General features: G+C 57.6%; 53 protein-coding genes. 41 read left to right on the plus strand and 12 right to left on the minus strand.

The features are described 5' to 3' along the window. Positions 1 to 92 precede the first annotated feature (92 nt). Genes I6E42_RS03875 through I6E42_RS03885 form a run of 3 tightly spaced genes read right to left on the minus strand, consistent with a single transcriptional unit; the run spans position 93 to position 2269 of the window. Positions 93 to 650, minus strand: coding sequence for a hypothetical protein (locus I6E42_RS03875; RefSeq protein ID WP_235370613.1), 558 nt, complete (start codon positions 648 to 650; stop codon positions 93 to 95). 21 nt (positions 651 to 671) lie between these two features. Then, positions 672 to 1010 carry a LexA family transcriptional regulator gene (locus tag I6E42_RS03880; RefSeq protein ID WP_235370614.1) on the minus strand — a complete coding sequence of 113 codons (339 nt, stop codon included), beginning with the start codon at positions 1008 to 1010 and terminating at the stop codon, positions 672 to 674. Positions 1011 to 1024: 14 nt separating this feature from the next. Further along, positions 1025 to 2269, minus strand: coding sequence for a DNA polymerase Y family protein (locus I6E42_RS03885; RefSeq protein ID WP_235370615.1), 1245 nt, complete (start codon positions 2267 to 2269; stop codon positions 1025 to 1027). 226 nt (positions 2270 to 2495) lie between these two features. Here I6E42_RS03885 and I6E42_RS03890 point away from each other — a divergent pair, with 226 nt between their 5' ends. From I6E42_RS03890 to I6E42_RS03995, 22 genes are all read left to right on the plus strand, one after another. Continuing rightward, on the plus strand, positions 2496 to 2936 hold the full coding sequence (locus I6E42_RS03890; protein WP_235370616.1) for a helix-turn-helix domain-containing protein: 441 nt from the start codon (positions 2496 to 2498) through the stop codon (positions 2934 to 2936). A gap of 95 nt (positions 2937 to 3031) precedes the next feature. Continuing rightward, positions 3032 to 3580, plus strand: a complete 549-nt coding sequence (locus I6E42_RS03895) for an ImmA/IrrE family metallo-endopeptidase (protein WP_235370665.1) — start codon at positions 3032 to 3034, stop codon at positions 3578 to 3580. Further along, positions 3580 to 3876 carry a hypothetical protein gene (locus I6E42_RS03900; RefSeq protein WP_235370666.1) on the plus strand — a complete coding sequence of 99 codons (297 nt, stop codon included), beginning with the start codon at positions 3580 to 3582 and terminating at the stop codon, positions 3874 to 3876. The genes I6E42_RS03895 and I6E42_RS03900 overlap by 1 nt, the downstream gene beginning before the upstream one ends. A 508-nt stretch (positions 3877 to 4384) precedes the next feature. Next, positions 4385 to 5536: a transposase gene (locus tag I6E42_RS03905; protein WP_235370617.1), complete on the plus strand. Its 1152-nt coding sequence runs from the start codon at positions 4385 to 4387 to the stop codon at positions 5534 to 5536. 191 nt (positions 5537 to 5727) lie between these two features. Beyond that, complete coding sequence (locus tag I6E42_RS03910; protein ID WP_235370618.1) at positions 5728 to 6762, plus strand: YqaJ viral recombinase family nuclease; 1035 nt, start codon at positions 5728 to 5730, stop codon at positions 6760 to 6762. Positions 6763 to 6774: 12 nt separating this feature from the next. Next, the gene (locus I6E42_RS03915; RefSeq protein ID WP_235370619.1) at positions 6775 to 7140 is read left to right on the plus strand and encodes a DUF7768 domain-containing protein; all 366 of its coding nucleotides are present in this window, start codon (positions 6775 to 6777) and stop codon (positions 7138 to 7140) included. Beyond that, complete coding sequence (gene recD2, locus I6E42_RS03920; protein ID WP_235370620.1) at positions 7130 to 9343, plus strand: SF1B family DNA helicase RecD2; 2214 nt, start codon at positions 7130 to 7132, stop codon at positions 9341 to 9343. Before I6E42_RS03915 ends, recD2 begins: the two co-directional genes overlap by 11 nt. A gap of 57 nt (positions 9344 to 9400) precedes the next feature. Next, entirely contained in the window at positions 9401 to 10168 is a 768-nt protein-coding gene (locus tag I6E42_RS03925; protein ID WP_235370621.1) for a hypothetical protein, read from the plus strand. 31 nt (positions 10169 to 10199) lie between these two features. Then, entirely contained in the window at positions 10200 to 11303 is a 1104-nt protein-coding gene (locus tag I6E42_RS03930; protein ID WP_235370622.1) for a CHC2 zinc finger domain-containing protein, read from the plus strand. Position 11304: 1 nt separating this feature from the next. Further along, positions 11305 to 11457, plus strand: coding sequence for a hypothetical protein (locus I6E42_RS03935; protein ID WP_235370623.1), 153 nt, complete (start codon positions 11305 to 11307; stop codon positions 11455 to 11457). Then, positions 11458 to 11676: a hypothetical protein gene (locus tag I6E42_RS03940; RefSeq protein WP_235370624.1), complete on the plus strand. Its 219-nt coding sequence runs from the start codon at positions 11458 to 11460 to the stop codon at positions 11674 to 11676. It begins immediately after the preceding gene. Positions 11677 to 11696: 20 nt separating this feature from the next. Then, positions 11697 to 11945: a hypothetical protein gene (locus I6E42_RS03945; protein ID WP_235370625.1), complete on the plus strand. Its 249-nt coding sequence runs from the start codon at positions 11697 to 11699 to the stop codon at positions 11943 to 11945. A 342-nt stretch (positions 11946 to 12287) separates the two neighbouring features. Next, on the plus strand, positions 12288 to 12572 hold the full coding sequence (locus I6E42_RS03950) for a hypothetical protein (RefSeq protein ID WP_235370626.1): 285 nt from the start codon (positions 12288 to 12290) through the stop codon (positions 12570 to 12572). Between the two features lie 587 nt (positions 12573 to 13159). After that, positions 13160 to 15013 (plus strand): recombinase family protein, encoded by a 1854-nt coding sequence (locus tag I6E42_RS03955; protein ID WP_235370627.1) that lies wholly within the window; start codon positions 13160 to 13162, stop codon positions 15011 to 15013. Between the two features lie 70 nt (positions 15014 to 15083). Further along, positions 15084 to 15464, plus strand: a complete 381-nt coding sequence (locus I6E42_RS03960; RefSeq protein ID WP_235370628.1) for a SpoIIIAC/SpoIIIAD family protein — start codon at positions 15084 to 15086, stop codon at positions 15462 to 15464. Further along, positions 15461 to 16528: a stage III sporulation protein AE gene (locus tag I6E42_RS03965; RefSeq protein WP_235370629.1), complete on the plus strand. Its 1068-nt coding sequence runs from the start codon at positions 15461 to 15463 to the stop codon at positions 16526 to 16528. The genes I6E42_RS03960 and I6E42_RS03965 overlap by 4 nt, the downstream gene beginning before the upstream one ends. Beyond that, positions 16525 to 17022 (plus strand): hypothetical protein, encoded by a 498-nt coding sequence (locus tag I6E42_RS03970; protein ID WP_235370630.1) that lies wholly within the window; start codon positions 16525 to 16527, stop codon positions 17020 to 17022. Before I6E42_RS03965 ends, I6E42_RS03970 begins: the two co-directional genes overlap by 4 nt. Continuing rightward, positions 17019 to 17534, plus strand: coding sequence for a stage III sporulation protein AG (locus tag I6E42_RS03975; protein ID WP_235370631.1), 516 nt, complete (start codon positions 17019 to 17021; stop codon positions 17532 to 17534). The genes I6E42_RS03970 and I6E42_RS03975 overlap by 4 nt, the downstream gene beginning before the upstream one ends. Positions 17535 to 17560: 26 nt before the next feature. Then, on the plus strand, positions 17561 to 18169 hold the full coding sequence (locus I6E42_RS03980; protein ID WP_235370632.1) for a SpoIIIAH-like family protein: 609 nt from the start codon (positions 17561 to 17563) through the stop codon (positions 18167 to 18169). A gap of 309 nt (positions 18170 to 18478) precedes the next feature. Next, positions 18479 to 18853, plus strand: a complete 375-nt coding sequence (locus I6E42_RS03985) for an Asp23/Gls24 family envelope stress response protein (protein WP_235370633.1) — start codon at positions 18479 to 18481, stop codon at positions 18851 to 18853. Between the two features lie 173 nt (positions 18854 to 19026). Beyond that, on the plus strand, positions 19027 to 19500 hold the full coding sequence (locus tag I6E42_RS03990) for a DUF6323 family protein (protein ID WP_235370634.1): 474 nt from the start codon (positions 19027 to 19029) through the stop codon (positions 19498 to 19500). Continuing rightward, positions 19487 to 20365, plus strand: a complete 879-nt coding sequence (locus I6E42_RS03995; protein ID WP_235370635.1) for a DUF6179 domain-containing protein — start codon at positions 19487 to 19489, stop codon at positions 20363 to 20365. The genes I6E42_RS03990 and I6E42_RS03995 overlap by 14 nt, the downstream gene beginning before the upstream one ends. Here I6E42_RS03995 and I6E42_RS04000 read toward each other — a convergent pair. The 6 genes from I6E42_RS04000 to rpsB all read right to left on the minus strand — a co-directional run bounded on the left by I6E42_RS04000 (position 20354) and on the right by rpsB (position 27074). Further along, entirely contained in the window at positions 20354 to 21307 is a 954-nt protein-coding gene (locus I6E42_RS04000) for a TAXI family TRAP transporter solute-binding subunit (RefSeq protein WP_235370636.1), read from the minus strand. The genes I6E42_RS03995 and I6E42_RS04000 overlap by 12 nt on opposite strands. 134 nt (positions 21308 to 21441) lie before the next feature. Further along, positions 21442 to 22695, minus strand: coding sequence for a sodium/glutamate symporter (locus tag I6E42_RS04005; protein ID WP_235370667.1), 1254 nt, complete (start codon positions 22693 to 22695; stop codon positions 21442 to 21444). A gap of 156 nt (positions 22696 to 22851) precedes the next feature. Further along, positions 22852 to 23547: a response regulator gene (locus I6E42_RS04010; RefSeq protein ID WP_235370637.1), complete on the minus strand. Its 696-nt coding sequence runs from the start codon at positions 23545 to 23547 to the stop codon at positions 22852 to 22854. Positions 23548 to 23550: 3 nt separating this feature from the next. Next, a complete protein-coding gene (locus tag I6E42_RS04015) occupies positions 23551 to 25152 on the minus strand; it encodes a sensor histidine kinase (RefSeq protein ID WP_235370638.1) in 1602 nt (533 codons plus the stop codon). Positions 25153 to 25325: 173 nt separating this feature from the next. Beyond that, a complete protein-coding gene (gene tsf, locus I6E42_RS04020) occupies positions 25326 to 26246 on the minus strand; it encodes a translation elongation factor Ts (RefSeq protein ID WP_235370639.1) in 921 nt (306 codons plus the stop codon). 99 nt (positions 26247 to 26345) lie between these two features. Further along, complete coding sequence (gene rpsB, locus I6E42_RS04025; RefSeq protein WP_235370640.1) at positions 26346 to 27074, minus strand: 30S ribosomal protein S2; 729 nt, start codon at positions 27072 to 27074, stop codon at positions 26346 to 26348. A gap of 357 nt (positions 27075 to 27431) precedes the next feature. On the opposite strand from rpsB, the gene rpmE reads away from it, so the two are divergent. From rpmE to I6E42_RS04050, 5 genes are all read left to right on the plus strand, one after another. Further along, positions 27432 to 27635: a 50S ribosomal protein L31 gene (gene rpmE / locus I6E42_RS04030; RefSeq protein WP_160666733.1), complete on the plus strand. Its 204-nt coding sequence runs from the start codon at positions 27432 to 27434 to the stop codon at positions 27633 to 27635. A 116-nt stretch (positions 27636 to 27751) separates the two neighbouring features. Then, on the plus strand, positions 27752 to 28252 hold the full coding sequence (locus I6E42_RS04035) for a flavin reductase family protein (protein WP_235370641.1): 501 nt from the start codon (positions 27752 to 27754) through the stop codon (positions 28250 to 28252). A gap of 608 nt (positions 28253 to 28860) precedes the next feature. Beyond that, positions 28861 to 30150, plus strand: coding sequence for a GTPase HflX (gene hflX / locus I6E42_RS04040; protein ID WP_235370642.1), 1290 nt, complete (start codon positions 28861 to 28863; stop codon positions 30148 to 30150). Between the two features lie 50 nt (positions 30151 to 30200). Beyond that, positions 30201 to 30731, plus strand: a complete 531-nt coding sequence (locus I6E42_RS04045; RefSeq protein WP_235370643.1) for a GNAT family N-acetyltransferase — start codon at positions 30201 to 30203, stop codon at positions 30729 to 30731. Beyond that, complete coding sequence (locus tag I6E42_RS04050) at positions 30728 to 31369, plus strand: YigZ family protein (protein WP_235370644.1); 642 nt, start codon at positions 30728 to 30730, stop codon at positions 31367 to 31369. The genes I6E42_RS04045 and I6E42_RS04050 overlap by 4 nt, the downstream gene beginning before the upstream one ends. Before the next feature lie 90 nt (positions 31370 to 31459). Here I6E42_RS04050 and rpmB read toward each other — a convergent pair whose 3' ends face one another. Further along, positions 31460 to 31648: a 50S ribosomal protein L28 gene (gene rpmB / locus I6E42_RS04055; protein WP_087288054.1), complete on the minus strand. Its 189-nt coding sequence runs from the start codon at positions 31646 to 31648 to the stop codon at positions 31460 to 31462. A gap of 222 nt (positions 31649 to 31870) precedes the next feature. Here rpmB and hprK point away from each other — a divergent pair, with 222 nt between their 5' ends. From hprK to I6E42_RS04090, 7 genes are all read left to right on the plus strand, one after another. Beyond that, the gene (gene hprK, locus I6E42_RS04060) at positions 31871 to 32827 is read left to right on the plus strand and encodes an HPr(Ser) kinase/phosphatase (RefSeq protein ID WP_235370645.1); all 957 of its coding nucleotides are present in this window, start codon (positions 31871 to 31873) and stop codon (positions 32825 to 32827) included. A gap of 2 nt (positions 32828 to 32829) precedes the next feature. After that, the gene (locus tag I6E42_RS04065) at positions 32830 to 33780 is read left to right on the plus strand and encodes an ROK family protein (RefSeq protein ID WP_235370646.1); all 951 of its coding nucleotides are present in this window, start codon (positions 32830 to 32832) and stop codon (positions 33778 to 33780) included. Positions 33781 to 34430: 650 nt separating this feature from the next. Then, positions 34431 to 35336 (plus strand): UDP-N-acetylmuramate dehydrogenase, encoded by a 906-nt coding sequence (gene murB, locus I6E42_RS04070; RefSeq protein WP_235370647.1) that lies wholly within the window; start codon positions 34431 to 34433, stop codon positions 35334 to 35336. A 25-nt stretch (positions 35337 to 35361) separates the two neighbouring features. Next, positions 35362 to 36225 (plus strand): RNase adapter RapZ, encoded by an 864-nt coding sequence (rapZ, locus tag I6E42_RS04075; RefSeq protein ID WP_235370648.1) that lies wholly within the window; start codon positions 35362 to 35364, stop codon positions 36223 to 36225. Between the two features lie 22 nt (positions 36226 to 36247). After that, positions 36248 to 37288 (plus strand): gluconeogenesis factor YvcK family protein, encoded by a 1041-nt coding sequence (locus tag I6E42_RS04080; RefSeq protein ID WP_235370649.1) that lies wholly within the window; start codon positions 36248 to 36250, stop codon positions 37286 to 37288. Positions 37289 to 37290: 2 nt separating this feature from the next. Then, positions 37291 to 38181 (plus strand): DNA-binding protein WhiA, encoded by an 891-nt coding sequence (whiA, locus tag I6E42_RS04085; protein WP_235370650.1) that lies wholly within the window; start codon positions 37291 to 37293, stop codon positions 38179 to 38181. 813 nt (positions 38182 to 38994) lie between these two features. Further along, positions 38995 to 42480, plus strand: coding sequence for a DNA polymerase III subunit alpha (locus I6E42_RS04090; protein WP_235370651.1), 3486 nt, complete (start codon positions 38995 to 38997; stop codon positions 42478 to 42480). 104 nt (positions 42481 to 42584) lie between these two features. On the opposite strand, the gene I6E42_RS04095 is transcribed toward I6E42_RS04090, so the two are convergent. Beyond that, positions 42585 to 43115, minus strand: a complete 531-nt coding sequence (locus I6E42_RS04095) for an ECF transporter S component (protein WP_235370652.1) — start codon at positions 43113 to 43115, stop codon at positions 42585 to 42587. A gap of 143 nt (positions 43116 to 43258) precedes the next feature. Here I6E42_RS04095 and pdxR point away from each other — a divergent pair, with 143 nt between their 5' ends. Continuing rightward, a complete protein-coding gene (gene pdxR, locus I6E42_RS04100; RefSeq protein WP_235370653.1) occupies positions 43259 to 44650 on the plus strand; it encodes a MocR-like pyridoxine biosynthesis transcription factor PdxR in 1392 nt (463 codons plus the stop codon). A 178-nt stretch (positions 44651 to 44828) separates the two neighbouring features. On the opposite strand, the gene I6E42_RS04105 is transcribed toward pdxR, so the two are convergent. Next, positions 44829 to 45671 (minus strand): helix-turn-helix transcriptional regulator, encoded by an 843-nt coding sequence (locus I6E42_RS04105; protein WP_235370654.1) that lies wholly within the window; start codon positions 45669 to 45671, stop codon positions 44829 to 44831. A 246-nt stretch (positions 45672 to 45917) separates the two neighbouring features. Between I6E42_RS04105 and I6E42_RS04110 the strand changes: the two genes are divergently transcribed. From I6E42_RS04110 to hgdB, 6 genes are all read left to right on the plus strand, one after another. Continuing rightward, the gene (locus tag I6E42_RS04110; protein WP_235370655.1) at positions 45918 to 47015 is read left to right on the plus strand and encodes a CoA transferase subunit A; all 1098 of its coding nucleotides are present in this window, start codon (positions 45918 to 45920) and stop codon (positions 47013 to 47015) included. A gap of 20 nt (positions 47016 to 47035) precedes the next feature. Beyond that, positions 47036 to 47839 (plus strand): glutaconate CoA-transferase subunit B, encoded by an 804-nt coding sequence (gene gctB, locus I6E42_RS04115; RefSeq protein ID WP_235370656.1) that lies wholly within the window; start codon positions 47036 to 47038, stop codon positions 47837 to 47839. Positions 47840 to 47899: 60 nt separating this feature from the next. Next, on the plus strand, positions 47900 to 49648 hold the full coding sequence (locus tag I6E42_RS04120) for an acyl-CoA carboxylase subunit beta (protein ID WP_412761282.1): 1749 nt from the start codon (positions 47900 to 47902) through the stop codon (positions 49646 to 49648). 74 nt (positions 49649 to 49722) lie between these two features. Further along, on the plus strand, positions 49723 to 50517 hold the full coding sequence (gene hgdC / locus I6E42_RS04125) for a (R)-2-hydroxyglutaryl-CoA dehydratase activase HgdC (RefSeq protein WP_235370658.1): 795 nt from the start codon (positions 49723 to 49725) through the stop codon (positions 50515 to 50517). 48 nt (positions 50518 to 50565) lie between these two features. After that, a complete protein-coding gene (gene hgdA / locus I6E42_RS04130) occupies positions 50566 to 52014 on the plus strand; it encodes a (R)-2-hydroxyglutaryl-CoA dehydratase subunit alpha (RefSeq protein WP_235370659.1) in 1449 nt (482 codons plus the stop codon). Then, complete coding sequence (gene hgdB / locus I6E42_RS04135) at positions 52011 to 53147, plus strand: (R)-2-hydroxyglutaryl-CoA dehydratase subunit beta (protein WP_235370660.1); 1137 nt, start codon at positions 52011 to 52013, stop codon at positions 53145 to 53147. The genes hgdA and hgdB overlap by 4 nt, the downstream gene beginning before the upstream one ends. Positions 53148 to 53486 lie beyond the last annotated feature (339 nt).

Below are 53486 nucleotides of genomic sequence, written 5' to 3' on the forward strand. Positions count from 1 at the left end.
GGGGCTGGCCTGTTCGTTACAATTTCGTATGACTCCTATCTATCCATCAATTCTCTATCGTTTTCCATCTCATCAGGCTATCATTTTGCCTCTCAAGAGACTCTCATCGGACTCTCATCAAGACTGTCAGCAGTATCCCAATTATGTTCCGCAATGATGAGATCAGGGATCACTACGCACCACAGGTTAGCAGCATAAGTGCGGATGGCAGCCTTGATATGGCGGTAATAGGTAGAAGAGGAAATGCCAAGAGAGAGGAAGGCATCTTCATTCGTTTTACAATAGGCATCGAAATACCGGGCTCGGAGGATGTTGAAATACATCGCACCATGGGTGGGAGTTGCTTTTACGAGAAGGAGAGCTTCTTCCATCACTTCAAGCAGCTGCATGGAGTGCCCCATGCCAGCCAACCTGTCTGCAATGCGTTTGCGATCTGCGTCGCGATCGAAGTCAATGGCGAGGTTAATGAAATCCGAAACAGACTGCCTGCGACGCTCAAAGCATTCGTCTTCCAGCTCTGCGATGCTGCGGCCAGCACGCTGCAGTGTGGGCCCGTAAAGGTTCAAGAGAGTAACAGTCTTTTCAATGTCCTCGTCGGTAATGGTGCTGGTAATATCGAACTGAGAGATCAGGTTCTGGAATTTAGTCATCTTTGGTCCTTTCTGCCTGAGTTAGTGATAGAAGTTAAAGGAACCCAGGACTTTGGCGTGGATTTGTTTACGGTCGTGGAGAATACGTTCTTCGTCTTCAGCTGCGATCTCGCTATCTTCACGGTAGAGATAGATTGTCGGCACATCGCCATCAAAAGCGACAACGAGATCTCCATCGCCAACTTCGGCATTTTTACAACAGTAAAGCAGGCTATCGTCTGCGATACCGTACTTGTGATAGCGGTGGCCCTTGGCTACGATACAAAAGCACTCGTCAGAGGAAATGTCGTTGTAGCCCTCAATCATCAGCGTACCTTTGTGATTCACAAAAACGGTGTGGTGACGGTAATCAACATTCATCTTAAACCTCCTCCTTAATGGTACATAACGGATGGCATCTTATACTCCACCTCTTTGTGTGCGGGCATTTTCAGCCCAGAAGTCAGAGCGGCAAAATTAATAGCATTCAGACCAAAACGGCGTCTGATATCGTCTACAGTCTTTTCAAGTGTAAGTCTGCGTGTGTGCTTACTGTAATCAGACCACAGATCCAGCTGCACGGGTGTATCACTAGGGACCAAATCGATGGCGCTGATGGTCAAAGACCGGATATCGTTGTTCCAGGAATGGCGGCGTTGGAACAGATCGAAGCCTGCTTTTGCAATCGTGGTGTAACTCTGCGTTGGATAGTCTAATTTACATTGATATCCATGATGTGACAAGGAATTATCCCTTACATAAATTCGAACACCAGATGCGGCAAGATTCTGCTTTCGCAGCTTATATCCAACCTCCTGAGCCAGTTCCATGAGCACGTGATTTACCTCTTCCTGACTCAAAAGATCGGACGTACAGGTAATTCCGTGACCAATGCTTTTGATTGGTGGCTCATACTCACATGGCATGACTCGTGAGGTATCCAAGCCATTCGCGTACACCCATAACTTTTCGCCGTTGATTCCAAGAAGCCGCTTCAGGAACTCAGGATCAGACCGAGCAAGGTCCCCAATTGTATGAATTCCGTAGCGACGCAATTTCTCTGTCGTAGCTCGACCGACATACAATAGCTCAGAGGCGGGGAGAGGCCAGATCTGGGTGCGGAACGATTCTTCCGTGATCTCAGTAACGGCATCAGGCTTTTTCATATCAGAGCCAAGCTTGGCGAAGATCTTATTGAAACTGACGCCGATAGATACCGTGAGCCCTGTTTCTGACTTTACGGTCTCCCGGATTTCATTGGCGATTTCTGCCGGACGCATACGGCTCAGAAGAGGGGAGCCGGTCAATTCGATCCAGGATTCATCGATACCAAATGCCTCTACCTCAGGTGAGTACCGCAAATAAATTGATCTCACCAGCTTTGAGAACTTGAGGTACTGATCCATGTGTGGCTCAACAATTGTAAGCTGCGGACACTTCTGCTTTGCTTCCCAAATTACATCACCAGTTTTCACACCACATTTCTTAGCCAGTTGGTTCTTTGCTAAAACGATTCCATGCCGATCCTCTGTACTGCCACAGACAGCGATGTACTTACCCTGCAGTTCCGGATGCAGCATGGTTTCGATGCTGGCATAGCAATTGTTGAGGTCGCTATGCAGCACAATTCTTCCTCCCATGGTTTCTCTCCTCCTGTCATAGAATATCTTTCGAAAACTTCCTCTAACTTCCACTAACTTCCTATTGACAACGAGGTTTCTTCCGCTTATACTGGGATTAAACTTCCTTTAACTTCTTTTAGCTTCTACAAACTTCCTGTTGATGAAACAATAGCAGGTACTAGACTGGTTTGTCAATAGAAGTTTTTCGAGGACAGTCCAAATCAGTAGAAAGAGGAAATGTATTATGAAAACAACAGGTGAAAAGATCAAAGAACGCCGCATTACCCTGAATATGACGCAGAAAGATTTGGCTGATCAGGTAGGGACCACGGTTCGGACGATCAGCAGTTATGAAGCTGCTGGCTCTAAGCCTCGCGGTCTCAATCTGCGTAAGCTCTGCTCTGTGCTGAATGTGTCTGAGGCATACTTGCTCAAGGATGAGATTGAAGATGAGACCTACGGCCTTGATGAGGCACCGTACATTGAAAATGCTCGTGCAACCTATGGTAAGAAGGGTGCCGATGATATCAGCCGGTTACTGCTCGAGACTCAGGCTATGTTTGCCGGTGGTGAAATCCCTGAAGAGGACAAGGATTTGTTTTTCCAGGCAATTACTGAGGCGTATTTTGCCAATAAAAACAAGGCCAGCGAACGATTCACTCGCAAGGACTACAAGAAGGATTAGTACATTTTTCAAAAGCATGCCCTGTTGTACGTTTTTTGGGACAGCTTCTATGCTACCCTTAGACTGTACGATAGGATTATCCTGTCTTGAAAGAGGTGAGTGATTTGCTGGCGACTGCGATTAAACAGGAAGCGAATCGTTTGAAAATTAAATACCAGACCGACGATCCGTATGAGATCTGTGATTCAATGAAGATTCAGGTTATGAAGCGTCCAATGGGCACAAACCCACGATCTTGCAAAGGTTTCTTCATGGTGAGTTCTCGATGCAAGGCCATTGTGGTCAATAGCGATTTGTCTGAGAGCATTCAGCGAATCATTCTTGTGCATGAATTGGGCCATGCTGCCCTGCATGAAAGTTCCGCTTTAAGCGCATTCCATGAGTTTGCACTCTTTGATAACACGGATCGAATGGAATACGAGGCTAATATCTTTGCTGCCGAGTTTCTGTTGGAGGATACTGATGTTATGAATGCGCTCGAAGAGGGTGACGACTTTTTCCGGATTGCCAATTGTTTGTGTGTGCCTCCGGAACTTCTGGATTTTAAGCTCCGTATCCTGCAGCGTCAGGGCATAGAAATCAATGCTCCATACATTGCACATGGAGACTTCCTGAAGCGCAATTTGGAGCAACCTTTAGGTTGATGCCCATGGTGTCAGGAGCTGCTTATAAGGCCTATGTTCCCGTTGATGTGAGCTTCACAGAGGAAGGTCAGATGCTTCCGCGAGCTGTTGTATGGGAAGATGGGCAGCGTTATGAAATCGACCGCGTGAAAGATATACGCCCCAGCTACGCGGCAAAAGCCGGTGGCCAGGGCGATCGGTATACCATTCTTGTGAAAGGTCAAGTAACCTATTTATATTTTGAAAGAACGACCAATCTCTCTGGTAATATCATTGGTCGTTGGTTTGTGGAGAGAAAGGTACCTATTGAGGTATGAAAAACGGCAGTTGAAAAGAGAGAACATGAATGCTGGATCAGTGAGCAGGAGCGAATCGCCTCATTTCATGAAATGAGCGGTTATAAACGACACGATTACATCAATCACAGTTATTTCATTGCATTTCTACATTCGCTGCAGGAGCGAGGCTACAGATTTCAGTAATGGCATATTACCCCTCTGGGACATCTCCAGAGGGGTAATTCTATTTATGAGTAAGGATTATGTTTTCTAAACCCATAAATCATCTACAAAAAATGATGTAGGTTTCGGTATCATGGAAACACCTCTCCAAGAATGATAAGCTAACCATGTATTTATTAGAATGATTCTCCCGATGGGAACTTGGTAAGCAGTGACGCCGATGGCCGGAAGGCTTCGGACAATCATGGGCATAGCCCACCAGAATGCACTTTGATTTGTTATGTACAAGTCGAAGTGCTCTTTTTTTGTTCAAATTCCGGTGACGGATTTGAAAATACATTTTTGGAAAGGTGGTTAACCACAAATGACGGAAAGCAAGATTTATGCGGACAACTACAGCTGCACTTTTAAGGAGCCTGGAGAGTTTTTGGACTTTCTCAGGGACCGTAAGGAGCATAGTCAATGGCTGACAGCTCCTTCGAAAAGTTTGCAGTTGCAGTCCATCGAAAAGGACAGCGCTTTTGGTAACCTGTATATGCAGTTATATCAGCATAACGGGCGTGCCGAGATCTTGGCTGATACGATGGAGAACACAAGCATCATGCTCAGTGTGCATGGGCAGGAGTATCCCGTGCGATCCTGTGCCCTGAAGACCATTCTGGAACGAGCCAGAATCTCTGGACATGCATTGAACAAGGTATCTAAAGAAGTGTTTACGCAGATTCTGAACTACTGCCTGGGTGTGGCCTCTGGCGACAGCCTCATTAAGGTGGCAGATGAGAAGGTGTCTGCAGTACATGGCGGAGATCCCGATGACTATGCCGTGCTGGAAATGCTGCCGCTGTTCGAGAAAGTTCAGGACTATCTGGAGAGCGAGTTTCCTGGTTGTCATTTCATGACCGGAAGCTTCGACCACACACTGGCAATGGCAATTTGGAGCCTAGATGGGCAGTCTGACGAGCTGTTGGATACCTATCGTCGTGAACTGCTGGCAAAAGGCCTTGGAAACAAAGTGATTCGGCCTGGTCTGCGGTTTATGACTTCTGATGTGGGTGTCAGTGGCGCAAACCTGTATCCAATCCTGTTGGTTGGCAGCGCAAACAAGATTGTGCCCCTGGGATATCCCATCAAGACAGAACATAGCAACAGAGCCAATATGGATTACTTCGATGAGCAGCTTAGACTGCTCTATGCCCGCTTTGAGGATGCGATTGAGAAACAGACGAAGCTGATGCACATCGATATCCAGTATCCCTATACTGCAATGCTGGGTGCCCTGAAGCGGGTTGGCGTGACGAAAAAGCTGAGCTATGAGGCGGCAGACATGTTCGCTGCGCAGAATGGCTTGGATCCGTGTACTGCCTACGAGGTGTTTCTGGCGATGACGGAAGTAATCTTTCTGGCCCAGTGCAATGGTGCCACTGCCGGTAGGATTGCTCAGCTGGAAGAGTATGTTGCGCGTGCGCTCAGCATCAACTGGCATGAGTATGATCGTCCTGGCGACTTCAAGTGGTGAGCAGTATGCCAACATACAGGATTCCGCTGACGTGGGAAGTATACGGACACGTCACAGTGACTGCACCAACCCGTGAAGACGCGATTGAATACGCACTTGGTCCCGACTGTTCCTTACCTGAAGGAGACTACGTGGATGATTCCGTGCGTGTGGATGACCTTGTAAATATTGTTGTTTTGGAGGAATGAGTCATGGCGCTGAATTTGAATTATAAACCTAACGTTTTTGTGAAAACCGAGAATCTGCCTGAAGATGAGTGGCTGGAGTGGCGTCGTAAAGGTATCGGTGGCAGCGATGTTGCTGCCGCCCTGGGCCTGTCGCCGTATAGAACGATGCGTGAGCTGTACTACGATAAAATCGGCGTTGTGGCAGTCGAGGAGGGGGAGGACAAGTCCATTACCTTCCAGATCGGTCACCTGCTGGAAGACGTGGTTGCTCAGATCTTCGCTAAGAAGACGGGTCTGAGTGTCTACCGAGATCAGACCATGTATCAGCATCCTTTATATCCGTTCATGCTTGCGGATGTGGATCGTTTCATCCATATGCCTGATGGAACGACGGCAATTCTTGAGTGTAAAACGGCTCACTACGATACCCAGTATCTGTGGGCAAATGATGCTGTACCGCGCCATTACGAGATGCAGGTGCGTCACTACATGAGTGTCATGAACATTGATGTAGCGTACATTGCCTGCCTGTTCTCTAATAGTGAGAAGGACTTTGTTTGGCGGAAGATCGAACGTGATCTGGACGAGGAAGAGAACACCATTATGCTGCTCCAGGACTTCTGGACTCGATATGTGTGTAATCGTGCTGAGCCGCCTCTGAATGAGAAGCCTGACATGGTGCTTGATGTTTTGCGCCGGTTCTATGGACCTGGTGATACTTCTGCACCTGCCGTATCTCTAGTCACTTCTTTTGTCCCTGTTCTGGAGCAGCTGCTTGTGATGAAGGCTGAGAAGTCTGATTTGGAGGGCAGAGTTCGAAAACTGGATGCACAGATCAAATCGGCATACGCACCGATCGCTGAGCTCATGGGCCCTGCCTGCAGTGCTACCTGTGTCGATAAGGGCGTGACGTATAGCGTTACGTTCAATCCTCAGAGCAGGGAAGGCATTACGAAGGACAAGCTCTCTGCGCTGAAGGCACAGTATCCGGACATCTATGATGAGTTCGTAGATACGACTGAGTGGCGCACATTTAAGTTGACGAAATCTCAAAACTGAAGGGAGGCACATATGATGCCGCTTACCTACGTTTGTTCTCCACTCTCCGCACCTACACGTGCGGAGATGCTGGCAAATGCGGCGAAGGCTTGTACCTACTCGGCATGGGCAGAGAAGGAATTTGGCGGTCGTGCTGTTGCTCCTCACGCCTATCTTCCGTATTTACTGGATGATAGGAATCCTGCGGAGCGAGCATTGGCCCTGGAATTTGATTTGAAACTTCTGGCCATGTGTGAGCGCATTGTGGTGTACGGAACACGTATCTCGTCTGGCATGAAAGGGGAGATTGAAAACGCACAACGCCTCGGTATTCCTGTGATCTACAGACAGGATACAGTAGCTTCGCAGAAGCCTGGAGGTGAGAAAAATGCTGTGTAAATTTGAACGCTCCATCTTTCAGTCGGCAAATGGATACTGCGTGTTTGCCTATAACACAAAAGATGAGAGTGTTCCGGTAGCTGCCAGAAGTACGCAATACCATCGTGATAAGAAGATTCATATTACTGCTGTCGGCTATAACTTACCTGCAACTGACGCCATTGACGTCGATCTGCAGGGCAAGTGGCAGCCTTCCAAGTACGGGATGCAGCTGATAGTCGAAAGTTTTGAGCAGATGCTGCCACAGGATACGAATGGTATCGTTGCCTATCTGAGTTCCGGACTGATCAAGGGAATTGGCCCGGAGACAGCGAAAGCCATTGTAGCACGATTTGGCAGCAGCACACTGGATGTGATGGAGAACGATCCTGAGCAGCTGCTGGCGGTAAAGGGCATTGCGCGTACGAAACTGAAAAAGATCATTGCCAGTTACTCGGAAACAAGAAAGCTCCGGGAATTAACGGCTTATCTGGCTCCTTACGGGGTTTCCATGAAAAAGATTGCGAAGATCCAGGAGACCTTTGAGGATAACAGTCTTCGTGTCGTTCAAAGCGATCCGTTCCAGCTATGCAGGATCCGTGGCTTTGGTTTTCTAACGGTGGATGAAATTGCGAGAAAAACAAAGGTCAGTCTCAGAAACCCTTTGCGATATGCCGGTGCCATTCATTACTGTCTGGAAGAAGCTCGCTCCAATGGGCATCTTTTTCTTCCGCATGATGAACTCGTTGATAAGTGCTATGAACTTCTTAATCGTGAGTGCGAAGGGGAAGTGGTGCCCATGTACGATGTAACCGGCGCAGTCAGTCAGGAAGTGAAGGCAAAACAAATATACAACGAGAATGGACGCATCTACTTGTCGTTTGAACGCTTATGTGAAGTGAAGACGGCAAAGCGGATTGTGTCCATGTTGCTATCTGAGGGGATGCCAATGGTTTCTGACCTGTCGAAGCAGATTGCACTTACCGAAAGTAATCTGCCACATCCACTGGCTCCATCTCAGAGAGAGGCAGTTAAGCTATGTTTGTCGCATCCGTGTTCAATCATGACTGGTGGCCCTGGTGTGGGTAAGACAACAACGCTAAAGGCAATTCTGGAGATTTATCATCGTGTTTTCCCGGATCATGAGATCCTACTTGCGGCCCCTACAGGGAAGGCAAGCAGGCGAATGAGTGAACAGACCGGCTTTCCGGCATCTACACTTCATTCCGCCATGGGAATTCTCAGCGACGATGACATTGAAACGAATGGGCCTGAGTTCTTATCGGCTGATTTTGTTGTCGTTGATGAGTGCAGCATGGTCGATATGCGGCTCGCTTACGCACTTTTTGAACGACTGAAACCTGGAGTCAAGCTCTTGTTTGTCGGCGATCCTGACCAGTTACCTGCAGTCGGCGCTGGCAATGTGCTGCGTGAAATGATACGTAGTGGCATTGTGCCTACGGCAGTTCTGGATACGGTCTTCCGGCAGGCAAGCAATAGCCGGATAGCCTTGAACGCTTATGCTGTCAATCATAATGACACGAAGCTTCTTTATGGTGACGACTTCCTGATGCAGGATGTACAGACAAGCGAAGACGCTGCAGATCTTGTCATGAAGTGCTTCTTTGACGAAGTCACTCAACATGGGATTGAGAATGTACAGATCCTATCTCCGTTCAGGAGGCGGGGTGCTGTCTGTGCGGATAACCTGAATATTGCAATTCGTGAAATGATTAATCCCAAGCGAAGTGGTGTCAATGAGCTGAAATGTGGCACTAAAGTGTTCCGTGAAGGAGATCGGATTATCCAGACACGAAACTGTGATGGTGTATCAAACGGTGACGTTGGTGTGATTACGCGAATCTATCTGGATGAAGATGGTGAGCAGCTGATCGATATCAAGCTCTTAGATGGCCGTGAGTTAGTCTACACGGTTGACAAGATGGAGAATATCGACCTCTCTTACTGTATTTCGATCCATAAGAGTCAGGGCGCAGAGTTCCCGGTCGTTATCATTCCAATTATGAAAGAGCATTACATCATGCTTAGAAGGAACCTTTTGTACACTGCGATCTCCAGAGCAAAAGCGAAGGTGATTCTCATTGGACATAGACAAGCTGTGTTTACTGCAATTCATAAAAATGATGTTGATAAACGAAATACCGTCCTTGCTGATCGGATCACAGTCTATTACGAGCGTGAAACGCAGAAAAGAGCGGTATAACGAACCGTGGCATGGGAGAGTTTCTCCCATGCCCGGAATGATTGGAGGATTTATTAAATGACGGAAAATACCATGAAAAGCATTCCCAGCATCAATACGGTGGATGGCTTCAACCCTGCAGAATTTACTCGTGAGCTTCCCAATGAGGATGGAACTCTGAGCCTGTATCTGGACGTCAAGTATCGGATGCTCTGGTTCCGACTTCATAGGCCCAACGGAAAGATCGACACAGAAATCATCCACGTTGATGAGAAGTCCGCTGTAGTCAGCTGCAAGCTCTATTCTGATCGAGGTGATCCTGCTAATCAGTATCTGGCAAAATCCTGTGCTCAGCGTTTCGTAAGCCAGGAAAAGTATGGCGATCGTTACCTTGAAATCGCGGAGACTGCTGCAATCGGTCGTGTTCTTGCAGCCGCTGGCTATGGAACTCAGTTCTGTGGCGCTACGGATATGCTCAGCGGTATTATCGCTGATGCTCCGGTAGATATGACTGCTATAGAAGACGCTGCAACGGCCCCTGTAGAGGCCAGCAGCCGCGTTATTCATCAGGTGAGACCTACGTCTCAGCCTAGCGAAGAGAAGCCTGTAGCCCCGAATAAACGTGAAATGACGACCCTTGAAGACTACCTCAACGGCATGACGTTGGAGGATGCGAAAAACGTTGTCGTGGATGTCGGAAGATATTCCGGTACCAGGCTTGGTGAGATTGTTATGAGCAATCCGAAGGACCTGGATTGGTACGTGAAGTATTATGCTGGTAAGAACTTGGCATTGAAGGCGGGAGCGATCCTTCTGATGGAGGCAGCTACTGCTAAGGCGAGCTGATGCAAGCCCTGCAGATTGGAGGTGAAGTAAAATGGGCATTGATCATAATCTGCCGTTCAGCATTGGGGATGTTGTAGAACTCCTGGGAATCAAGGTAGTTCGAAACACCGGTACCCAGCTGCATTGCAGATGTCCATTTTGCGATGATAAGAAGGCACATCTGAATGTGAGATTGAACAAGAACGTCTTTCGCTGCAATCGCTGTGGCAAAGGCGGTGGCATTCTTCACCTTTATGCTGCAGCGCATGACGTTTCTCTGAATATGGCATACGAAGAACTGTGCCGGGTTTATCAGGCAGATAATCGACCAGTGCAAAAACCTCTCAGTACGCCAACAATTATTCAGCCGGAAATGCCAATTGCATCGAGTGCTGTACGAAACAACACCTATAGTAATCTGCTTTCCATGCTTTCATTAGGTGCAAATCATCGGGAGTCCCTGCTTTTGCGGGGACTCTCAGGTGAGGATATTGTCAGGCTCGGGTACAAAACGACTCCCGCAGTCAGAGCACCGAAAATCGTAACACAATTGCTGGAACGAGGTTGTGAACTTCAAGGTGTTCCTGGTTTCTATTGCGATAGCGATTCTGGTCGCTGGAAGCTTGATATCAGAGGGTCTGGCATCATGCTGCCGGATAGAAACAGCAATGGGGAGATTGAAGCAATCCAGATCCGACTGGACAAAGTCTATAAGTCGAAGTTCAACAATTTGACGAGCGTTGACCAGTACTATGGAACGAGCGCTGCCTGTTGCCCACACTTTGTTGGCGTTACTGATGGCATAGAGTCGGTTTATCTGACAGAAGGCGTTATGAAGGCCGACATTGCCCACCACCTTTCTGCAGAACTCGGGTGCCCCAGACCTTTTGTAGGCCTTACCGGAGTTGGTAACATAAATCAATTTCTCAGGGCGCTGGATGAGTTGGACAGAATGGGCGTTAGAAAGATCATGGTGGCATTTGATATGGATGCTATGGTGAATGATAGTGTTCGGAAAGCTAAGGATCGGGTTATGGAAACGGGCTGTGATGCCGGATTTGATATGACGCCGATTACATGGGATCCGCAATACAAAGGAATTGATGACCTGCTATATGCCGCAAAGAAAAAACGGCTATTTCGTTTGGAGGAATGAAATGAGCGTTGATTTTTACTATTCAGATCTGCGTCCTGATGCTCAGGAGCGATTTCTGAAAGCGCAGGGGATAACAGATCCAAAAGAAGGGAACTTCGACATGGATATTGTTCCTCTGTTCACTGTTGAAGATATGAATACGGAGGGATGCTGAATGGATGAAGTGAAGCACAATCGCTTTGTAAAAGTCGTTGAGAAACGAATGGAAGTTCTTATCAACGATTTCTATAAGCTCGGAAATTGCGCATCCAGAGTGTCTTATGATTACACAGAGGATGAAGTGAACGTGATTCTTAATGAATTGGAGAACCAGATTACAATTCTTAAAGAACGCTTCGCCGGTCGTAAGCGATTCACTTTAGGGCCTGACTAATAAAGGAGGGAAGACAGCATATGATGATACCGAATGAACTTTCTGCTAAATTCAATACGTTGGAGGGCAGAAAGCAGATCATTGCGGAGTACGCAGACAGTGATACCATGTTTGTCGGGGAAAATGAAGACGGTGAACGCGTCTACTTATCTGTTGCAAGTACCGGCATGGTTCTGAGAACTGAGCAGGAAAATGGATGGGTTCGCGTAAACTATTATGACGCTGAAGGGGAAGCTACCGGCGAAACCTTCGACGGTAAATGGATTTAATTGCGAGAAGGGTCGTGGCTAATGTGCCACGGCCCTTCCGTTTTTATGTGCAGCATACCCAAATGTACGCTACAGAAAAAATAAAACTGAGAATTACAAAAAAGTTCTGATCGATACCTTAAAAAATGGCCATTTTTCTCTATTTATTATGAGGAAACAATTCCACCTATTAAACCGGACTTACTGGGCATGTTGTTGTTCGTTGCATAGATGTTCCGTAAAGACTATATGGAGACACTATGTCCAAACGAAGGATAAATAGAGTCTTTTTGTCAGGCAGGAATAATCCTCAAGATCCAGTCGTATGTTTGTCCCAGACTGAGGAAAGGGGAGTGCCTGAGCATGAGCGAAGCTGATCAGAACAGAATTAATTGTACGATTATTGAAGTGCCAGAAGGGGAAGCAAGGGATACTGATTATAGCTTTGCAAAAGAAGCTTTGGAAGTGCGAAGGAATCATCAGCCTCCCATTTCATACGAACAGATGAAAGCTGATTTGGAAAGAGAAGTGGTGCTATACGCGCTTGAGCAGCTGAGAGACCAGGGAGTCATCGGCCAGACGATGTATGAGAATGCTGTCAATATCGCACTGAAAAAGCTTAGTGCCAATAACAGTAAAGGGGAATAGCTTGCTATTCCTCTTAATTCAAATATCTGGGAAGAACAAGATATTGTGATTATACTTCTACGGAGGAGGCATGAAAAATATGGATGGAAATATGAAAATGGCTTCTGGTGATGAGTTTACTCAATACTCGCACAGACTTGAGGCTGCAGATCCGGTGGTTGGCAGCCGCATTGGTTATTACACTGTTTTGAAGAAAGCTGGACGAAATAGATATTACCAGCAAAGGTATCAGATTCGATGTGAATGCTGTAAGCAGATTTTCATACGGACCCTTAATAAGATTAAAGAGGCAGAAGGGAAGGATGTCTGCAGGCATACGAAGCGAACGACAAAACCTGCAACAGATCCTCACCCGTGCGCATACTGCGGCCAGATGACAACAAACCTGAAGTACTGTTCGAATACTTGCAAGTCCACAGATGTCAATATGAAAACAAAGAAGAAGCCGCCAAAGCTCTGCCTGCTTTGTGGCAAGCCTACACCCAACAGAAACTGCAACCTTTGTAGCCCGGAATGCAGACGTCTACATCGACTCCAGAAAATGTATGGCTTAGAAGTAGACACCCTTATCAATGGAGGCGAAACCTGTGGAGGATAAAAGAGATCTTTATTTTGATATCAAAGATGAGATCAACAACCCGTATGGAATACGGAGATCGAAACTTTCACGTAGCGATATAACCGATGACTTCGGAAACCTCAGTATATACAAAGTAGAACAGATGCTGCGAAGAGGTGTGCGCTTGGTTGATCTGCCGCTGATCGTGTCCTTCTATGCGAGAGTTAGTACTGATGAAGAGGTTCAGCTTCATAGTTTGAGTTCACAGATTGGCTACTATGACCACATGATCAAAACAAATCCTAACTGGACATTCTTCAGAGGGTACTGGGATGAGGGTATTTCCGGTACCTCGGTTAGAAGAAGAGAGCAGTTTGCTGAGATGATTCGGGATGGGTATGAGCATAAATTCGACTTGATCATCACGAAAGAAATCAGTCGATTTGCTCGTAATACTATGGACAGTCTTCAGTATACCCGTGAACTGCTGAAGCGAGGCGTTGGTGTCTACTTTGAGTCTGATGGTGTACTGACGCTTGAACCTGACTCGGAATTCCGGCTCACGATCATGTCCAGCGTAGCCCAGGAGGAAAGCCGAAAGACATCCGAGCGTGTTCGGCGCGGTAACAGGATTTCCGTAGAAAACCATGTTGTTCTTGGCAGCAACCGGATTTACGGGTTTGATAAAGAGAAAGGAAAACTGACGATCAACGAGCAGGAAGCTGAGATGGTCCGCATGATATTTGAACTATTCACGGCTCAGATGTACGGGCTCAGAAAGATTTCACGGCTCCTTTACGATAAAGGGTATCGGAGCTATAGCGGTGGTCGCATCTCTGAGACAACAATCCAGCGAATCCTGAGAAATCCCAAGTATAAGGGTTATTACTGTGGCGGAAAAACAACTAAGCACAGGCACCTGAGTTCTGAGGTCATCAAAATCCCGCAAGAAAACTGGGTCATGTTTAAGGATGAAACGGGTGAAATAGTTCCTGCCTTGGTGACTGAAGAGGTATGGGGGAGGGCTCAAGAACTTCTGGACAGGAAGAGCCAGGTGTTTGCTGAAGGCGGCAGAATCGTCAATTTTAAGGGCAGCTATACATATAGCGGTAAAATCATGTGTGAAGAGCACAGGCAAGCTTATTGTCGTAGCATCTATAGGAATAAAAGGAAAGATGGGTCTGTAAACGAAAGAGAAGTGTGGCAGTGTCTTTCGTATGTAAAACAGGGCAGAAAGGCCTGTAGCAAACCTACCCTATATACAGAGGAACTCAATAGAGTCATGATGGATATGGTAAACACAATATTAGAAAACAAGGACCGCCTCACTAACTTGATTAAGGAAACCTGTGCAGAGGCATCCAAGATTTCTGGCGGCGAAGGACTAATCCAAGAGTTGCAGAACGATATTGAGCTTATCAAAAAGAGAAGGGACAAGCTTCTTGATATCCTACTGGCCGGTCGCATCAATGATGCGGAGTTTGATAGTCGTAACAAAACGATGACAGATGAGATTGAAGCAAAAGAGGAACGGATTATGCAGCTCACTATGGAGGCGAAATCGAGTACTGATTTTACTGCAGAAGGGGAGCGGTTGTGCAAGACATTGGAGTCGGTCTTTTCTTTTGTTGGTGGCTTTAATAGGAAGATTGTGGATTCTATTGTTGACCTTATCCTCGTCAAGACGGAGACGACAAAGGAGAGAGTTTTTCTCGACGTATATCTCAGAAATCAAAATTTTGATGATCCGACACGATTCGCCAAAAGTGGCTCTGGGTTACTTGTTTTCAGAGATACAAATCAATTGGCCCGCAAAATTCAGGAGTATTCGAGCAATTTTAGTTCTATCTTCTTGTCTTCTGAGCTCTGGTGGTGGTGCTGATGATGGTGGTCCAGGAGATCGCGGACCTGTTTGACATGGTCAAGACCCTGTTCCACCTGTGATGGAGTGGATGGTCAAGGTAGCTGCCGTGGCCATCGCGGCGGCGGTATTGGGGACAGTGCTGCGGAAAACCACCCCGGAGCTGGCGCTGCTGCTGGCCCTGTGCGCCGGGCTGTGGATCATGGGGGTGGCCGCCGGCGGACTGGGCGCGGTGGCGGCCCTGATGGAGGAGTTGGCCGGCCTGTCCGGCCTGTCGGAGGAGCTGTTGGAGCCGGTGGTCAAGACGGTGGCCCTGTCCATTCTGACCCGGCTGACGGCGGAGATCTGCCGCTCGGTGGGAGAGCAGGGCATCGCCGCCTTTGTGGAGACGGCGGGGACGGTGCTGGCTCTGGCGGTGGCCCTGCCTTTGGTGCGAGCGGTGACGGTGCTGATGGCGGAGATGCTGACATGAGGCGGATGGTGATTTTCGCGGTGCTGGCCCTCCTGTGTATGGTACCCTGCTGGGGCGCGGAGGCGCCGGAGGTGCCGGGCCTGGAGGAATTCTGGGACCAGGCGGAGGACTACGGCTTTACCGGAGGCGGCAGTCTGGACCAGGGCTTGTCCGCCTTACTGGAGGAAGGCCTCGGCCAGTTGGCCGGCTTGTCCGGCGGGGCAGTGGCCACGGGGCTGAAGCTGCTGGCGGTGGTGCTGCTGTGCGCCCTGGCCGACGGAGCCGGGGCAGATGGGAACAAGGAGGGGATACAGGTGGTGGAGTTGACCGGGGCCCTGGCCATCACGGCCCTGACCATGACGGACATGGCCTCCATGATCGGTCTGGGTCGGGATACCATCGGGCGGATGGACGCCTTTGGGGAGGTGCTGCTGCCGGTGATGGCGGTGCTCACCGCGGCTACCGGCGGGGTGACGGGAGCCGCCGTCCGGCAGGGGGCCACGGTGCTCTTTTCCCAGCTGCTCCTCACTGCCATGGACACGCTGCTCATCCCCTTGGTCTACGCCTATGTGGCGGTGAGCTGCGCTTACGCGGTGGTGGGCAATCCCGGGCTGAAGCAGATGGCCGGGCTGCTGAAAAGTACCGCCACCTTCCTGCTCACCGCCTTCTTGCTGGCCTTTGTGGGGTACCTCACCGCCAGCGGAGCGGTGGCGGGCAGCGTGGACGCCTCCACCGTCAAGGCGGCCCGGATGGCCATTTCCCGGGCCATCCCCGTGGTGGGCGGCATCCTGGCCGACGCCTCTGAGACCGTTCTGGCGGGAGCGGGAGTTCTGCGGGGAACGGTGGGCGTGGCAGGGATGCTGGTGGTGCTGGCCATCTGCCTGACGCCCTTTTTGCGGCTGGCCCTGCAATATCTGGCCTATAAAGGCACCGCGGCCCTGTGCGCCGTGGTGGCCCAGCCCCGGCTCAGCCAGCTCATTGACGCCATCGGCAGTGCCTTCGGCCTGGTGCTGGGGATGACAGGGGCCGCGGCACTGGTGCTGTTGGTGAGCATGGTGTCGGCCCTGTCGGCGGCGGTCCCATGACCGGGGGGCTGAAAAGCTGGCTGATGGCGGTCATCGCCGCCTGCGTTCTGTGCGCTGTGGCGGAGCGGCTCATGCAGCCAGGGCCGGTAAAGAAGGCGGGAAGCGTGACCTGCGGACTGGTGCTGATCTGGGCGGTACTGACACCTCTGGTCCACCCGGACCTGGCATCGGGACAGGCCTGGCTGGAGGAGTATCTGGACAGCGTGGAACAGCGGGAGACGGAATTGCGGGACCAGGTGAACGAGGGAACAAAAGTGCTCATAGAACAGGAATACGCCGCATATATTGTGGACAAGGCGGCGGAATGGGGGATCAGCTGCACCGCCTGGGTGAAATGCCGGGCAGGGGAGGAGGGCCTGTATCTGCCCGAGGAGACTGTGGTGACAGGCGCTCTCAGCGGAGAAGAACGAGGCAGGCTTACCCAGATGATCCGGGAGGACCTGGACGTCTCCGAGGAACGTCAGACCTACTGTACCGAGGAGGGAGCGCCGTGAGGGAAAAATGGCCGGAGTGGCTCCGGAAGTGGAAGGGGGTGCTGGGGAAGCACCAGTACGCCCTGCTGGTCATCGCCCTGGGTGCGCTGCTGATGCTGCTGCCTTCCGGAGGAGAAAAAACCGAAGGGACGGAGAGCGGAACGGAGGTCCAGACCGACTGCTTTGACCTGGAGGCGTTTGAGGAGAAGCTGGCGGACACCCTGTCCCAAATCGCCGGGGCGGGGAAGGTCCGGGTGACCCTCACCGTGGACAGCGGCAGCCGCCGGGTGCTGGCCCAGGACCGGGAGCAGGACCGGGACGGAGGCGGGTCGGTCTCCACGGTGACAGTGGGCCGGGGCTCCGGAACCCAGGAGGTGGTGCCGCTCCAGACCCTGGCGCCGGAGTTTCGAGGGGCGCTGGTGGTCTGTCCCGGCGGAGGAGACGCCAGAGTCCGGCTGATGCTGACCCAGGCGGTGTCGGCCCTCACCGGGCTGGGAACGGACCGCATTTCCATTTGTGAGGGGAATCCATAAAATTTTGAGATCAGGAGGAATCAACCATGAGGACGGGAAAGTCGGGGGCCAGCTGGTCCCAGCTGTGGAAACGGAACGCGGTGGTGGTGGCCATCGCCCTGTTCGTGTGCGCGGCGGTGTATCTGAACTGGAACTATGAGCAGGAGGCCCAGGCGGGCAAGACCCTGGGCCAGTCGGCCATGGTGGGCAGCGAGACAGGGGACCCCCTGGTAAAGAACGTGGCAGGGGACGGCGTTTCCCAGCAGGACGGCACCGGGGACACTGAGACCTCAGCCGCCGCGGGGGACTACTTCGCCACCGCCCGCCTGAACCGGCAGCAGGCCAGGGACAGCGCCCTGTCCCTGCTTCAGGACGCCGCCGCCCGTGAGGGCGCCGACGAGACGGTGAAGACCCAGGTCAACGACACCATCCAGACCATGGCCTACTACACCGTGACCGAGGCCCAGATCGAGAACCTGGTGGTGGCCAAGGGCTACGCCGACTGCGTGGCCTTTATCGGGGAGGACTCCCTGAGTCTGGCGGTCTCCGTGCCGGAGGGGGGACTGACCGAGGCGGACACCGCCAAGATCGTGGATGTGGTGAACCAGACCGCCGGCTTCACCGCGGACCAGATCAAGATCATCGAGGTGGAATAAGATCTCAGAAACAGCGCCCTTCCGACCGGTCCGGGATCCTGACCGGCCGGATTTTTTCTGCCCATTCCGGGGCGGGAGGAAGTTTTTCCGGCCCGCAGTTGTCAAAAGAGAAGGATTATGGTATAATAGCCACAAAGCGGCTATGATACTTTGATTTCTGCCGTTTTGCTCCCGCCCTGCGGGCGGAACCGCAAAACATAGGACATGATATCATCCCGGCTTTGCCGGTATGGTATCAGATCAAAAACGCAGCCGCGGACAGTGTTCCGCGGCGGGACAACGCCGAATGATTGAAGGAGCGTGGCAAACATGAGTGAGAACAAAGAGTACGTCTCCCGTTCCGACGAGCTGGGGAATATCCATATTTCCGAGGAAGTGCTGGCCGCCATCGCCGCCGCCGCCGCCCTGGAGGTGGAGGGAGTCAGCGGTCTGGCTGCCAACCTGGGCAGCGACATCGCCGAGCTGCTGGGCAAGAAGAATCTGGCCAAGGGCGTCCGGGTGAAGATGGAAGAGGACAAGGTGGAGGTGGAGCTGTCTGTGCTCATGGCCTATGGCTACACCATCCCCGAGATGGGCAAGTCCATCCAGGAGGGGGTCAAGAACGCCATCGAGTCCATGACCGGCCTGGAGGTGGCCTGTGTCAATGTGAATGTGGGCGGCATCACCCTTCAGCCCAAGGAATAAGTGAGAATGTCAACGGCTCTCCGGACACACCGGAGAGCCGTTTTTACAGCAAAAGCAGGACGGGAGGAAAAATTTTTCCTCCCGTCCTGTGGTTATATTACCACAAAATGGGGAAAATTTCAAGCCTTGTCATTGGCGCGGCTATGGAGTAAGAAGAATAGGAGGTGATGGGGATGAAAGAAGAATGGCTGGCGTGCATTGGATGGATGACAGCGGAGGAAAACGGACTGGAGCGGTGCAACGCCCTGACAGAGGGGTACGGCCTGTCCCTGAGCCGCCCTCAGATGGAACGGCTGGCGGTCCGGCGGAGACAGGCCCTGCGGGCGGCGGGACGGGTGGAGTTCGGCCCGGGCATTCTGCCCAAGCTGGTCCTGGCCTTTCGGGACTCCCCCTATCTGGAGCAGTCCAGCTATGAGGAGACGCTGGCCGGACTCCAGGACCTGTTCTACCAGCTGAAAAGCCAGTGCAGGGAGCGTCTGGCGGACGATGAGCTGATCGGGGCCATGAGGCTGCTCTACAACGGCCCCGGCGGAGGGAGCCTGGATTACCTGGCCGGTTTCTCGGCGGACAAGCTGTGTCAAATCGGGCGGACGGGACGCCTGGAGGAGACGGAATGGGAGGAGATTCTTTGGTATGAGGAATGGTGAGGCGCTGAATCGTACCGGGGGACAGGCCCCCGGAGCAGAAAAATTGCTCCGTCTGCTGAAACGGCAGGCGGAGCGGTATACCGGGGGCGACAGCACCTCCATCCCCGTGGAGACCGCCCGGGAGCTGCTGGAGTCTGTCTGCTTCTGCCTGGAGACAGGGCCGGACGGAGCGCTGCCGGAGGGGGATCTGGAGGCGGCCTTCCAGGCGGGGTTGGACCGTGTGGAAGGAAAAATTGCCTGGGGCCGGGCATTGTGGGAGGCAGTGAAGGACCATATGCCGCCGGTGGAAAGCCGGTCCATGGACGACACGGTGGCGGGAATCGGAACCTTTTGGGCGCGCTATGACTACCGGCTGTTCGCCCACCTGGTCCCCTGTGACATCGACTACCAGCTGGCCATCCCGGTGTCGGAACAGCTGCGGGGGGTGGACTATGTCAACGCCTATCTTACCCATTTGTGGGTGGAAAACCACTTCCTTCGCTGCTTTTCCGGGCAACGGGAGAAGGCCCTGCTGGAGGGGTATTGCCCCGATTACAGGACGTTGCTGGTCAACCTGTTTGAGCCGGTCTTCGCCGCGGCGCTGGGCCTGGAGCTGTTGGGCAGGGACCCGGCGGAATTGAACCTGACCCCGGCAGATCGGGAGGAGCTGACGGCGCTGTTCCGGGACCTGCCCCGGCGGCAGATGGAAGAACTGCTGGAGCAGGGGGCGGACCGGCTGGCCCAAAGACTGGAACTGGCCGGGCAGAAAAGCCGGGAGTATCTCAGAGAGTGCGGCCGGTCCTTGGCGCCCAGGATCGCCGCCGCCCGGGATGTGGGCGGCATGGAAGGGGTATTTCCGGGGAATGGTCAGGCGTCAGGAGGATAGGGAGTCGTAAAACGCCTCGGCGCCCTTGTGGAGCGGGATGGGGAGGTCCTCATACAAAAAGCCGTCCAGGACCATATCGGCCATGGCGGGGTGCTCCTGGGCCAACGCCTCCCGGGCGTCCCACAGCCCCTGGGTCAGGGAGCGGACCAGCTCCTCGTCCATGGAGGCGTTGACGCACAGCAGGGCCTTCACCCCAAAGGTCTGGATGTCCGTCCGTTGACCGGAATAGGTCCCGGCGGGGATGACGGCGGGGGTGTAGATGGGATGGAGCGACAAAATGGTGTCCAGCTCCTCCTGGGTGTAAGCCAGGACGCGGCAGGAGACCTGGTCGGTGAGCTGGCTCAGCCCCCGGATGGGGATGCCGGAGAAGCCGTGGATGGCGTCCAGCTTGCCCTGGATCACCTGCTCCGTCCCGGCGCCCAAGCCGCAGTTTTCCAACGTGGCACTGGATTTGTCCAGACCGAGAACCTGGATGGCAGCCAGGGCGGCCAGTTCTGTGGTGGAGTTTTCCGGTCCCACGCCAATATGCATCTCCATCAGGTCGTGGACATAGCGGGCGCCGGTGGAGACGGGCGCAATCCAGTTGGAGACGCTGGTAAACACGGCGGCAATGGCCCGCAGCTCCGTGCCGTTCCCATCGGGATCGTGGAAAGCGGTGTAGGCCGCGTCGCCGGAGACCAGGGCCAGGTCCACCTGTCCGTCGGCCAGATTCTGGATATTCATGACGGAGCCGGTGGACGCACCCACGTTGATCCGGAGCTGATCGGTGCTCAGAGCCTCGGCAATGGCGCTGCCCACGGGGTACATGGTCCCGCCGCTATCGGCTGTGCCGATAGTCAGCACATGGAGCGGGGCGGAAGCGGATGGGCCGGGGCTCTGGCAGCCGGCGGCGAGGAGAAAGGCCGCAAGAGCCAACAGGGCAAGCAGACGTCTGGGCCGCATATGGGTCACCTGCCTTTCTCAATGGATGTACCATTAAAATATACCACAGAATGAAGTCCCCCACAAGGAAAAGACGAAAAAAGACTGCGGAAGATACCGCAGTCTTTTTTCGTGAAGAAATGGGAGAGGAAAAATCAAGCGACAAAACCACCGAACAGGGAGAGGAAAATGGGATTGTAGATGTCGTCGATCAGCACGGCCAGGGAGGGGTAGAGGACCCAGGCCACATTGTGCCAGCCGTACTGGTCCATGACAGCCTTCTCATTGGCCACAGCGTTGGGACCGGAGCCACAGCCCCAGCCGCAGTTGCCGGCGGTCATGACGGCGGCGCCGTAGTCGCGGCCGAACAGGTTGAAGGAGACGAAGATGCCAAACAGGGTGATCAGGATGGCCTGGGCCACCAGGATGACGCCCATCTGGCCGGCGACGGGGGCCAGGGCGGTGATGTCGATGGTCATAAGTACCAGCGCCAGGTAGAGTTCCAGGAACATATGCTCGATGGCGTCCACTTCAGGCGTGTAGAACTTGATGTTGGCGGCCTCCATCACGTTGCGGGCGATGGCGCCGGCGAACAGGCAGCCGATGAACTTGGGCATCTCGATCATGGGGATGTTGTCCAGCAGGCAGTAGATGGGCATGCCCAAGGCGCACAGCAGCAGACACATGGCGAACATGGAGATCATGCGGCCGTTGTTCAGCTCGGGGACCGCACCGGAGGCAACGGCTTCGGGCTTGTCGTTGGGGTCGGACTTCAGGTGGTGACGGCTGATGAGGAAAGCGGCCACGGGACCGCCGATCAGAGAACCCATGATGTTGCCCAGAGTGCCGGCGGCCACGCCCACGGTGGTGGCGGACTCGGGGGCGCCGAACTTCTCGATGAAGATGGGACCGAAGGCGGAGGCGGTGCCAACGCCGCCGGACATGGCGGCGGAGGAGCACTGGAGCGCCAGCAGGGGGTGCAGGCCCACCAGGTTGCCCACCAGTACGCCCACCACATCCTGGAGGGTGATGAGCAGGCAGGCGGCGAGGGCAATCATGGCGCACAGCTTACCACCGGCTTTTTTCAGCATCTTGAAGCTGAATCCGAAGCCCACGCACATGAAGAACAGGTTCTGGCACAGGTCCTTGACCACCTTCACATCGAAGGACAGGGCGATGATCCCGGTACCCTTCAACAGGGCGACCGCGATGGAGAACAGCAGGCCGGACACCACCGGCGCGGGAATGGCGAACTTCCGCAGCAGGGAGGAGCGCCCTACGATGGCGCGTCCCAGGAAGATCACCAGGGCGGCAAAGCCCAGGCTGGTCAGGTACTCGAATTTGAAGGAGATGACTGCTCCGTCCACACCGGGGGTGAGAGTGCCAAAGTAACTGAGAATGGTTTCCAACATGACACAGGTTCCTCCTTTTCTCATGGCAGTTTTTCTGAAAACTGCTTCTCTTGGCGTAAAGATTATGTGAAAAAGAGGAAAAGGTCAATTTTAAGTAATTAACGAACTACTTTCGTAAGTAAAGTAGAAAAAACTCTGGTGATTGTACACAAGTTACAGGGCCGCGGATTTGAGAGAATAACGAATGGCTGGACGTCCGCCCGTCTGATAGTCGATGGAACTGACGATCTCGCCCGCCTCCGCCATGTGGTTGACGTAGCGCCGGATGGTGATGCGGGAGAGACCCAGGTGTTCCGCGACCTGCTCGCTGGTGAATTGGCAGCCGGGGTGGTCGGCGAAAAAGCACCGTACTTTGTCCAGCGTCCCCGCGTTCAGCCCCTTGGCCAGGGGGACGGCCGCGGCGGCGGGGGGATCGGAACGGCCTCGGACCAGGCAGTCGATGGAGGACTGGTCCAGGCAGGGAGCCCCGTCCTCCAGCAGCTGCTGCGCCTGGACAAAGCGCTCCAGAGCCTGTTGAAACCGGGCGTACTGGAAGGGTTTGACCAAATAATCCAGCACGCCCCGGGAGAGCATCCCCTGGACGATCTGGCTGTCGCTGGCTGAGGTGACCATGATGACGGCGGGGGCCTTGCCCATGGCGTGGAGGCGGTCTAAAAACTCCATCCCGGTCATGGAGGGGGTGTAGTAGTCCAGAATCACCAGGTCCGCAGGGTGGGAGGACAGGTAATCCAGCCCCTCCATTCCGTTTTTGCACAGACGGGCCACCTGAAAGGCGGAATCCATCTCCACATACCGCCGGTCAATGGCAGCCACCATGGGGTCGTCCTCAACGATCACAACTTGATACATGGCTCACGGCTCCTCTCGTGTAAAGGTCAGGGTAAAGCAGGTGCCCTCTCCCGGTTCGGTGTCCACCTGGATGCTCCCGTGGTTTTGGCGGACCAGCTGGTCCACCAGGTAGAGCCCCAGACCCCGCCCCTCCCCCTTGGAGGAGCGGCCCTTTTCCCAGATGTAGGGCAGCCACTGGGGATCGATGCCGCCCCCGGTGTCCTGGCAGAGGATCAGGTTGCAGTCCGGGCGGCAGTAGAGGGAGAGCTTGATCTCCTTGACTTCGGGCTGGCTACGGGAGAGTTCCTCAATGGCGTTTTCCATCAGGTTGCCCAGGATGGTGGCGCAGTCATCGGCGGGGAGGAGCAGGTCCTCCTCCCGGCAGTAGCTGTCCTGGGACACGGTGAGCAGGATGCCCAGCTCCGCCGCGTGCATCATCTTGCCGATGATCAGCGCGCACAGGTGGGGGGCGCGGATACAGTCCGCCGTCTCCCGGATGGACTGGCTGGAGACCAGGCTGCTGTTCATGATAAACTGGATGGCGGCCTGGGTCTGGCCGGTCTGGAGGTAGCCCAGGATCACGTGGAGCTTGTTCATGAACTCGTGGTTGAAAAAGCGGAGGGTGTCCAGCATGTACCGGGTACCGGACAGCTCGTCGGACAACTTGCGCATCTCCGTTTTGTCCTGGAAGATGTTCAGCACGCCCTGATAGCCGTTTTCGCCCCGGATGGGAACCTCGCTGGCCAGGATCTGCCGGTCGCCTAGGACCAGGGAGCGGTTGTGGTTGGACTGACCGCTTTGAGCTACGCTGACGCACAGGCTTTCCGGGAAAAACCGGGTCAGGGGCTGGCCCAGGAGGGTATCCTCTGCCGGCTGGAACAGCTGCCGTCCCGGTTCGTTGGCAAAAATCACGGTCCCGGAGGGATCGGTGGCGATCAGCCCCTCCTCGATGGAGTTGAGAAGGTCGTCCTGCTGCAAATAGAGGGCCAGCAGCTCGTCAGGGCGGTGGCCGCGGAGGGAGCCCTTCAGCAGGGTGACCAGCCCCCGGGACAGCAGGAAGGCGGCCAGCAGGGCGGCGCAGAGGATCAGGACAAAGACCAGGATCAGGGAGAGGCTGCGCTGCATAATGTCCGAGCTGAAAATGGCCACGGTGACAAAGCCCAGGATCTCGCCGCTGGCGGAACAGATGGCGTGAAAGGCTTTGCGCTGGCTTCCATGGGTCCCGTGGCCGGTGGTGATGTAGGGAGCGGCGCCCGCCAAAATGGGAGCTTCTTCTCCGGACATGAAGGTCTCGCCGGTTTCCTGGCGGCTGGTGTGGTAGAACCGCAGCCCTTCCCGGTCGTAGACGGCGATCACATCCAGCTCCGGATAGCTCTGGTGGAGCCGGTCGAGCTGCCGGGTCACCTGGCTGTCGGGGTAGCCCCGTTCCAGCATCTGTACCACATTGTCCTGGGAGGCGATGTAGCTGGCGGTGCTGCTGATGACGGAGTCCAGGGATTGAAAGTGGCGGGTCAGGTCGTAGGACAGGGTCAGGCAGAGGGTGATGAGCAGGAGCAGGGCGCTGGTGGCGAAAAAACTGAGAAACAGCTGCTTTTCCAGGGGGAACTGTTTGAATTTTCGTATCATGTCGCACCTCACAGGGCCGGGGCGTAAAAGATTTTACGGAATGACGCAGGAAGGCCCGCCGGTAAACCGTAAATCTTATTATACAAAACTTTGCCGGGAATGAACAGGGGGGAGACGAAAAAAGGGTCCCGGAACGTGTTTCGTTCCGGGACCCTGGTGCTGTGAAGGGGAAATTACTTGATCATGGAAGCGACTTCGGCAGCGAAGTCGTCCTCCTTCTTCTCGATGCCCTCGCCGGTCTCGAAGCGGGTGAAGGCCTTGACGGTGATCTTGCCGCCCAGCTGCTTGGCAACCTCGGCCACGTGCTTCTCCACGGAGATCTTGTTCTCCTTGACGAAGGCCTGCTGCAGCAGGCAGTTCTCCTCGTAGTACTTGCCCAGCTTGCCGATGACGATCTTCTCCTTGACCTGCAGGGGCTTGGAGGCCATCTTGGGGTCGTTGTCCATCTGAGCCAGCTGGATCTCCTTCTCCTTGTCCAGAGTGGCCTGATCCACGTCGGACTTGTCCAGGAAGGAGGGGTTCATAGCGGCGATCTGCATGGCCACGTCCTTGCCCAGCTCCACGACCTTGCCGGCCTCGATGCCCTCGACGGCCAGGTTGACCAGCACGCCGATCTTGCCGCCCATGTGGATGTAGGGCACGTTGACGCCCTCGGCATAGCGGACGAAGCGGCGGATCTGGATGTTCTCACCGATGGACAGCACCTTGTCGGCGGTGACGTCGGCCACGGTACGGTCGGTGCCGGGGTACTTGCAGGCCTTCAGGGCCTCCACGTCGGCGGGGTTCTCGGTGGCCACCACGGTGGCAACAGCCTTGACGAAGTCCTGGAAGACCTCGTTCTTGGCCACGAAGTCGGTCTGGGAGTTGACCTCGAGGATGACGCCCACGCCGTTGTCGGCCACGATGGCGTAGGAAACGCCCTCGGCGGCCACCTTGCCGGCCTTCTTGGTCTGGGCGGCGAGGCCCTTCTCGCGCAGCCACTCGATGGCCTTGTCCATATCGCCCTCAGAAGCGGTGAGGGCCTTCTTGCAGTCCATCATGCCGACGCCGGTCATCTCGCGCAGCTTCTGTACGTCCTTAGCAGTAATAGCCATATTGATTACCTCCATTTTATCTCAGGCCGGGGAACCGGCCGTTCTGTTGAAAACAGGAACAGCGCCCGCCCGCCGGGCGGGCGCTGTCAAAATCAAAAATTACTCGGCGGCGGGAGCCTCAGCCTCAGCGGCGGGGGCCTCATCCTGACCCTGCTTGCCCTCCTGGATGGCGTTGGCCATGACAGAGGAGATCAACTTGATGGCGCGGATGGCGTCGTCGTTGCCGGGGATGACGTAGTCGATCTCGTCGGGATCACAGTTGGTGTCCACGATGGCGACGATGGGAATACCCAGCTTGCGGGCCTCGTTGATGGCGTTGCGCTCCTTGCGGGGGTCGACCACGAACAGGGCGCCGGGGAGCTTCTTCATCTCGGTGACGCCGCCCAGATACTTCTCCAGCTTGGCGATCTCGCCCATGTGCTTCATGACTTCCTTCTTGGGCAGCATGTCGAAGGTGCCGTCCTCCTGCATCTTCTTCAGCTGGTTCAGACGGTCCACGCGGCCGCGCATGGTCTTGAAGTTGGTGAGCATGCCGCCCAGCCAGCGGGCGTTGACCCAGTACATGCCGACGCGGGAAGCCTCTTCCTTGATGGCCTCCTGAGCCTGCTTCTTGGTGCCCACGAAGAGGATGGTCTCGCCCTTCTCGCCCAGCTCACGGACGAAGTTGTAGGCCTCTTCCAGCTTCTTCACGGTCTTCTGCAGGTCGATGATATAGATGCCGTTGCGCTCGGTGTAGATGTAGGTGGCCATCTTGGGGTTCCACCGACGGGTCTGGTGGCCGAAGTGAACGCCGGCCTCCAGCAGCTGCTTCATAGATACGACTGCCATGGTTGTTTCCTCCTGTTATTTCAGTTGATTCTTCTGGGGGCATCATGTCCTCCGCCAACCGGGCACATGTCCGGCACCGGGCGAAAAATCCGCACTCCCACGCATAATGCTTTGGTATCTTACCACAGTTTCCATGGGATTGCAATAGTTTTTTCCGGTTCCAAGAAGAAAAATTCCTGATTTTGCCGCTGGAGCCGGAAAAAGCGTGGAAAACCAGGCGGGATCTGGAAGCGGAGGAGGGGTGGAAAATCCCGAGAAGTTTTTTGAAAAAAGAGGTTGCTTTTCCGGGAAAACTATGCTATTATATCAGATGCGTTTACGAAACCATCCTCCCATCGGAGAAAGAGGTGAATATAAATGAAGGAAGGCCTCCACCCCAACTATCAGCAGACCACCATCCGGTGCGCCTGCGGCAATGTGATCGAGACCGGTTCTACCAAGAAGGACATCCGTGTTGAAGTGTGCTCCAAGTGTCACCCCTTCTACACTGGCAAGCAGAAGATGGTGGACACCGGTGGCCGTGTCAGCCGCTTCAACAAGAAGTTTGGTCTGGACAAGTAAGATCCTGCTTTCAAAAGCCGCGCCGAGTATTCGGTGCGGCTTTTTGCAAATTTCAGGCCCGGTATCAAAGCCGGCCCCCTGGCATAAACTGAATTATCATCACAGGAGGTATCATCATGCTTCATTCTGTCGATCCCAAGACTCTCAGTGAAAACGTATTTTCCCTCATCGGTGACAAGTGGATGCTTATTACCGCCGGTACGGCGGAGCGGTGCAACACCATGACCGCCTCCTGGGGCGGCCTGGGCGTGATCTGGGGCGCGCCCGCCGCCACCTGCTATATCCGTCCCCAGCGGTATACCAAGGAGTTTGTGGACCGGGAGGAGTATTTTACCCTGACCTTTTTCGGCGAGGAGTGGCGCAAAGCGCTGGCCCTTTGCGGCTCCAAGAGCGGCCGGGACGTGGACAAGGTGAAGGAGTGCGGCTTCACGGTGAAGACCGCCGCCTGCGGCGCGCCCTATTTTGAGGAAGCCGACCTGGTCCTGGTCTGCCGCAAGCGCTTTGCCCAGGAGATGGACCCCGCCAATATTCCCAATGATGTGAAGGAGAAGTGGTATCCTGATCAGGACTACCACACCATGTATATCGGCGAGATCGTTGATGTCCTGCAAAAGTAAATTTTCGTTTATGGGGTGAGAAGATTTCGCCCAGCGGGGCGAGTTCCTTTTGCAGCGATGCAAAAGGAACCAACGGCCCAGGCCGCAAAATTCGAATGGACTCACACCGCCTTTTTGCTTCGCAAAATTCGGAGGTTTTACGGGGAATCAGCAATACAGCCCGCCTCGATGCAGGCAAAACCTGTTCTTGATGCTTCTTACTTCCGTGGCCCGCCGGGGCCGCCCGGTGGGACGTGCCACTGAATCTAGTTTTGCACAACGGGGCGGGGCAGCGCAGTCAGGAACCACGCCGCACAATTCGGAATCCCAGGCGCGGTATTCAGCGGCTGTTCCAATCCAGGTTTCCCCCTACCCAGGGCCGAAGGTCCGGAAAGAGAGGCAACAAAACCGGGCTTTGCGCGCCGGACGCAAGGAACACTTTCCCAATCGGACTCTCATCGGGTCCGGGCCCGCAGGCCCGGGGAACTTTGGCTACTTTCCTTCCCTGGAAAGTAGCTCGCCCGAAGGCGAAACTTACCCAATCCCCCGTCCCGCCCGTAGGCGAAATCCTCAGAAAACGAAAATTTACCCATCCAATGTCACAAGTTCAACACAACTTCGGAGGAACTATGACCGACAACAATACACAAGAAAAGATCAACCGGGCGGTGCTGGTAGGCCTGAACGCCTTCAGCCTGTCCAAGGAGGAGAACGCCACCGACGCATCTATGGAGGAACTGTCCGCCCTGCTGGAGACGGCGGGGGGCGAGACGGTGGGGATGGTGCTCCAGTCCAAGGACAGTCCCGATCCCCGCACCTTCATCGGCGAGGGGAAGGTGGTCGAGGTGAAGGAGCTGGCCCAGGCCATGGGGGCGGACATGGTGATTTTTGACAATGCCCTGTCCCCCTCTCAACAGCGGGCACTGTCTGAGGACCTGGGGGTGTCTGTCCTGGACCGCTCCGCCCTGATCCTGGACATTTTTGCCCAGCGTGCCCGGACCCGGGAGGGCCGTCTCCAGGTGGAACTGGCCCAGTACCAGTATTTGCTGCCCCGGCTGATCGGCATGTGGAAGCACCTGGAACGGCAGGAGGGCGCCATCGGTACCCGCGGCCCCGGCGAGACCCAGCTGGAGAGCGACCGGCGGCACATCCACCGGAAGATCGCCAAGCTGAAGGAGGAACTGGAGCAGGTGCGGCGGGTCCGCGCCACCCAGCGGGTGCGCCGGGAGAAAAACGAGGTTCCGGTGGTGGCCATTGTGGGCTACACCAACGCGGGCAAATCCACCCTGCTGAATAAGCTCACCGGGGCGGACATTCCTGCCAATAACCGGCTGTTCGACACCCTGGACACCACCACCCGGACCCTGGAGATCTCTGACACCTGCACCGTCCTGCTGTCCGATACCGTGGGCTTCATCCGCAAGCTGCCCCACCACCTGGTGGAGGCCTTCAAGGCCACTCTGGAGGAACTGTCCTTTGCCGACCTGCTGCTCCATGTGATCGACACTTCAAACCAGGAGTGGCGGGAGCAGGCTGAGGTGGTGGACCAGCTCATCCATGAGCTGGGGGCCGACCGAACCCCCCGTATCGAGGTGTTCAACAAGTGCGACTGCTGGGACGGGGACGTCCGGCCCCACGGGGAGAATATCGTGTCCATCTCCGCCAAGACGGGGGAGGGGCTGCCCGACCTGCTGGCCGCCATCGGCGCCAAGCTGGACAACGGCGCCAGGCGGGTGACCATCCACCTGCCCTATGACAGGGGCGGCCTGCTGGACAAGCTGTACCAGGACGCTAAAGTGGAGAAGGTGGACTATTCGGAGACCATCGACGTGGTGGCCGTCTGCCCGCAGAAGATCATTGGACAGTTGGGTCCCCTGGTGGAGGGGTGGAAGCCCCATAAGGAGCCCTGGGAAGAATAATTATAATAAGGTAGGGGCGCACAGTGTGTGCGCCCCAGTGAGAGAACAAGATGATACTAGAAACAAAACGCCTGCTCCTGCGCCCTTTTACAGACACAGACGCGGAGGATCTGTATGAATACGCCCAAGACCCCAGGGTGGGGCCCACCGCCGGGTGGCCTGTCCACACCAGTCGGGAAAACAGCCTGGAGATCATCCAAACTGTCTTTTCCGCCCCGAATGTGTTCGCCGTGGTTGACCGTGACAGCGGCAGGGTCATCGGCTCGGCCGGGTTTGTGGACGGCCACTGGGAGGGAGTGCCCAAGCCCGACGATGAGATCGGTTACGCCCTGAACCCCGAGTTTTGGGGCAGGGGCCTGATCCCTGAGGCGGTTGCAGAGCTGCTGCGGTACGGCTTTGAGGGATTGGGCCTGCAAACCATCTGGTGCTGCCATTACGATGGAAACGGGAAGTCCCGCCGGGTCATTGAGAAGTGCGGTTTCCGGTTCCGGTTCTCCCGGGAGACAGAAGTGACGCTGATGAACGAGCGGCGGCTGACCCATTTTTACGCCCTGACAAAAGAGGAGTGGCAGACCAGATGACCGAATACTATATCCCCACCCGGCCCAGCGAGACAGAATTTGTGGAAAAGCGCTCCCGCTTCATCGGCCACGTCTGGCGGGTGGAGACGGAGGAGGAGGCCCGGGCGCAGATCGAGGCCATGAAAAAGCGGTACTACGACGCCCGGCACAACTGCTGGTGCTACATCATCAAGGACGGCCCCGTCCGCTACTCCGACGATGGGGAGCCCCAGGGGACGGCGGGCCAGCCCATGCTCAACGTGTTCCAGCGGGAGGGCGTGGTCAACGTCTGCTGCGTGGTCACCCGGTATTTTGGCGGGATCCTGCTGGGAGCGGGGGGACTGGTCCGGGCCTACACCCAGGGAGCCAAGGACGCCCTGGACGCCGCTGGGATCTCGGTGGTCCGCCGCTGGGTGGCCATGGAGGTGCCCTGTACTTACGGCCAGTTTGAGAACATGCGCCGGGAGGTGGACGCCTTCGGCGGCGTGGTGGAAAATGTGGATTACGGGGCGGATGTAGTGCTGTCCGCCCTGCTGCCCGAGGAGCGCGCGGCGGGCTTTTCGGCCCATATCCTGGACATTACCGCAGGTACCGTGGAGGTGCTGGAGGACGGGGAGCGGTTCAAGGATGTCCCTTGGAGAGGGCCGGCCCAGGCATAAAATAGCCGGCGCGCTGCGCGCCGGCTGTTGCTTCCTTCATAATAAAAAGCCTGTGTCCAACAGACACAGGCTTTTATTTGCCATATTCCATTACACAGCGCGGGTGACCTTACCGGAACGGAGGCATCTGGTGCAGACGTACACGTGAGTGGGAGTGCCCTTCACGATCGCCTTCACGCGCTTCACGTTGGGCTTCCAGGTGCGGTTGGAACGGCGATGGGAGTGGGACACCTGAATGCCGAAGGTGACGCCCTTGTCGCAGAATTCGCATTTGGCCATGTTGCTTACCTCCTCGCTATGAGAATCGCTTTCAAAAAAGCCTCGACTGATATGATAACAGATATTGTGACAGATTGCAAGAACTTTTTTTAAAAAGAAATGCAAGAAAAAATTTACCAAAGGGGAAGCCCAATCTTGCGAAACGCCGGGGATTCGTCTATACTTAAGGAAAAGACCGCCCGGGGCCGGACAGGCCCGGAGGGCGGAAAGGGAGGGAAACCTATGCCGGAGAGCCAATACAGTGTGAAGTTGGGCGAGATCATCCGGGAATTTGAACTGGAGGTCCTGTGCACCGCCCCTGATTATGAGAATGTCCCCCTGCGTACCGTGGACGTGAACCGTCCCGGTCTTCCGCTGGCGGGATTTTTTGAGCATTTCGATACCAAGCGGCTGCTTCTGATGGGACTGACGGAACATACTTTTGTGGCCGGGATGAGTTCGGCCCGCCGCCGGGAGAGCTTTGACCACCTGCTGTCCTACCCGGTGCCCGGCCTAATTATCACCCGGGGACTGGAGCCGTTCCCGGAGTGTCTGGAGATGGCGGAGAAGCACGGACGCACCATTCTGCGCACTGAGGCCCACACCTCGGCCTTTATGAGTGCCCTCATCGGCAGCCTGTTCAACCGCCTGGCCCCCTGCATCACCCGGTCCGGGGTCATGATGGAGATCTACGGCGAGGGCGTGCTGTTCCAGGGCGAGTCCGGCGTGGGCAAGAGCGAGGTGGCCATTGAGCTGATCAAGCGCGGCCACCGCATCATCGCCGATGACGCGGTGGAGATCCGCCAGACCAACCATGGCGCTCTGGAGGCCACCGCTCCGGAATTGATCCGCCACTACATGGAGCTGCGGGGTATCGGGGTCATCGACGTGCGCCGCCTGTTCGGTATGGGGGCCATCAAGGACAAGCAGCAAATTGATTTGGTCATCAACCTGGAGCCCTGGGACGACCACGCAGTCTATGACCGCCTGGGGCTGGACTCGGTCCAAACGGAGATCCTGGGCATCAAGGTCCCGGCCATCACCATCCCGGTGAAGCCGGGCCGGAACCTGGCCAGCATCGTGGAGGTGGCAGCCATGAATAACCGCAACCGGAAGATGGGCCATAACGCGGCATTGGAGCTGACCCAGCGGATGGATCAGCACTTTGAAAAAATCAAGGAGAACGAGGGAGAGAAGTGAGTATGTATTATATCGGTATCGATGTGGGCGGGACCAATCTGGTGGCCGGCCTGGTGGATGAAAAGGGCCACATTCTGGACAAGGTGAGCCATCCCGTGGATAAGAACATGACGGCGGAGGAACTCTGCGCGGAGCTGGCCCGCTTGGCCCAGAAGGTCTGCGAGATGGGAGCCATGGAGTACAGCCAGATCGAGGCGGTGGGCGTGGGCCTGCCAGGCCTGGTGGATAACGAGACAGGCGTGGTGATCCGGACCCCCAACATGGCCTTTGAGAACACCCCCTTCCGGGAACTGTTCCAGCAGGTGTGGGACATCCCGGTGTTTCTGGGCAACGACGCCAACTGCGCCGCCATCGGGGAATATTGGGCCGGCGCGGCCAAGGGCTGCGACCCGGCGGTGGTGGTCACTCTGGGCACCGGCATCGGCGGTGGCCTGGTGGCCGGGGGCAAGCTGTTCACCGGCTACGCCAACTCCGGCATGGAAGTGGGCCATATGATCATCAAGCCCAACGGCGTCCTGTGCGGCTGCGGAAACCGGGGCTGCTGGGAGCAGTACGGTTCCGCCACCGCCCTGATCCGCCTGACTCAGTTGGAGATGGAGCGCAGCAAGGACAGCGTGCTGTGGGAACTGTGCGAGGGAGACCGCTTCAAGGTCCAGGGCCGTACCGCCTTCCAGGGCGCGCGCCTGGGCGATCTGGCGGCCAAGCGGGTGCTGGCCACCTACCTCCAGGGCCTGTCCATCGGCCTCATCAACCTGATCAACGTCCTCCAGCCCGAGATTATCTGTCTGGGCGGCGGTATCAGCAACGCTGAGGACGACCTGCTCCTGGATCCCCTGCGGGAACTGGTCCGGCAGGGCTCCTTCGACAAGAGCGCCCCCACCCGTCTGGAAAAGGCGTCCCTGGGCAACGACGCCGGCGTGGTGGGCGCCGCCCTGCTGTGCAACATGGTGTAAGGGCGGCTGAAGAATATGAAAGGCTCCGCGGCTGGTTCGCGGAGCCTTTTTATATGTGGTTGGAATGAATTCTAAATTTTAGTTTTCTGAGGATTTCGCCTGCGGGCGGGACGGGGGAGTGGGGATGTTTCGCCTTCGGGCGAGGTACTTTTGTAGAGATACAAAAGTGCCCAAAAAATCTCCGGGGCTCCGGCCCCGGCCCCCAAGGGGCGTCCTACAAAAAAACTTCCTTACCTCCGGCGCGCATTCCCTGGTTTTGCTGCCCCTCCTTCCGGGCCTTCGGCCCTGAGTAATACGAGTTTGGACAAGAACAGCTACTGAAAGTCAGCGCCTGCGTTTCCGAATTATGCGGCGTGGTTCCTGACTGCGCTGCCCCGCCCCGTTGTGCAAAACTTGATTCAGTGGCACGTCCCATCGGGCGGCCCCGGCTGGCCACGGGAGTAAGGCGCATCGAAGGCGGCTTTTGCCCCTATAAATTAAAATTCAATTTTGAAATATCAATGAAAACAGGAATGATTCGTGTAGTCTAAAAACACCGGGCGTTGGACGCGGGATTTCTGATGTTGCCTATTCTAATTTCTCGGGAAATTTGCTATAATCAAAAAATAGACTGAAACAGGTCTGTATTCTGATCGTGTTTGGAGGTCCTTATGGATCGGTTTGATAGTTTGCGAGGAGAACTGGCCCGCCGCTGTCCTGCGCTGGAGTTGCGGGCCGGTGAGCCCATGTCCCGGCACACCTCCTTCCGGATCGGCGGTCCCGCCGCCCTGATGGCCCTGCCCAAGACGGGGGAGGAGGCCGCCGCCGCTCTCCGTACTGCCTATGAGTTGGAGGTAGTGCCCTTTTTCCTGGGCAATGGCTCCAATCTGTTAGTGTCCGACCAGGGTTACCAAGGCTTTGTAATAAAGCTGGCCGGGGAACTGAACCAGGTGCGGGAAGCGGGACGCCTTTTGGCGGCGGGGGGCGCGGTGACCCTGGCCCGCCTTGCCGCCGCGGCGTTGGAACGGGGACGCACCGGTCTGGAGTTCGCCGGCGGTATTCCCGGAACAGTGGGGGGCGCGGTGACCATGAACGCCGGGGCCTACGGCGGAGAGATGGCACAGGTGGTCCGGGAAGTCACCTGCCTGACCGCCGCCGGGGAGTTGGAACGGGTCACAGAGTTTGATTTTTCATACCGGCACAGCGCCTTTTCAGACGGCAAACGTCTGATTTTGGAGGCGCGTTTTCAGCTGGAAGAAGGAGACCGGGAGGCCATTCGCCGGCGGATGGAGGAGTTGTCCGCCCAGCGCCAGACCAAGCAGCCCCTGGAGTACCCCAGCGCGGGCTCCATGTTCAAGCGTCCGACCGGCCACTACGCCGCCGCCCTCATTGACCAGTGCGGGTTGAAAGGCTTCTCCGTGGGGGGCGCCCAGGTGTCGGAAAAGCACGCGGGCTTTGTGATCAACCGGGGGAATGCCACCTGCGCGGATGTGCTGGAGCTGGTGTCCCGGGTGAAGGGACGGGTCTTGGCACAGACCGGCGTGGAGCTGGAGATGGAAGTAAAGGTTTTACGTTGATTCCCAGAAAAAAGGTGTGATACCAATGGAATTTGTCATTATTTCCGGTTTGTCCGGAGCCGGGAAAAGCAAGGCGGCCTCCATCATGGAGGACATGGACTTCTTCTGTGTGGACAATCTGCCCGCTCCGCTGATCCCGAAATTCGCCGAGCTGGGCATGGCGGGCTCCGGGGAGTACGACCGGGTGGTGCTGGTCACCGACGTCCGGGGCGGCACAAACTTCGATGCCCTGTTCCGGGCGCTGGCCGACCTGAAGGCTATGAAATGCTCCTACCGCATCCTGTTTATGGAGGCCTCGGACGAGGTCATCATCAAGCGGTATAAGGAGACACGGCGCGGACATCCCTTGGGGGAGGCCTGTGACAGCCTGGAGGAGGCCATCGAACTGGAGCGGAAGATGCTGGCCCCCCTCCGGGAGCGGGCGGAGTACATCATTGACACCTCCAACCTGTCCACCGCCAAGCTGAAGGGAGAACTGCGGCGGCTGTTCGCCAAGAGCGGCTCCCCCCAGGGACGGATGGAGGTCCGGGTGGCCTCCTTCGGCTTCAAGCATGGAGTGCCCATGGAAGCCGACCTGGTCTTTGACGTCCGCTTCCTACCCAACCCTTACTATGTGGCGGAATTGCGGCCCCTCACCGGCCTGGACGCCGGTGTGCGGGATTATGTGTTCTCCAGCCCTCAGACAGGGGAGTTCCTGGCCCGCCTCACCGATTTTGTGGGCTGGCTGCTGCCCCGGTATGAGGAGGAGGGCAAGACCTCTCTGGTCATTGCCGTGGGCTGCACCGGCGGCCACCACCGCTCGGTTGCCATCGCCCACGCCCTGGCCGACGGGCTGAGAAAGAGCGGCTGTCCTGTGTCGGAGAGCCACCGGGACCTGGGAAGAAATTGAGATATAGGTAAAGGAGTGCGCTATGAGCGAACACATCCCCAACGTACAGCAGTGGGAGCGGGGGCCCAAAATCGTCGCCATCGGCGGCGGGACCGGCCTGTCCACCATGCTCCGGGGACTGAAAAAATATACCAAGAACCTGACGGCTATCGTCACCGTGGCCGATGACGGAGGCGGATCGGGCATGCTGCGCCGGGACATCGGGATGCCCCCGCCCGGAGACATCCGCCACTGTATGGAGGCCCTGGCCAATACTGAGCCCATTATGGAGCGGCTGCTGACCTACCGCTTCACCGAGGGCTCCCTGGCGGGCCAATCCTTTGGCAACCTGATCCTGGCCGCCCTCAACGGGGTCACCGGCTCCTTTGAGGAGGCGGTGAGCCAGATGAGCCACGTTTTGGCCATCACCGGCCGGGTGATCCCGGTGACCAGCGCCGACGTACAGCTGGAGGCCGTCTTTGAAAACGGCACCCGGGTGGTGGGGGAGTCCAAGATCTATAACTTTAAAAAGGAGCAGGACTGCCGCATCTCCCATGTGGCCCTGCTCCCGGAGCGGCCCGCCCCCCTGCCCGCGGCCCTGGAGGCCATCAGAGAGGCTGACCTGATCCTGCTGGGCCCCGGGAGCCTGTACACCAGCGTGATCCCCAACCTGCTGGTGGACGGGGTGAGCCAGGCGGTGGCCCAGTCTGACGCACCGAAAATTTACGTCTGCAACATCATGACCCAGGAGGGGGAGACGGAGGGGTACACCGCCGCCGACCACCTGGAGGCCCTGCTGGCCCACGGTGTTCCCGGGCTGCTGGACCTGTGCCTGGCCAACTGCGCCCCGGTCCATCCCGGGCTGGTGGAGAAGTACCGGGAGGAGGACGCCGCGCCCCTGGTCATTGACCGGGAGCGGATCGCCGCCATGGGGCTGGAGCTGGAGGAACGGGCGTTGGCCTCCACCGGGGGCAACTATGCCCGGCACGACCCTGACAAGCTGGCCGAGGCCATTCTGGAGATCTACCGCCGGCGGGCGGTGCGCATCTTCCATGGGGCCCGGCGCTACATTTTGGAGGAGTGACCATGTCCTTTGCCGGAGATGTGAAGAACGAGCTGTGCCGCGGGGCCTTGAACCGGAAGTGCTGCGCCCAGGCGGAATGTTATGGAATATTGCTTTACTGCAATGCCTTCTCACCTGCCGAGGTACGGATCATCACGGAGAGCGACGCTTTGGCCCAGCGGCTGCCGCTGTTGTTCAAGAAGGCCTTTAAGCTGACCTTTGACCGTCTGCCCGACGGGGAGGGGAAACATATTTTTGCCATTACCGACCCCCACAAGCTGGGAGTCATCCAGCAGACCTTTGGCGGAGACCCGGGCGCTCTGGCCCTCCACATCAATTTCGGAGTGCTGGAGGAGAACTGTTGCCGCGCTGCTTTTCTGCGTGGGGCTTTCCTGGCCGGGGGCTCGGTGACCGACCCCCAAAAAGGGTACCATCTGGAGCTGTCCACCTCCCACCTCAGCGTCAGCCGGGAGATGCTGGCGCTGATGCGGGATATGAATTTGGAGCCCAAAGACGCCAAGCGTAAAGGCAACGCGGTGATCTATTTCAAGCAGAGCGACCGGATCGAGGACTTTCTCACCACCATCGGCGCCCCCTTGTCCGCCATGGAGGTGATGAACGCCAAGCTGGAAAAGAACCTGCGGGGCAGCGTCAACCGCCGGGTCAACTGCGACGCCGCTAACATGGACAAGGTGGTGGAGGCGGCCATGGCCCAGGTGGAGGCCATCACCCGCCTGGAGGAGAGCGGGCGGCTGGCCGCCCTGCCGGACAAGCTAAAGGAGACGGCCCGCCTGCGGCTGGCGCATCCGGAGGATACGCTGGCCCAGTTGGCCCAACTGTGCGACCCGCCCGTCACCAAATCCGCCCTGAACCACCGGCTGCGGAAGCTGGTGGAGCTGTCCAGGGAGGAATAAGTACATTCGATTTCGAACGGTAAACCCTAGTTTATGGGGCAACAGTTTTACACGCTGTAAGAGTGGTTGTCGATGAATCAAACTATATGCAATGGACGGATCGGCGCGGTCAAGGACCACGCCGCACAGTTGTGAAACCCAGGCGCAGGATTCAGTGGCTGTTGCATCCAAGTTCCCTGTACCCAGGGCCGAAGGCCCGGAAGGAGGGGCAGCAAAACCAGGGAATGTGCGCCGGATGAAACCGCTGCGAAACAGAAGTGGGTTTCCCGTAACAGGGGTCCGGGGAAAGGAGGCATGAAAGCGTGGGAAAATTTCCCGGGGGAGAAATTTTTCGTGCTTTCTTTGGCCGACGTCCCCGGCGGCGTTTTGGTTACTTTGCCGCCGCGGGCAAAGTAACTCGCCCCGCAGGGCGAAATATCCCCGTTCCCCGTTCCGTCCGCAGGCGAAGTGTTCAAGTGCGCAGATTTCTCCCGGTATTTTGGATACCTGGAAAAGGCAAGGGCAGAGCCCTTGCCCTACATCACATGGGTTTCCGCTTCCGTGGGCAGCGAAACGAAAATTTACTGATGAGTCAGAGAAAGGCGGCTTCCTCATGAAAAAGTATTGGAAACAGGCGGCGCCGGGCGCTGTGGGCAGCGCGACCGGCATCTGCATCGCGGCGGGACTGCTCCGGCGTCCTGGGGGGCTTAGGGATATCCCCTCCTTTTGTGCGAGCTGGATCTTGTGTTTTGTTGTTACTTTTGCGGTTTTTTCTCTGCTCCTCTGACTACTGGACAAACGTAAGCGATAAAAATAGAAAGGCGGAGGTCTGACATGCCCTTTGTCCACTTACATCTCCATACAGAATTTTCCCTGTTGGACGGGGCCTGCCGCATCAAAAAGCTGGTGGAGCGGGTGAAGGACCTGGGCCAGGAGGCGGTGGCCATCACCGACCACGGGGTCATGTACGGCGTCATCGACTTCTACCGGGCCTGCAAGGCCGCCGGCATCAAGCCCATCATCGGCTGCGAGGTCTATGTGGCGCCCCGGGGGCGCACCCGGTTCCAGAAGGTCCACGAGTACGACGCCGACTCCCGCCACCTGGTTCTGCTGTGCCGGAACGAGGAGGGCTACCGCAACCTGTCCTACATGGTGTCCCAGGCCTTTCTGGAGGGCTTTTACATCAAGCCCCGCATCGATATAGACCTGCTGCGGGAGCACTGCAAGGGCCTCATTGCCTGCTCCGCCTGCCTGGGGGGCGAGCTGCCCAAGCTGCTGCTGGCGGGGGAGTATGAGCAGGCGAAGGCGGTGGCTCTGGAGATGCGGGAGCTGTTCGGGGAAGACGGCTACTACCTGGAGCTCCAGGACCACGGCATCCCCGCCCAAAAGCAGGTGAACGCCGGACTGATGCGCCTCCACGAGGAGACGGGTATCCCGCTCATCGCCACCAACGACGCCCACTACCTCCGTCGGGAGGACGCGGAGATGCAGGACATCCTCATGTGCATCCAGATGGGCAAGACCCTGGATGACCCCGGCCGGATGAAATTTGAGACCCAGGAGTTTTATGTCAAGTCGGAGGAGGAGATGGCCGCCCTGTTCCCCGACTGCCCGGAGGCCCTGGAGAACACCGCTAAGATCGCGGCGCTGTGCAACGTGGAGTTTGAGTTCGGCAAGTACCATCTGCCCCACTTCCAGCTCCCCGAGGGCTACGCCACCGGAGAGGAGTATTTTGAAAAGCTGTGCTGGGACGGCTTTGAACGCCGCTACCCCGGCCGGCCGGAGAACTATCAGAAGCAGCTGCGCTACGAGATGGACATGATCCGGAAGATGGGCTTTGTGGACTACTTCCTCATCGTCTCCGACTTTATCGCTTTCGCCAAGGGGAACGGCATCCCCGTGGGTCCGGGCCGCGGCTCCGCCGCCGGGTCCATGGTGTCCTACTGCCTGAACATCACCGACCTGGACCCCATGAAGTACAACCTGTATTTCGAGCGCTTCCTCAATCCCGAGCGGGTGTCCATGCCGGATATTGACATCGACTTCTGTATCCGCCGCCGGCAGGAGGTCATTGATTATGTAAATCGGAAATACGGGGCCGACCATGTGGCTCAGATCGTCACCTTCGGCACCATGGCCGCCCGGGCGGCGGTCCGGGATGTGGGCCGGGTGCTCAATTTCCCCTACGCCGAGGTGGACGCCATCGCCAAGCTCATCCCCAGCGGCCCGGGGGCCCTCCACATCACCCTGGAGGAGGCCCTGAAGCTGTCCAAACAGCTGAAGGACACCTACGAAGGGGATCCCCGGGTGAAGAAGCTCATCGATACCGCCATGGCCATCGAGGGAATGCCCCGGAACACCTCCACCCATGCCGCCGGCGTGGTCATTACCAGCCGTCCGGTGTGCGACTACGTTCCCCTGGCCACCAACGACGGCCTGCCCGTGACCCAGTACATCATGACCACTCTGGAGGAACTGGGCCTGCTGAAAATGGACTTTCTCGGCCTGCGGAACCTGACCATCCTGGATGACGCCGCCAAGATGGTCAAGGAATCGGATCCCACCTTCGACCCGACTCACATCCCGGAGAACGACCCCGATGTGATGAACATGCTCAGCGAGGGCAAGACCTCCGGCGTGTTCCAAATGGAGTCCACCGGCATGACGGGGGTGTGCGTGGGGCTGAAGCCCCAGAACATTGAGGACATTACCGCCATCATCGCCCTCTACCGCCCGGGCCCCATGGATTCCATTCCCCGGTTCATCGCCTGCAAGCAGAATCCGGACAAGATCACCTACAAGCATCCCCTGCTGGTGCCCATTCTGTCCAACACCTACGGCTGCATCGTCTACCAGGAGCAGGTCATCCAGATTTTTCAGCAGCTGGCGGGCTATTCTCTGGGTCAGGCCGACATGGTGCGCCGGGCCATGTCCAAGAAGAAGGTAAAGGACATTGAACGGGAGCGGGAGACGTTTCTGCACGGAGACCCCGCCCGGAACATCGCCGGATGCCGGGCCAAGGGCATTTCCGAGGACGTGGCCCAGAGCATCTACGACGAGATCACCGACTTCGCCCACTACGCTTTCAATAAGGCCCACGCGGTCTGCTACGCCGTGGTGGCCTACCAGACCGCCTGGTTCAAATACCACCATCCCAAGGAGTACATGGCCGCCCTGCTCACCTCGGTGCTGGACTCCACGGAGAAGGTGGCTGAGTATATCTCCGAGTGCCGGGACATGGGCATCCAGCTCCTGCCCCCCGACGTAAATCAGTCCCACGCAGATTTTACCGTGGTGGGGGAGGGCATCCGCTTCGGCCTGGTGGCCCTGAAAGGAGTGGGCCGGAACGTGATCAATGCCCTGCTGACCGAGCGGGAAAAGGGCGGGGAGTTCACGGACTTCATGGACTTCTGCGACCGGATGTTTGACCACGACCTGAACCGGAGGGTGCTGGAGAGCCTCATCAAATCCGGGGCCTTTGACCGGATGGGCTACCGGCGCTCCCAACTGATGCAGGTCTTCGGGCAGGTGCTGGACGGCATCGCCGCCAGCCGGAAGCGGAACGTGGAGGGCCAGCTGGACCTGTTCGGCTTCGGCGCCGGGGGAGGGGACAGCGCTCCCGCGCCCCTGCCGGCCCTCCATCTGCCCGACCTGCCGGAGTACAGCCCCCAGGAGCTGATGAGCATGGAGAAGGAGACCACCGGCCTCTACCTCTCCGGCCACCCCATGGACCAGTACCGGGAAATCGCCAGATGGAAGGGGGCGGTGACCATCGGCTCTATCCTGGCGGACTTCGACCGGGAGGACGGCCCCAAGGACTACCGGGACGGTCAGCGGGTGTCCATCGCGGGAGTCATTGCCACCTACAAGACCCGGACCACCCGGAACAACACCCTCATGGCCTATGTGAATCTGGAGGACGACACCGGGGGCATGGAGCTGCTGTGCTTCTCCCGGGTGCTGGAGGAGAGCGGCGGCTACATCCGGGAGAACGCCGCCGTCCTGGCCCAGGGCAAGATCTCCGTCCGGGACGAGAAAGAACCCCAGCTGATGGTGGACTCCATCCGCCCCCTGGGGGACCTGGACGGGGAGGCGGCCGCCGCGGCGGAGAAACTATATCTCCGGTTCCCCAGCCGGGAGGACCCCCGGCTGCGGAAGGTGCGGCTGGCCCTGTCCTTCTTCCCGGGAGACAGCCAGGCCATCCTCTATTTCGAGGACTGCAAAAAACGGGTGGGTACCCGCTGCCAGCTCCATCCCGCCCTTTTGGAGGATCTAAAGGAGCGGCTGGGGGCGGAAAATGTGGTGCTCAAGAGGAAATGAAATGGCATGACCGAGCGACTGTCAAACGGACTGAAAACGTTTGCAGAAAATCAGCGTAAAAAATGGCTGCCCGTCGGGCAGCCATTTTTTAATCTATCAATTTGTCAGATGCGGGCCAGAGCGCGGCTCTTGCTGAGGACGGCGTACACCGCCGCGGCGGACACCAGACCGAAGACGCCCTGGACAATGTTGCCGGGGATGGAGGCGGCGGCGGCCAAGCCCTTGCCCAGCCACAGGGAGGCGTAACCAAAGTAACCCACCACCATGATGGCCTCGGCCACCACGCCGCTGGCCACCTGGGAGACCAGCAGGTTGTGGGAATCACGGCTCTGGAGGGCACGGAATATCAGGGACGCGGCCACCGCCATGGCCAGCTTGATGGCGAAGGTGCCGGGGGCGTAGTGGGCGTAGCCGGACAGCAGGTCGGCCAGCATGGAGCCGATGCCCGCGGCAGCGCCGCCGTAGACAGGCCCCAGGATCCAGGCGGACAGCAGCACCGCGCAGTCACCCAGATTGACGTAGCCCTGCATGGGGGAGGGGACCTGGACCACCAAGGTCATCACATAGGTCAAGGCGGCGAACAGAGAGGCAAGTACCAACTGGTAAACTTTCTTGTGGGGTTTTGAATTGTTCATTGGAAAGACTCCTTTGCCCGGATGGGTCCGGACCATCACGGAAAAAATTTTCTTGCATTTTTGCTTGTGTTGTATTTTAATCATAACTGGTATGAAAGAAAGAACCAATTTAAAACTTTTTTATAAGACCAGATGGAGGGCGTATGCTGACCTACGATTTGGAGCGCCGGGGGAGTCTGGCCCGGTACGACTATTTATACCGCTGCATCAAAGAGGACATCCTGTCCGGCCGCCTGAAGGCGGGGGAGAAACTGCCCTCCAAGCGGGCCCTGGCCCGGAATCTGGAGACGGCGGTGGTGACGGTGGAGAACGCCTACGCCCAGCTGCTGGCGGAGGGCTACCTGCGCTCGGAGGAGAAGCGGGGCTACTTTGTCAGCCCTGTGGAGACCCGGCCCGCGCCTGCCGGCGCTGAGGAGCGGGAGGAGGAGAAGGGGGAGCCGGAGCGCGCCTGGCTGCTGGACCTGACCAGCCGGGGCAGCGGCACCGAGGGCTTTCCCTTCTCGGTCTGGGCCAAACTCATGCGCCGGGTGCTGTCAGAGGAAGGGGAGGCCCTGCTGCGCTCCATGCCCCACAGCGGGGTCCCCGAGCTGCGCCGGGCCATTGCCCGGCATATCTACCAGTTCCGGGGCATCACCGCCAGCCCCGACCAGATCGTGGTGGGAGCGGGGACGGAATACCTCTACAACCTGATCGTCCAGCTTCTGGGTCGGGACCGGACCTACGGGGTGGAGGACCCCGGCTATTCCAAAGCGGCCCGGGTCTATGAGCTCAGCGGAGCCCGGTGCCTGTTCCTGCCCGTGGACCGGCAGGGGGTGCTGCCCCGGGCGGTGGAGGAGAGCGGGACCCAGGTGCTGCATATTTCTCCCAACCACCAGTTCCCCACCGGGGCAGTCACCCCCATCGCCCGACGTCAGAGCCTGCTCCACTGGGTGAGCGGGGGAGAGGGGCGGTATATCGTGGAGGATGACTACGACAGTGAGTTCCGGTTCACGGGCCGTCCCATCCCCACCCTGCGGAGCATCGACCGGAGCGACCGGGTCATTTACATGAATACCTTTTCCCGTTCTCTGGCGCCGTCGCTGCGGATCAGCTATATGGTGCTGCCACGCCCGCTGCTGGCCGCCTACCGGGAGCGGCTGGGCTTTTATTCCTGCACTGTCCCTGCCATGGAACAGTATACCCTGGCCCGCTTCCTGGAGGAGGGGTACTTCGAGTCCCATGTCAGCCGGATGCGGGTGTTTTACCGGGGACGGCGGGACGCGGTGCTGGAGGCTATCCGAAACAGCGGACTGGGGGGGCGGTGCCGGGTCAGAGGGGAAGACGCGGGGCTCCATTTCCTGATGGAGCTGGACACCTGCCGGGAGGACGGGGAGCTGGCCGCCCTGGCGGAGGAGCGGGGCATCCGGCTGTCTTTCCTGTCCGCCTACCAGCACCGCCCTGGAGCCGCACCGCCCCACACAGTGGTGGTCAACTACCCCGGCGCAGACCTGGCACGGCTGGACCAGGCCCTGGAGACCCTGGCCGGATTGCTGTGAGGGCTGCGCCGCGCAATGAAAAAGGAAAGGGCCTCGGCAGACGGAAGGTCTGCCGAGACCCTTGGTTTGAGGAAGAACGGTCTCCCATACGGGGGAAGGGACGGGGAAAGGGGGTTTGCAGATATTGACCAAAAAACCGGAGAAACGGGCCCTGTTTGACAACATGGGACAGCGCTCGTCACTGCCTGGGATTGCCCCGGAGGAGGATCTGGTCGCTGGACTGGTACTCCTTGGCGTAACGGCCGGGGGTGACGCCGGTGAGGTGGCCGAAGGTGCGGATAAAATGGGAGTTGTCGGAGAAACCGGAGCGCTCCCCGGCCTGCTGGACGCTGACCCCCTCCTGGAGGAGCTGACGGGCCCGGAGGACCCGGCTGTAAATGATGTACTCCATGACGGAGAAGCCGGTGGCGGCCTTGAAGATGCGGCAGAGATAGTGCTTGCTGATGTAGAAGTGTCCGGCGATCTGGTCCAGGGAGAGGGGCTCGGCCAGGTTGTCCCGGATGTAGTCCAGAATGGGCACTACCCGGAGAAAATCCTTGTTGCGGATGGCCTCGCCGGCGGTGGCGGCATTTAAGGTGGGCGCCACCCGGATGAGCAGGTTGAGCAGAGCCACGGTCTGGTGGATGTCGCTGCCGAAGGAACCGTCGTTTTTGTTGCGCTCCAGGGCCTGGAACAGCTCGATGATCTCGGTCATTTCCTCGGTATCCAGGGTGGCGCGGCGGAACGGATCCTGGGTCAGCTGGGTGAAATCGGTCTGAGGGGTGGACAGCTCCACCAGGGCCTTCCGGCTGATGTGCAGGACATAGCGGGCGTGGAAGCCGGTGGCCATGGTGCGGTGGAGGGTGTTCTCCCCAATCAGGTACAGGGTGCCCCGGCGCAGGGGGTAGACCTGGTCGTTGACAAAGATATTGCCCGGTGTGGTCAGGGGGAGCAGGAGTTCGTAGTGGTCGTGAAAATGGAGGCGGCTCATGTTCCAGGTCTCGTTGTGATTCAGCTGAAGGTGAAATTCTACGTTATTCATAGACGGCCTCCAATCAATTTGGCGGAAATGCGCGCCCTCACCAGAGGGCGGGGAGGAAGAGCCCTCCCTTCCGGACGAAGGTATTATAGCACGGCAGGAGAAGATATGCAAACTTTTTGCCAAATTACAGATAGACCTTTTCATCGAGGTGTGTTACAATACTAAACGTTGAATAGCGCATACCCGCACCTTGAAAACCAGAGAGAAAGAGCATTCCAAAAAATCTTTTGTAATGGGGGTTTTACCATGAACAAAGTGTACACCTTGCATGACGCCGTGGCGAAATTCGTCGAGGATGGTGACGTCCTTGCAATTGGCGGCTTCACCACCAACCGCAAGCCTTACGCTACGGTGTCCGAGATCCTGCGTCAGGGCAAGAAGGACTTCATTGTTTACGCCGGCCCCGGCGGCGGTGAGGTCGATATGCTCATTGGCGAAGGCCGTGTGGCTGCTTACATCAACTGCTACACCGCCAACTCCGGCTATACCAACGTCTCCCGTCGGTTCCGCGCCGCCATCGAGCAGGGCAAGCTTACTTATGAGGACTATTCTCAGGACGTTCTGATGCTCATGCTGCACGCCGCTTCTCTGGGCCTGCCCTTCCTGCCTGTCCGCCTGATGCAGGGCTCCGGCCTGATGAAGTACTGGGGCATCAGCGAGGAGAAGCGCAAGACCATGCCCAAGCTGGAGGACCTGAAGTGCGCCGAGATCGAGAACCCCATGGTTCCCGGCCAGAAGGTCGTTGCCGTGCCCGTGCCCAAGTTCGACACCGCCATCATCCATGTCCAGCAGGCCAGCCCCGACGGCACCTGCATCATCTGCGGCGATGAGTTCCACGACATCGACATCGCCGTGGCCGCCCGCAAGACCATCGTGACCTGCGAGGAGATCGTCTCCAACGAGTTCATCCGCCGCGATCCCACCAAGACCCGCATCTTCGGTGAGTGCGTGCAGGCGGTCGTGAAGGCTCCCTACGGCGCCTGGCCCTCCCAGTGCTATGACTACTATGATGACGATGATGCCGGTCTGAAGGAGTATGACAAGGCTTCCAAGTATCAGGACGCCGAGGACGCCAAGGCCCAGCTGGCCAAGGCTGCCGCCAAGGCTGAGAAGGCCGCCGCCGCCAAGCCCGAGGACGCCAAGCTGGCCGAGGCCGCCGCCAAGGCCAAGAAGGCCGCCGAGGACGCCGCCGCCGGCGTGAAGATCCCCGAGACCTTCAAGGACTACCTGGAAAAGTGGGTCTACAGCTGCGAAGACCAGGCCGCTCTGCTGGATAAGATCGGCGGTTCCCGCCTGATGCGGCTGAAGAACGAGCCGCACCTGGGTTATTCCACGACTCACTAACTTAGGAAGGGGTATTAAAAATGTCTGATTATACGAAGTATACCAAGCAGGAGATGCAGGCTTACGCCATTGCCAAGAACATCAAGGAAAATCAGATCGTTATCGTGGGCACCGGCCTGCCCCTGATCGGCGCCTCTCTGGCCAAGCGGGCTGTGTGCCCCTCCTGCCACCCCATCGTGGAGAGCGGCCTGATGGACTGCGATCCCGTGGAAGTGCCCCGCTCTGTGGGCGATAACCGCTTCATGGCCCACTGCGCCGTGCAGTGGCCCAACATCCGCTTCGTGGGCTTTGAGGCCAACGAGTGGCTGCACGACGAGGACCGCCTGGTGGCCTTCATCGGCGGCGCCCAGATCGATCCCTACGGCAACGTGAACTCCACCTGCATCTTCGGCAAGGGCGATTATCTCCAGCCCACCACCCGCTTCACCGGCTCCGGCGGCGCCAACGGCATCGCCACCTACTGCAACACCATCATCATGATGCAGCACCAGAAGCGCCGCTTCATTGACCATGTGGACTACATCACCTCCTGCGGCTGGATGGACGGCCCCGGCGGTCGTGAGCGCGCCGGCCTGCCCGGCAACCGCGGTCCCCAGATGGTGGTCACCGACCTGGGCATCATGAAGTTCGACGAGGAGACCAAGCGGATGTACCTGGCTTACTACTATCCCTTCTCCTCTCCCGAGATGGTCCAGGAGAACACCGGCTTTGAGGTCGACGTGTCCCGCGCCCAGCTGATGGAGGGCCCCTCTCCCGACATCATCAAGCTGATCCGTGAGGAGATCGACCCCGGCCAGGCCTTCATCAAGGTCCCCAAGGAGTAAGACTGCTCAGACCTATCCATACTGAACATTTAGGAGGAATCAACATTGGGTAACTATTCCATGCCCCGGTATTTCCAGAACATGCCCGTGGTGGGCAAAGCCGTCCGGCCCAATCCCGAGAACGTGGAGGAGCTGCGTGCCATCGAGGATGACATCCACGCCCATATCGTGGACGGCCTGAAGAACGGCAAGGCCGACGAGGATATGAACAAGAAGGGCCAGCTCACCGCCATGCAGCGCATCTCCTTGCTGGTCGACCCCGGCACCTGGTGCCCCCTGAACAGCCTGTACAACCCCGAGCACAACAAGACCGGCACCACCTCCATCGTCAAGGGCCTGGGCCGCGTCAACGGCAAGTGGTGCTGCATCATCGCTTCCGATAACAAGAAGCACGCCGGCACCTGGGTCCCCGGCCAGGCCGACAACCTGCTCCGCGGCAGCGACACCGCCAAGCGGCTGCGTATCCCCCTGATCTATCTGCTGGAGTGTGCCGGCGTTGAGCTGGACCAGCAGGAGAAGGTGTACCCCAACCGCCGCGGCGGCGGTACTCCCTTCTACCGCAACTCCGAGCTGAACCAGATGGGCATCCCCGTCATCGTGGGCATCCACGGCACCAACCCCGCCGGCGGCGGCTACCACTCCATCTCTCCCACCATCCTGGTTGCCCATGAGAAAGCCAACATGGCCGTGGGCGGCGCCGGCATCGTGGGCGGCATGAATCCCAAGCCCCATGTGGACATGGAGGCTGCCCTGGCCCAGATCGAGGCCACCAAGGGCCTGCGTGCCGATCCTCCCGGATCTGTCTCCATCCACTTCGGCCAGACCGGCTTCTTCCGTGAGGTGTACACCGAGCAGGAGGGCGTGATCGCCGGCATCAAGAAGTACGTGGATATGCTGCCCACCTACGACCTGGAGTTCTTCCGCGTGGACGCCCCCCAGTCCCCCGCCATGTCCGACGTGGAGCTGTACGACCTGGTCCTGAATAACAAGAACCGTCCCTACGACATGTATTCCGTCATCGGCCGCCTGTTCGACGGCAGCCAGTTCATGGAGTACAAGAAGGGCTACGGCCCCGAGATGATCACCGGCCTGGCCAAGGTGGACGGCCTTCTGGTGGGCGTGGTGGCCAACCAGCAGGGCGTGTTTGCCAACTACCCCGAGTACAAGGTCGCCAAGTACGGCCAGTCCATGGGCGCCGGCGGCAAGCTGTACCGTCAGGGCCTGATCAAGATGAACGAGTTCGTCACCCTGTGCGCCCGTGACCGCATCCCCATGGTGTGGATCCAGGACACCACCGGCATCGACGTGGGCGATGACGCCGAGGTCGCCGAGCTGCTGGGTCTGGGCCAGTCCCTGATCTACTCCATCCAGAGCAGCAACCTGCCCATGATGGAGATCACCCTGCGCCGCGGCACCGCCGCCGCCCACTACGTCCTGGGCGGCCCCCAGGGCAACGACAACAACGCCTTCTCTCTGGGCACTGCCGCCACTGAGATCAACGTCATGAACGGCAAGACCGCCGCCAACGCCATGTACACCGGCCGTCTGGCCAAGGATCAGAAGGCGGGCAAGGATCTGCAGCCCACCATCGACAAGATGAACGCCCTGATCGACGACTATGACGTGAAGTCCAAGCCCCTGTTCTGCGCCCAGGCCGGTCTGGTGGACGAGATCGTGGATATGCCCATGATGCGCAACTACATCGTGGCCTTCACCGATTCCTGCTACCAGAATCCCGAGAGCATCTGCCCCTTCCACCAGATGCTGCTGCCCCGCACCATCAAGGACTACGACGATCTGAAGAAGTAAGAACGCTCTGGCCAGCCGGGCGGTGGTACGCACCGCCGCCCGGCGCCATATTTTCGTGACGGAGAGACAACATTATGAGTATTTACACCCTCGGAATCGACATCGGTTCCACCGCCTCCAAGTGTGTCATTCTGGCTGACGGCAAGGAGATTGTCAGCAAATCCCTGATCGCTGTGGGCGCCGGTACCAGCGGTCCCCAGCGGGCCATTAACCAGGTGCTGGAGGCGGCCGGCATGACCACCGGGGATATGAGCTATATCCTGGCCACCGGCTATGGCCGCAACTCCCTGGAGTCCGTTGCCAACCACCAGATGAGCGAGCTGAGCTGCCACGCCAAGGGCGCCGCTTTCCTGTTCCCCGACGTCCACACGGTCATCGACATCGGCGGCCAGGACGTGAAGGTCCTGCAGATCGAAAACGGCGTCATGACCAACTTTGTGATGAACGACAAGTGCGCCGCCGGTACCGGCCGGTTCCTGGATGTAATGGCCCGGGTGTTGGAGGTGAAGGTGGAGGATCTGGGCGCGCTGAGCGCCAAGTCCACCAAGGATGTGGCCATCAGTTCCACCTGCACCGTGTTCGCGGAAAGTGAGGTCATCAGCCAACTGGCCCAGGAGACGGACAAGTGCGACATCATCAAGGGCATCCACCGCTCCGTGGCCAGCCGCGTGGTGGGCCTTGCCCACCGGGTGGGGGTCCGGGACCAGGTGGTCATGACCGGAGGCGTTGCCCAAAATGCGGGCATCGTCCAGGCTCTACAGGACGAACTGGGTCACACCGTCCATACCTCTCCGCTGACCCAGTACAACGGCGCTCTGGGCGCCGCCCTGTTTGCCTATCAGAAGTACCAAAGGGAGCAGAAGGCCTAAGTGCCCTCTGAAAAAGCAATTTCTATTTAATATAGGGAGGAAACTAACATGGCTAAAACTGTTAGCCCCGGCGTCCTGGCTCTGCGCAAGGTCGTCGATGATGTCCATGCGGACGCCCGCAAGGCTCACGCCGAGGGCAGACTGGTGGGTTGGTCCAGCTCCAAGTTCCCCTGCGAGCTGGCCGCCGCTTTTGACCTGGACGTCATGTACCCCGAGAACCAGGCCGCCGGCATCGCCGCCAACCGCGACGGCGAGCTGATGTGCAAGGCCGCTGAGGACCTGGGCTTTGACAACGACATCTGCGGCTACGCCCGCATCAGCCTGGCCTATGCCGCCGGCAAGCGCGCGTCCCGTAAGGTGAATCTGGAGACCGGCGAGTACGTCATCAACCCCAACAGCGGCAAGCCGCTGAAGGACGAGAACGGCAACGTGGTCATCGACCCCGAGACCGGCAAGCCCAAGAAGGACCCCAAGACCATGGTGCCCTACACCGTGCTGGACGACATCTATGAGATCGAGGCTCTGCCCGAGGGCCGGGAGAAGGAGCTGCGCAAGGCCGCCATCAAGCCCTACCGCCAGATGCAGATCCCTCAGCCCGACTTCGTGCTGTGCTGCAACAACATCTGCAACTGCATGACCAAGTGGTATGAGAACATCGCCCGTATGCGCAACATCCCCCTGATCATGATCGACATCCCCTACAACAACACCGTGGAAGTGGCCGACACCAACGTGGCCTATGTCCGCGCTCAGTTCGACGCCGCCATCAAGCAGCTGGAGGAGCTGACCGGCAAGAAGTTCAACGAGAAGAAGTTCGAGCAGGCCTGCGCCAACGCCAACCGCACCGCCAGCGCCTGGCTGCGCGTCTGCGACTACCTGCAGTATAAGCCCGCTCCCTACAGCGGCTTCGACCTGTTCAACCACATGGCCGACATCGTGACTGCCCGCGCCAAGGTGGAGGCCGCCGAGGCCTTCGAGCTGCTGGAGAAGGACCTGGCTGAGGCCGTCAAGACCGGCGCCACCACCACTCCCTTCCCCGAGCAGTACCGCGTCATGTTCGAGGGCATCCCCTGCTGGCCCAAGCTGCCCAACCTGTTCAAGCCCTTGAAGGCCAACGGCGTCAACGTCACCGCCGTGGTGTACGCCCCCGCCTTCGGCTTCGTCTATGACGACCTGGACGGCATGGCCCGCGCCTACTACAAGGCCCCCAACTCCGTTTGTATCGAGCAGGGCGTTGATTGGCGTGAGGGTATCTGCCGGGACAACAAGGTGGACGGCGTGCTGGTCCACTACAACCGTTCCTGCAAGCCCTGGTCCGGTTACATGGCCGAGATGCAGCGCCGCTTCACCGATGACCTGGGTGTGCCCTGCGCCGGTTTCGACGGCGACCAGGCCGATCCCCGTAACTTCAACGAGGCCCAGTATGAGACCCGCGTCCAGGGCCTGGTGGAGGCCATGGAGGCCAACAAAGCGAAGAAGGAGGCCGAGGCAAAATGAGCACCGAGGTTTTGCTGAAGGAATTTAAGGAAGTTTCCGAGCACCCCCACATTGTGCTGAGCGAGTACAAGAAGCAGGGGAAGAAGGTCATCGGCGTGCTGCCCTACTATGCTCCCGTGGAGCTGGTGGTGGCCGCCGGCATGGTGCCCATGGGCATCTGGGGCAGCAACAACAAGACCATCTCCATGGCCAAGGAGTACTGCGCCACCTTCTACTGCACCATCGCCCAGCTGGCGCTGGAGATGCTGCTGGACGGCACCATGGACCAGCTGGACGGCCTCATCACCCCCACCATCTGTGATACCCTGCGTCCCATGAGCCAGAACTTCCGCGTGGCCATGAAGGATAAGCTGCCCTGCATCTTCCTGGCCCATCCCCAGAACCGCAAGCCCTCTTTCGGCCTGCAGTTCACCGTGGACCAGTATATGCATGTGAAGAAGGAACTGGAGAAGATCTCCGGCACCACTGTCACCGACGAGGCTCTGCGCGAGGCCATCAAGGTCATGAATAAGAGCCGCGCCGCCCGCCGCGAGTTCGTCAAGCTGGCCGGCCAGCATCCCGACGCCGTGTCTGCCGTCAACCGCTCCGCCGTCCTGCGTTCCGCCTGGTTCATGGAGCCCGCCGTCTTCGCTGAGAAGCTGGAGGCTCTGAACGCCGAGCTGAAGGCCCTGCCCGAGTGCAAGTGGACCGGCAAGAAGGTGGTCACCTCCGGCATCATCTGCGACAATCCCAAGCTGCTTCAGATCTTCGACGACAACAAGATCGCCATCGCCGCCGACGACGTGGCGCAGGAGAGCCGTTCCTTCCGTACCGACGCTGCGGAGACCGGTGATCCCATGATGGCTCTGGCCCAGCAGTTTGCCGACCAGGACTACGAGGTCCTGCTGTACGACGAGAAGTCCAACCAGAACCGCCGCGGCGAGTACGTGGCCAACCTGGTGAAGAACTCCGGCGCCCAGGGTCTGGTGCTGTTCATGCAGCAGTTCTGCGACCCCGAGGAGATGGAGTACCCCTACCTGAAGAAGGCCCTGGATGCCGCCGGCGTGCCCCACATCAAGCTGGGCGTGGACCAGCAGATGCGGGACTTCGGCCAGGCCAGCACCGCCATCCAGGCCTTTGCCGACGTCCTGTAAAGAACGGATACAGACACGGGGCTGAATATGCCCGGACCTTGACATATCCGAGCGTATAATGTTATAATGGCACCAATTTGGGATTTTCCCCACCCCTTAATGGGTGGGGAAGATCCCTGCCCAAGGGAAGATGCCTGAAAAAGGTCTGGACCCGGCGCTTAAGCGCCAGACTATCAAATTGTAAAGGGGAAAACAAGCTATGAACTACAATGTTACCGTCAACGGCAAGGTTTACAGCGTGACCGTCGAGAAGACCGGCGCCGCTGCTCCTGCCGCCGCCCCCGTGGCCGCCCCTGTGGCCGCCGCGCCTGTGGCCGCCCCCGTGGCTGCCCCTGCTCC

The organism is Pseudoflavonifractor phocaeensis (genome assembly GCF_021531815.1).
Taxonomy (GTDB): Bacteria; Bacillota; Clostridia; order Oscillospirales; family Oscillospiraceae; genus Lawsonibacter; species Lawsonibacter phocaeensis_A.

What these genes read in the sequence shown, in the direction of transcription:
- I6E42_RS03875 (WP_235370613.1), bottom strand. Translation starts at nt 650, where the DNA reads ATGACTAAATTCCAGAACCTGATCTCTCAGTTCGATATTACCAGCACC.
- I6E42_RS03880 (WP_235370614.1), bottom strand. Translation starts at nt 1,010, where the DNA reads ATGAATGTTGATTACCGTCACCACACCGTTTTTGTGAATCACAAAGGT.
- I6E42_RS03885 (WP_235370615.1), bottom strand. Translation starts at nt 2,269, where the DNA reads ATGGGAGGAAGAATTGTGCTGCATAGCGACCTCAACAATTGCTATGCC.
- I6E42_RS03890 (WP_235370616.1), top strand. Translation starts at nt 2,496, where the DNA reads ATGAAAACAACAGGTGAAAAGATCAAAGAACGCCGCATTACCCTGAAT.
- I6E42_RS03900 (WP_235370666.1), top strand. Translation starts at nt 3,580, where the DNA reads ATGCCCATGGTGTCAGGAGCTGCTTATAAGGCCTATGTTCCCGTTGAT.
- I6E42_RS03905 (WP_235370617.1), top strand. Translation starts at nt 4,385, where the DNA reads ATGACGGAAAGCAAGATTTATGCGGACAACTACAGCTGCACTTTTAAG.
- I6E42_RS03910 (WP_235370618.1), top strand. Translation starts at nt 5,728, where the DNA reads ATGGCGCTGAATTTGAATTATAAACCTAACGTTTTTGTGAAAACCGAG.
- I6E42_RS03915 (WP_235370619.1), top strand. Translation starts at nt 6,775, where the DNA reads ATGATGCCGCTTACCTACGTTTGTTCTCCACTCTCCGCACCTACACGT.
- recD2 (WP_235370620.1), top strand. Translation starts at nt 7,130, where the DNA reads ATGCTGTGTAAATTTGAACGCTCCATCTTTCAGTCGGCAAATGGATAC.
- I6E42_RS03925 (WP_235370621.1), top strand. Translation starts at nt 9,401, where the DNA reads ATGACGGAAAATACCATGAAAAGCATTCCCAGCATCAATACGGTGGAT.
- I6E42_RS03930 (WP_235370622.1), top strand. Translation starts at nt 10,200, where the DNA reads ATGGGCATTGATCATAATCTGCCGTTCAGCATTGGGGATGTTGTAGAA.
- I6E42_RS03935 (WP_235370623.1), top strand. Translation starts at nt 11,305, where the DNA reads ATGAGCGTTGATTTTTACTATTCAGATCTGCGTCCTGATGCTCAGGAG.
- I6E42_RS03940 (WP_235370624.1), top strand. Translation starts at nt 11,458, where the DNA reads ATGGATGAAGTGAAGCACAATCGCTTTGTAAAAGTCGTTGAGAAACGA.
- I6E42_RS03945 (WP_235370625.1), top strand. Translation starts at nt 11,697, where the DNA reads ATGATGATACCGAATGAACTTTCTGCTAAATTCAATACGTTGGAGGGC.
- I6E42_RS03950 (WP_235370626.1), top strand. Translation starts at nt 12,288, where the DNA reads ATGAGCGAAGCTGATCAGAACAGAATTAATTGTACGATTATTGAAGTG.
- I6E42_RS03960 (WP_235370628.1), top strand. Translation starts at nt 15,084, where the DNA reads ATGGTCAAGGTAGCTGCCGTGGCCATCGCGGCGGCGGTATTGGGGACA.
- I6E42_RS03965 (WP_235370629.1), top strand. Translation starts at nt 15,461, where the DNA reads ATGAGGCGGATGGTGATTTTCGCGGTGCTGGCCCTCCTGTGTATGGTA.
- I6E42_RS03970 (WP_235370630.1), top strand. Translation starts at nt 16,525, where the DNA reads ATGACCGGGGGGCTGAAAAGCTGGCTGATGGCGGTCATCGCCGCCTGC.
- I6E42_RS03980 (WP_235370632.1), top strand. Translation starts at nt 17,561, where the DNA reads ATGAGGACGGGAAAGTCGGGGGCCAGCTGGTCCCAGCTGTGGAAACGG.
- I6E42_RS03985 (WP_235370633.1), top strand. Translation starts at nt 18,479, where the DNA reads ATGAGTGAGAACAAAGAGTACGTCTCCCGTTCCGACGAGCTGGGGAAT.
- I6E42_RS03990 (WP_235370634.1), top strand. Translation starts at nt 19,027, where the DNA reads ATGAAAGAAGAATGGCTGGCGTGCATTGGATGGATGACAGCGGAGGAA.
- I6E42_RS03995 (WP_235370635.1), top strand. Translation starts at nt 19,487, where the DNA reads ATGAGGAATGGTGAGGCGCTGAATCGTACCGGGGGACAGGCCCCCGGA.
- I6E42_RS04000 (WP_235370636.1), bottom strand. Translation starts at nt 21,307, where the DNA reads ATGCGGCCCAGACGTCTGCTTGCCCTGTTGGCTCTTGCGGCCTTTCTC.
- I6E42_RS04010 (WP_235370637.1), bottom strand. Translation starts at nt 23,547, where the DNA reads ATGTATCAAGTTGTGATCGTTGAGGACGACCCCATGGTGGCTGCCATT.
- I6E42_RS04015 (WP_235370638.1), bottom strand. Translation starts at nt 25,152, where the DNA reads ATGATACGAAAATTCAAACAGTTCCCCCTGGAAAAGCAGCTGTTTCTC.
- tsf (WP_235370639.1), bottom strand. Translation starts at nt 26,246, where the DNA reads ATGGCTATTACTGCTAAGGACGTACAGAAGCTGCGCGAGATGACCGGC.
- rpsB (WP_235370640.1), bottom strand. Translation starts at nt 27,074, where the DNA reads ATGGCAGTCGTATCTATGAAGCAGCTGCTGGAGGCCGGCGTTCACTTC.
- rpmE (WP_160666733.1), top strand. Translation starts at nt 27,432, where the DNA reads ATGAAGGAAGGCCTCCACCCCAACTATCAGCAGACCACCATCCGGTGC.
- I6E42_RS04035 (WP_235370641.1), top strand. Translation starts at nt 27,752, where the DNA reads ATGCTTCATTCTGTCGATCCCAAGACTCTCAGTGAAAACGTATTTTCC.
- hflX (WP_235370642.1), top strand. Translation starts at nt 28,861, where the DNA reads ATGACCGACAACAATACACAAGAAAAGATCAACCGGGCGGTGCTGGTA.
- I6E42_RS04045 (WP_235370643.1), top strand. Translation starts at nt 30,201, where the DNA reads ATGATACTAGAAACAAAACGCCTGCTCCTGCGCCCTTTTACAGACACA.
- I6E42_RS04050 (WP_235370644.1), top strand. Translation starts at nt 30,728, where the DNA reads ATGACCGAATACTATATCCCCACCCGGCCCAGCGAGACAGAATTTGTG.
- rpmB (WP_087288054.1), bottom strand. Translation starts at nt 31,648, where the DNA reads ATGGCCAAATGCGAATTCTGCGACAAGGGCGTCACCTTCGGCATTCAG.
- hprK (WP_235370645.1), top strand. Translation starts at nt 31,871, where the DNA reads ATGCCGGAGAGCCAATACAGTGTGAAGTTGGGCGAGATCATCCGGGAA.
- I6E42_RS04065 (WP_235370646.1), top strand. Translation starts at nt 32,830, where the DNA reads ATGTATTATATCGGTATCGATGTGGGCGGGACCAATCTGGTGGCCGGC.
- murB (WP_235370647.1), top strand. Translation starts at nt 34,431, where the DNA reads ATGGATCGGTTTGATAGTTTGCGAGGAGAACTGGCCCGCCGCTGTCCT.
- rapZ (WP_235370648.1), top strand. Translation starts at nt 35,362, where the DNA reads ATGGAATTTGTCATTATTTCCGGTTTGTCCGGAGCCGGGAAAAGCAAG.
- I6E42_RS04080 (WP_235370649.1), top strand. Translation starts at nt 36,248, where the DNA reads ATGAGCGAACACATCCCCAACGTACAGCAGTGGGAGCGGGGGCCCAAA.
- whiA (WP_235370650.1), top strand. Translation starts at nt 37,291, where the DNA reads ATGTCCTTTGCCGGAGATGTGAAGAACGAGCTGTGCCGCGGGGCCTTG.
- I6E42_RS04090 (WP_235370651.1), top strand. Translation starts at nt 38,995, where the DNA reads ATGCCCTTTGTCCACTTACATCTCCATACAGAATTTTCCCTGTTGGAC.
- I6E42_RS04095 (WP_235370652.1), bottom strand. Translation starts at nt 43,115, where the DNA reads ATGAACAATTCAAAACCCCACAAGAAAGTTTACCAGTTGGTACTTGCC.
- pdxR (WP_235370653.1), top strand. Translation starts at nt 43,259, where the DNA reads ATGCTGACCTACGATTTGGAGCGCCGGGGGAGTCTGGCCCGGTACGAC.
- I6E42_RS04105 (WP_235370654.1), bottom strand. Translation starts at nt 45,671, where the DNA reads ATGAATAACGTAGAATTTCACCTTCAGCTGAATCACAACGAGACCTGG.
- I6E42_RS04110 (WP_235370655.1), top strand. Translation starts at nt 45,918, where the DNA reads ATGAACAAAGTGTACACCTTGCATGACGCCGTGGCGAAATTCGTCGAG.
- gctB (WP_235370656.1), top strand. Translation starts at nt 47,036, where the DNA reads ATGTCTGATTATACGAAGTATACCAAGCAGGAGATGCAGGCTTACGCC.
- I6E42_RS04120 (WP_412761282.1), top strand. Translation starts at nt 47,900, where the DNA reads ATGCCCCGGTATTTCCAGAACATGCCCGTGGTGGGCAAAGCCGTCCGG.
- hgdC (WP_235370658.1), top strand. Translation starts at nt 49,723, where the DNA reads ATGAGTATTTACACCCTCGGAATCGACATCGGTTCCACCGCCTCCAAG.
- hgdA (WP_235370659.1), top strand. Translation starts at nt 50,566, where the DNA reads ATGGCTAAAACTGTTAGCCCCGGCGTCCTGGCTCTGCGCAAGGTCGTC.
- hgdB (WP_235370660.1), top strand. Translation starts at nt 52,011, where the DNA reads ATGAGCACCGAGGTTTTGCTGAAGGAATTTAAGGAAGTTTCCGAGCAC.